This is a genomic window from Allobosea sp. NPDC055594 (assembly GCF_053618995.1).
Genome location: NZ_JBSHIO010000019.1, coordinates 1 through 56297, shown reverse-complemented (window position 1 = coordinate 56297; position 56297 = coordinate 1). Strand labels below are relative to the sequence as shown.

The window sequence follows — 56297 nt, the reverse complement described above, 5'->3', positions numbered from 1 at the left end:
CGCGTCTACGGCGCCAAGACCTGGATCACCCATGGCGCCCGCTCCGACCTGATGACCCTGCTCGTGCGCACCGACCCGCAGAGCACGGATTATCGCGGCCTGTCGATGCTGCTGGCGGAGAAGCCGCGCGGCAGCGAGGCCGACCCGTTCCCGGCACCGGGCATGAGCGGCACCGAGATTCCCGTGCTCGGCTATCGCGGCATGAAGGAATACGAGATCTCCTTCGACGGTTTCGAGGTGCCGGCCTCGAGCCTGCTCGGCGGTGTCGAGGGCCAGGGCTTCAAGCAGTTGATGGAGACCTTCGAGAGCGCCCGGATTCAGACGGCGGCCCGCGCGCTCGGCGTCGCCCAGAATGCGCTCGAGCTCGGCCTCGCCTATGCGCAGAGCCGGGTCCAGTTCGGCAAGGCGCTGCTCGCCTTCCCACGCGTCCATGCCAAGCTCGCCTTCATGGCGACCGAGACGATGATGGCAAGGCAGCTGTCCTATTTCGCCGCGCGGCAGAAGGATGCCGACCGGCGCTGCGACATCGAGGCCGGCATGGCCAAGCTGCTCGCCGCCCGCGTCGCCTTCGCCAATGCCGATTGCGCCCTGCAGATCCATGGCGGCAACGGCTATGCGCTCGAGTACCCGATCAGCCGCGTGCTCTGCGACGCCCGCATCCTGTCGATCTTCGAGGGCGCGGCCGAGATCCAGGCCCAGGTCATCGCGCGCGGCCTGCTCAGCCGCGCCAACTGAAGCGCCGCGGGCAAAAGAAAAGCAGGCTGCACCGCAGCCTGCTCCATCTTCGTTCCGACATCCGCACCCGGCCCGGGCAGCCTACGCTGCCCGGGCCGGGGCTTTTTCAGCGCCGGATCGCCCGCAGGGCGACCGTGTCGTAGGAGTATTCGGAGACCTGGTTCCAGGTCGCCGATTCCGTCTGGAAGCGGCGCATGCTGTCATAGAGCTTCTTGAAATCGGCGTTCTTGGCCGAGAGCTCGTCATAGAGCTCCATCGCCGCCTTGTGAGCGGCGTCGATGACCTCGGCCGGGAACGGACGCAGCTTGGCGCCGCTGGCGACGACGCGGCGCAGGGCCGGCGGGTTCAGCACGTCGTAGCGCGCCACGGTGTCGACGTTCGCAAGCGCAGCCGAAGCGGTCAGCGCTGCCTGGTAGTGCTTCGGCAGCTTCTCCCACTGCTCGACATTGATGAAGAAGTGCTCCAGCGAGGTGCCGTCCCAGAAGCCGGGGTAGTAGTAGTACGGCGCGACGCGATAGAGGCCGAGCTTCTCGTCGTCATAGGGGCCGTTGAACTCGGCCGCGTCGATCGTGCCGCGCTCGAGCGCCGGGTAGATGTCGCCGCCACCGACCTGCTGCGGCACCGCGCCGAGCTTGGCCAGAATGCTGCCGCCGAGGCCGGAAATGCGGAACTTCAGACCCTTGAGGTCGTCGACGCTCTTGATCTCCTTGCGGAACCAGCCACCCATCTGGCAGCCGGTGTTGCCGCCCGGCAGGCCGACGACATTGTGCTTGCGGAAGAACTCGTCGAGCAGCACCTTGCCTTCGCCATGATAGGCCCAGGCGTTCTGCTGGCGCGTATTCAGGCCGAAGGGAATATGGGTGCCGATCGCGAAGGTCGGGTCCTTGCCGACATAGTAATAGGCCGCGGTGTGGCAGATCTCGACGGTGCCGTTGCTCACCGCATCGAGCGCCTGGAGCGCCGGGACCACCTCGCCGGCCGCGAAGACCTGGATCTGGAACTTGCCGTCGGTCGCTTCGGCGAGGTTCTTCGCCATCACCTCGGCCGAGCCATAGAGCACGTCGATATTCTTCGGGAAGCTGGAAACCAGCCGCCAGCGGATCGTGGGCGCGCTCTGCGCGATGGCCGGCGCCGCGATCGCTGCACTGCCGATCGCACCGGCCGCAGCCGTTTTCAGAAAGTCGCGTTTCCTCATTGCTTCCTCCGGATACCTCTCGATGGTCGAGCAGGTTTAATTCATTGTATGAATTTATAATTCAAATCTAGCATGACGCCTCGGATGGTGCTAGTCGAAATTCATTACCGGCCGCGCGAGGTGCGGGCGAACGATGAAACGATCGATGGAGTGCTGCTGCGATGCTCGAGAAGAATCTGATTGGCGGAAACTGGGTCGGCGGCGCGCAGGCTCTCGAAATCCGCAACCCATCCGATCTCAGCGACGTGATCGCGACCTATGGCCTCGCCGGCAAGAGCGAGGTCGAGGCGGCCTTCGCCGCCGCCCGCAAGGCGCAGCCGGCCTGGGGCCGCGCGACGCTGGAGCAGCGCTCGCTGGTGCTCGAGGCGATCGCCCGCGGCATCTTCGACAACAAGGACAAGCTCGCCCAGATCCTCGCCCGCGAGGGCGGCAAGACCGTTCCTGACGCGCTCGGCGAGGTGACGCGCGCGGCCCATATCGCGCGCTTCTTTGCCGGTGAAGCCTTGCGCATGCCGGGCGAGAAGCTCGGTTCGGTGCGGCCGAACGTCGATGTCGAGATCACCCGTGACCCGGTCGGCGTCGTCGGCCTGATCACGCCGTGGAACTTCCCCGTCGCGACGCCGATGTGGAAGATCGCGCCGGCGCTCGCCTTCGGCAACGGCGTGGTCTGGAAGCCGTCCGAGAAGACGCCGGGCATCTCCGTCGCGATCGCCGAGATCGTCGCCGCGTCCGGGATTCCGGCCGGTGTCTTCAACCTGCTGATCGGCGCCGGGCCGGATGTCGGCGCCGCCGTCATCGCCAATGCCGACGCGATTTCCTTCACCGGCTCCTCGACGACCGGCCGGCGCATCGCCGTCGCCTGCGCCGAGCGGCTGATCCGCTGCCAGATGGAGATGGGCGGCAAGAACCCGCTGGTCGTGCTCGACGACGCCGATCTCGAGCTCGCCGCCGACCTCGCCGTCAACGGCGCCTTCTTCCAGCAGGGCCAGCGCTGCACGGCCTCGAGCCGCCTGATCGTGACGAGCGGTATCCATGACGCCTTCGTCAAGGCCTGCGCCGAGCGCGTCGCCAAGCTCCGCGTCGGCCATGCGCTCAAGGCCGAGACCCAGATCGGCCCGGTGATCGACGACAGCCAGTTCCAGAAGAATCTCGGCTATATCGACATCGCCAAAGGCGAGAATGCGCGCCTGGCCGCCGGCGGCGAAGCGCTCGAGCTCGACACCAAGGGCTACTACATCGCCCCGACCCTGTTCGCCGACACGACGAACGCCATGCGCATCAACCGCGAGGAAGTGTTCGGCCCGGTCGCGACGGTCATCCGCGTCGCCGACTATGACGAGGCGCTCGCTGTCGCCAACGACACCGATTACGGGCTGTCGGCCGGCATCTGCACGACCTCGATGAAATATGCCCGGCATTTCCAGCGCAATGTCGAGGCCGGCATGACCATGCTCAACCTGCCGACGGCCGGCGTCGACTACCACACGCCGTTCGGTGGCCGGAAGGCCTCGAGCTACGGGCCGCGCGAGCAGGGCCGCTACGCCGTCGAGTTCTACACCCAGATCAAGACCAGCTACCTGCTGGCCTGAGCGACAAGACCAATCCGGAGGAAACGCTCATGAGCAACCCGAAAATCGGCTTCATCGGCCTTGGCAGGATGGGACGCCCGATGGCGTCCAACCTGCAGCGCAAGGGCTTCGCGACGCTGTCCTATGACGTCAACCCGCAGGGCACCGCGGCCCTGGTCGAGCTCGGCGGCCGCGCCGCCGGCTCGATCGCCGATGTCGCGCGCGAATCGGACATCGTCTTCACCATGCTGCCGGCCCATCCCGAAGTGCGCGCCGTGGTGCTCGACGGGATCGTGCCCAATGCCAGGCCCGGCACGCTCGTCGTCGACATGAGCACGATCGACCCGCTCGCGACCGACGAGGTCGCGGCGGCGGTCGAGGCCGCCGGCCTCGGCTTCGTCGACGCGCCGGTCGGCCGGCTCGCGATCCATGCCGATCGCGGCGAATGCCTGTTCATGGTCGGCGCCTCCCAGGAGCATTTCGAGCGCGTCAAGCCGATGCTCGAGGCGATGGGCACGACGATCCATCATTGCGGCCCGGCCGGCGCCGGCATCCGCATGAAGGTGGTGAACAACTATCTGGCGATCGCGGCCTGCCAGCTCAACGCCGAGACCCTGACCCTTGCGGCGCGCTTCGGCCTCGATGTCGAGCGCACCATCGACATCCTCAACGGCACCACCGCCACCAACGGCCATCTCAAGACCAATTTCCCGGTCAAGGTGTTGGCCGGGGATATCGAGCCCGGCTTCCAGATCGACCTCGCCCACAAGGATCTCGGCCTCGCCTTGACCTCGGCTTCGTCGATGAAGGTGCCGCTCGCCATGGGCGCGGCGGCGCGCGAATGCCTGCAGCTCGCCCGCTCGCGCGGCTTCGGCGGCAAGGACTTCTCGGCGCTGCTCGACGCCTGGTGCGACCTTGCCGGCGTCGAGGCTCCGCGCCTGCCGTCCAAGACCTGATCAAGACCCGATCTTCCGTAGCCGAAGCCGATAGCGCTTCCCGAAAGCTGCCGCCATGACCGTGCCCGTCGCGACCGAAAGCGCGTATCTCCTCGACATCTATGCGCGCTACCGGCGCGACCCGCTTTCGGTCCCGGCGGACTGGCGCATCCATTTCGAGGAGATGGAGCCGGAACGGGCGGGCGGGCGCGGCAATGGCGAAGCGCTCGGCCTGCGGCTGGTCGAAGCCTATCGCCGCTTCGGGCACCGCGAAGCGGCGCTCGATCCGCTCGATCTCGCGGCGCGCATGCCTGCCGTGCCGCTCGAGCGCCTGCGCGCCGAGGTGGCGGCGCAGCCGGGCCTGATGACCCGTGTCACCCTCTCCGGCGAGACCTGCGAGACTCCCCTCGCAAGCCTCGCCACCGAATTGCAACGCCTCTATGCCGGCAAGGTCGGGCTCGAAGCGCAGCAGGTCGAGGATGACGAGGCCCGCGACTGGCTCTACGGCGCCTTCGAAGCGCTGTTCGCGGCGCCGGCTCCGGTCGATCTCGCCAACCGCGCGCTCGACGCGATCGTGCTCGCCGATACGTTCGAGACCTTCATCAAGGTCAAGTTCCCCTCGAAGAAGCGTTTTGGCGTCGAGGGCGCCGAGGGCGCCATCGTCTTCCTGCGCGAATTGCTGCGCGAGGCCTGCCTTTCCGGCTTCGATGAAACCGCGATCGGCGGCATGCATCGCGGCCGCCTCGCGACGCTCGCTACCGTCCTTGGCAAGCCGGTCGGCACCTTGCTGGCCGAAATCAAGGGCCGGGACCTGACCGATGGCGGCCCCGACTTCACCGGCGACGTGCCCTATCATCTCGGCTATGCCGGCGAGGTCAGCCATGGCGGACGGCAGATGAAGCTGTCGATCTCGCCACATCCCTCGCATCTGATGACCGTCGCGCCCGTCGTCACCGGGCTGGCGCGCGGCAAGCGCGGCACTACCGGCGACGATGTGCTGTGCCTGCTGCTCCACACCGACGCCGCCTTCTCCGGACAGGGGCTGGTCGGCGAAGTGCTGCAGCTCGGCGGCCTCGCCGGCTATGAGGTCGGCGGCACGGTCCATCTCGTCGTCAACAACCAGATCGGCTTCACCACCAACGCCTCGGAAGGCCGGACCTCGCGCTATTGCACCGATATCGGCAAGATGGTCGGCGCGCCGGTGCTGCATGTGAACGGCGACGACCCGGTCGCGGTCGCGAGGGTCGCCGCGCTCGCTCTGGCCTGGCGCCGGCGCTACCGCCGCGACGTGCTGATCGATCTCGTCTGCTATCGCCGCAACGGCCATAACGAGCTCGACGAGCCGCGCTTCACCCAGCCGAAGATCTGGGCCGCCATCGACGCCCGCCCCTCATTGCGCGACAGCTTCACCGCGGTGGTCGCCGGCCTCGACGCTGCGGCGCCGGAGCGGGTGGCGCAGCTGGCAGAAGCCTTCAAGGCCGAGATGCAGGAGGGCTATGCCGCCATCGAGAGCCTGCGCCCGAACGCCGCCTCGGCGCGGCCAGAGGGCTGGGCCGGAATCGCGCGAGCGGGCGCGGCCGAGATGCTGGACCGCATCGAGACGGGCCTGCCGATCGAGCAATTGCGTGCGATCGGCCGCGAGGCCAGTCTGATTCCGCCGGAGCTCAAGCCCCACGCCAAGGTCGCCCAGTTCTATCGGACGCGCCTCGAGACGATCGAGAGCGGGAGCGACATCAACTTCGCGACCGCCGAAGCCCTCGCCTTCGCCTCGCTGCTGGCCGAGGGCGTGCCGGTGCGGCTCTCCGGTCAGGACTGCGCCCGCGGCACCTTCACCCAGCGCCATCTCGGCGTACACGATGTCGAGACCGGCCGGCATCTCATGCCGGTGGCGGGCCTTGCCGCAGGCGCTGCCCGTTTCGAGGCGGTGAACAGCCCGCTCTCCGAATATGGCGTGCTCGGCTTCGAATATGGCTACAGCCTCGCCGCCCCGAACCGGCTGGTCCTCTGGGAGGCGCAGTTCGGCGACTTCCTGAACGGCGCCCAGATCATGGTCGACCAGTTCATCGTCTCGGCGGAAGCGAAATGGGAGCTGATGTCAGGCCTCGTCGTCCTGCTGCCACATGGGCTGGAAGGCCAGGGCCCGGACCATTCCTCGGCCCGGATCGAGCGTCTGCTCCAGCTCTGCGCCGGCGGCAACATGATCGTCGCCAATCCCTCGACGCCGGCCAATCTGTTCCATCTGCTGCGGCGGCAGGTGAAGGCGCCCTGGCGCAAGCCGCTCTTCGTGATCGCGCCGAAGGCGCTGCTGCGGCAGAAAGCCTGTGTCTCGGCGCTGGAGGAGATGGCCGCCGGCACCTCCTTCCGCCCGGTCGTCTTCGAGGCGGCCGCGAAGCCGGCGCGGCGGGTCGTGCTGTGTTCGGGCAAGATCGGCTACGAGCTCGCCGCCGCGCGCGCCGGGCTCGGCCTGGAGGATGAGGTCGCGATCATCAGGCTCGACCAGCTCTACCCGTTCCCGGCCGAGGAACTCGCCGAGGCCCTGTCCCGGCATGCCGGCGCCGAGCTGGTCTGGTGCCAGGAGGAGCCGGAGAACCAGGGCGCGCTCGCCCATGTCGCACAGCAACTCCGCTGCGATCCGCGCTTCGGCGGCCGCACACTGGCGCATGTCGCCCGCCCGCCCTTGCCGGTCGCGGCCGGCGGCTCGATCGAGCGGCATGAAGGCGAGCAGGCCGCCCTGATCGGGCAAGCGCTTGACCTCACGAGAGGCAATGCCTGAAGTGGGGCGCAGCGCGCAGGCGCCCCTTTCTCCCTCCCACCGCCAGCCGGGGGCCACCCCGATGCATCACAGGGCCCGACAACGCTTCCATGGCCTCCTTTGAGCCCGTTCGCGCCATTACGCGCGGCCTGACGGTCCTTCGTCTCGTCAGCGAACAGAGCCCGATCACGGCAACCGATCTGGCGCGGGCCGCCAAGCTGCCGCAGCCGACGGTGGTGCGGATCCTGGAGACGCTGATCGAGGCTGGCTATGTCTATCGCCGCGCGGATGGCGTGACCTTCGGCGTGACCGCGCGGACAAAGCTGCTGAGCAATGGCTATGACGGCACCTCGCGCCTGCTCCAGCTCGCCGAGCCGCTGATCGAGAGCCTGCGAGCCGAGATCGGCTGGCCATCCAATCTGGCAACGCTGGAGGACGATGCGATGGTGATCGTCTACACCAACCGCAACGCCAAGGGCCTTTCCATTCCCGGCCGGCTCGGCGCGCGCATTCCGCTGCTCGCCACCGGCGTCGGCATCATGCAGCTGGCCGGGCTGGCCCCGGATGCGCTGCAAGCCCAGCTCGAGCGTCTCCGGCAGTCCAAGGAGATCTGGGACGCCTCGCCCGAATTATGGGAGGGGCTCGAGGAACGGCTCGCCACGGCCCGGCAGAATGGCTTCGCCTTCGCGCATGAGCGCTATCTCGATGCGGTCTACCAGTCGCAGATCTGGGCCGTGGCCGTACCGATCATCGTGGACGGCGAGACGGTGGCGGCCCTGAGCAGCCTCGTCCTGCGCGGGGCCGGGCCGCGTCAGCGCCTGCTGGACCGCATCCTGCCGGCCCTGCGTCGCACCTCCGCGACGATCTCCTCGCAGCTCGCCGCCGAATCCTGAGCGCATCGCGGCGCCGTCGCTCTCATCGTCCCGACCATGCAGGGCGGCGGCCTCGCAGGCGATCGCGCCGCCCCGGCGGGTCGCGATCAGCGACGCTTGGTCAGAGCTTGACCGCGATGCCCACCGGCAAGGAACTGCATGAACCCGGGCGGGATCTCGATGACGGGTTCGGCGTCCTGGCGGATGTCGAAATCCGCGATCGCCTCGGTCAGCAGCGCGAATTCACGCGCGCCTTCGGAAACGTCCGGGGATGAGATCAGCTGCGCGGCCCGCAACACGGCGGCCTTGCGCTCTTCATAGGACGTGATCGTCATAGCGGCGATCTCAGGCATGACACCACCTCATCGCTACGCAACTCTGGCTGATACGCTAGCGACCAATCGACCGGCTGACGAATCGTTTCGGCGAAGGTGCTTTGGCAGGGCTACTGACGGGCGCTGCCGGAAGCGGCGCGCCTCCGACGCCCCGAGCATCGCATGGACCGCAGCAATCGCCTCGGGAAGCAAGCGGATACGTCGAGCATAGCCACCACACGCCTGCGCTGTTTTCGCTGAAGAGGCCGGGCCGGACATCTCGGGCCCGGAAAACCAGAATATCGCCCGGTTTCGGTATCTTGCTGGAAGATCTGGCGTCCCGGAAGGGATTCGAACCCCTGACCTACGGTTTAGGAAACCGTTGCTCTATCCTGCTGAGCTACCGGGACGCACCGGAATGCGTTTAGCATAAAGCGCATGCGGGTGAAGCCTTCCTTTATCGTGTTTGCGGGGCTTGCTGCGATTTCGGCGACGGCGCGGCCCGCTGCTGCCGAAGACTGTGCTGCGCCCGAGGAAACCCGCAAGGTCCGACTCGCCAGCCTCGAGCGCCATGGCGACCTCGTTCTGGAAGACGGCAGCCTGCTCCGCCTCGCCGGGCTCGCGCCGCGACAGGACGAAGCCGAGCGGGAACGCTTTGCCGCCGCCCTCCGTCCCTGGCTCGGCCAGGGCTTTGAACTGGTCGCACTCGGTGGCACCGATCGCTGGGGCCGGATTCCGGCGCGGCTCCTGCTCCCCGACGGTCCTGCAGGCGACATCGCCGGGCATGACCTTGCCGCCCTCCTGCTCGCGGCCGGGGCGGCGCTTCACCTTCCGGAGCCAGGCCTCGCCGGCTGCAACGCTGTCTGGCGCGCCGCCGAAGCCCGCCGGTCTGCGAAGACGGTCGCCGAACGTGCCGTTTCGGCAACGCCCGCGACGAACCGCGCCCTTGCGGGCCTGCCGGTCATCGACGGTCACGATCCCGCCGCGATGCGGGCGCAGGCGGGCCGGATCGTGCTGGTTGAGGGGCGCATCGCGGCAGTTGGCGAACGGGCTCGGCGAACCTATCTCAACTTCACGCGCCGCCGCGGAGCGGGCGGCAGCATCGTGCTGTCGCGCGCCCTTTGGCGGGAATTGCAAAGCGTCGGCTGGACCGCGTCCACGCTGACCGGTAAACGCGTGCGCGTACGCGGCGTGATCGAGGGGCGAGATGGCCTCCTCGTTACGATCGAGACGCGCGCCGCCCTGGAGATGGTCGATTAGGTTGTTTCAGGCAATGCAGCGATATCGACAGCCCGCCCGGGGGCGCCTCGTCGCCATGGCGCTGCCGGCCTTGCTGCTGGCCGCATGCTTCGGCGACCAGAGTTCCCTCCTGCCGCCGCTCGATCAGCCCGGCGGCGAGTCGGCGCCGCGCGTCGCCAGCCTGCAGCGCGGCACCGACCGCGAGCATCTGCGCCTGCTCCAGGCCTTTGGGGGCGAGTATCGCGCCTCCAATGTCCGCAGCGTGCTCGACGAGATCGTCACGCGCCTCGCCAAAGCCAGCGACGGCCAGATCGGCAATTACGAGATCACCATCCTGAACTCGCCGATCGTCAATGCCTTCGCCTTGCCGACCGGGCGCCTCTATGTCACCCGCGGCCTGCTCGCCCTCGCCAACGACACCTCCGAGATCGCCTCGGTGATGGCGCATGAGATCGCCCATGTCACCGCGCGCCACGCCACCGAAAGGGCCGAGTTGGAGCTCGAATCGGCCCTGGTCAGCCAGGTCGTGGCTCAAGTCCTGAACGACCCGACGACCGGGGCGGCAGTCCAGGCCAGCTCGAAGCTGACGCTCGCCAAGTTCTCGCGGCAGCAGGAACTGCTCGCCGACCAGATCAGCGTGCGCAACATCGCCCGCGCCGGCTACGACCCCTACGGCGCCGGCCGCTTCCTCGTCTCGCTCGGCCGCAACACGACTTTCCGCGCCGGCGGCGAGGGCGGTGGCGACAAGAAGCTCGACATTCTCTCCAGCCACCCCTCGACCCCGGAGCGCATCGCAGCCGTCACCTCCGCCGCGCGGCAGATCGGCGCGCCCGGCATCGGCGAGCGCGAGGCGGGACGCTGGTTGACTGCGATCGACGGCATCGCCTTCGGCGACGACCCGGCCGACGGCGTCGTCCGTGGCCGACGCTATCTCAACAGCGCCCTGCGCATCGCCTTCACCGCGCCCGATGGCTTCGAGCTCGAGGCGGCCCGCGAAATGGTGGTCGGCGTCAGCCGCGACGGCGCCCAGGCCCTGCGTTTTGATTCCGTCGCGCTGAAGCCGGGGCAGACGCTCGAATCCTATGTCGCCTCCGGCTGGATCGACGGTGTCACCACCGGCGAGGTCGAATCCGTGACGATCAGTGGCCTCCCGGCGGCGGTCACCACCGGCAAGGGCACGGACTGGCGCTTCCGGCTCGCCGCCATCCAGGCCGGCCAGCGCGTCTATCGCTTCATCCTGGCCGCCAAGGGCGGAACCGACCCCGAACGCGGCATGCGCGCCGTGCTCGACAGCTTCCGCAGCCTCTCCCCCTCCGAGGCCCAGTCTGTCAAGCCCATGCAGATCAGACTGGTCGCCGCGGCGGAAGGCGACACACCGGCAAGCCTTTCCGGCCGGATGGCGACGCATGACCGGCCGCTCGAACTCTTCCAGATCCTGAACGGGCTCGACCGCTCCGGCCGGCTGACGCCGGGCCAGCGTTACAAGATCGTGACCGAATAGCCCGGCGTCGCGCGGCCTTGCGCCGCTGACCGGCCATCCCGCCTCGTGCTAGCGTCCCGCGCCATGGGCTGCCCATCACCCGAATGGAATGCCCGGAAGGTGGAACATGGCGGCCGAGCGCCGCCCGACCAGAGGGCGACCATGGCACTCGACCGTCGCATCGTCGAACTCTACGACGAGTACACCCACAAGCCGCTCGACCGCCGCAGCTTCATGAACCGGCTCGTCGGGCTCGCCGGTTCGGCCGCGGCTGCGGAAGCCGCGCTCGCCCTGCTCGAGCCGAACTATGCGCAGGCCCGGCAAGTCGCTCCCGATGATGCCCGGCTCGAGGCCCGGTACATCGCCGAGACCGTAGGCGGCGTCGCGCTGAAGGGCTATCTCGTCGCGCCCAAGACGCCGGTCAGGCGCGGCGGCGTGCTCGTCATCCATGAGAACCGCGGCCTCAACCCGCATATCGAGGACGTCACCCGCCGCATGGCGCTGGCCGGCTTCACCGCGCTCGGGCTCGACTTCCTGACCCCGCTCGGCGGCACGCCGGCTGATCCGGACGCCGCCCGCGCCCTCTTCCCCCAGCTCAAGCCGCAGGACGTCGTCGCCCAGGGCCGTGCCGCTCTCGCCCTGCTCGCCGCCCGCCCGGACGCCACCGGCAAGACGGGAGCAGTCGGCTTCTGCTGGGGCGGCGGCGCAGTCAACGACCTCGCCGTGGCGGCACCCGAGCTCAGCGCCGGCGTCGTCTTCTACGGCCGCTCGCCGGACCTCGCCAAGGTGCCGCAGATCAAGGCCCGGCTGCTGATCCAGCACGCGGCGCGTGACACCCGCCTGGTCGAGGCATTGCCGGCCTATGAGGCCGCGCTGAAGGCCGCCCATATCCGCTACCAGGCGATCATCTATCCGGATGTCGACCACGCCTTCCATAACGACACCAGCGCCGAGCGCTACAATGCCGCCGCCGCCAGGCTCGCCTGGGAGCGAACCGTCGCCTTCCTCGCCGCCGAGACCGGGGCGGCCTGACGGCCCGGTGCCGCGCTCCGTCGGGGCTGTCCAAGAAAAAGGCCCGGCGGATCGCTCCGCCGGGCCTCGATATCCGGTCATGCAAACCGCCTCAGGCGGCCTCCTCCTGCAGGTCCTCGTCGCCGTCCTCGGCCTCAACGGCCTCGGCCTTGCTGGCGCGGCGCGGCGACTTGGCGAGCTGGGTTTCGATCTTCTTCAGCGCCTCGGTCTCGGTGATCTCGTCGACGGCGGCGATCTCGCGCGTCATCCGGTCGATCGCGGCCTCATAGAGCTGGCGCTCGGAATAGGACTGCTCGGGCTGCGCCTCGGAACGGTAGAGATCACGCACCACTTCGGCGATGGCGACGAGATCGCCGGAATTGATCTTCGCTTCGTATTCCTGGGCGCGGCGCGACCACATGGTACGCTTGACGCGGGCGCGGCCGGTCAGCGTCGCCAGCGCCTTGGCGACGACCTCGCCATCGGCGAGCTTACGCAGACCGACGCTGGCGGCCTTGGCGGTGGGCACGCGCAGAGTCATCTTGTCCTTGGCGAAGCTGACGACGAACAGCTCGAGCTTGAAGCCGGCAACCTCCTGCTCCTCGATCGCCGTGATCTGACCGACACCATGGGACGGATAGACGACGAACTCGCCAGTCTTGAAACCCAGGCGCACAGCAGCTTTCTTCGCAGTGGTCATGCCGTTTCAACTCCTCATCGGTCCGCTATAAGCGGAGACGCGACTTTCAGTCGCTGGTCGGAATAACCAGCGACACTCTGCCGGACGCGACGGATGCGACTTTGACAGTCATCTCCCGGCGCGACACGCTCCCTCAGCCGATTGTTTCTTGATGGCCACCAGACACGAAGTTCGCACAGCCCCGGACTTGGCACCGGTAGCTTTGCTCGCTGCGTTTAAGGGGGCGCCCCGATCATGAATTCTCGCAGGGGCAAGCGGAACGAACTCGACTGTGGCAAATGGATACCACAAAAAACGCGCCGAATCAAAGGTAAACGGTTTATGGCCGCGTCAGCGGGCCTGATCGACCCGCCATCCGCAGCCCTGCCATCGACCTACCCAAACGGCAGGTTCAGTCGCCTTCGCCGGGGTTGGGCGAGAAATGCGCGTCGAGCTTGCCGGGTACGCCGTCGAACTCCTTGGCGTCGGCAGGCGGCTCTTTCTTCTGCGTGATGTTCGGCCAGCTCGAAGCATATTTCGAGTTGAGCTGCAGCCAGCTGTCGAGGCCCGGCTCGGTATCGGGCTTGATCGCCTCGGCCGGGCATTCCGGCTCGCAGACGCCGCAGTCGATGCACTCGTCGGGGTGGATGACGAGCATGTTCTCGCCTTCGTAGAAACAGTCTACCGGACAGACCTCGACGCAATCCATGTACTTGCACTTGATGCAGTTCTCGGTGACCACATAGGTCATGGCGCTGTCCTTCCGATCGACCGGCGCATCCTTAGAACCGGGCGAGAGAGTGTTTCAAGGCCGGAATCCGGCCGGAAACGGGATAGAAATTCTGCCGGAACGGGCGTTCCGGAAACATTCTGGCGGGCCGCGCCAACGCCGGCCGCACAACTCTCGCGATCTATCCCTTCGGTTCTCCCGGCGCAAGCGACGCATCGCCGCGCTGGTCGCCGCCGAGCACCTCGTAAAGCGTCTGCGCCTGCTCGTAGGAGCCGCGGCGCTCGCCGAGCGCACGCAACGCCACGACCAGCGTCGCATGCGGGAGAGCCAGCGTCAGGACATCCCCGAGCTTGAGCCCGAGCGCCGGGTTCTCGATCCGCTTGCCTGCGACCCGGACATGGCCGTCCTCCACCAGACGCACGGCGGCGGGGCGGTTGCGGGCGAAGCGCGCGAACCAGAGCCATTTGTCGAGACGTTGCCGGTCCTCGCGCAATCGCGGCCCTCGCCCTGATGCCTCAGCCCTTGCGCCCGTCGCCACCTTCGAGCTGCGCCTTCAGGGCGAGCAGCTTGGCGAAAGGCGAATCCGGATCCGGCTGGCGCTCGGCGGCACGCGGCTTGGCCGGCGCCTGGAAACGCTGCTCCTTGCCGCCGCGCTCGTCGCGACGCGGACCACCGCCCGGCCGCCCCTCATTGCGCCTGAACTCCGGCCGCGGACCGCGCTCGGGTCGGTTGCCGCCTTCCGGCCGGCCGCCGCGTCCCTGCCGCTCCGGCGCACCGCCCGCCGCGTCCGCAGCGGGAGCCTGCCCGCCAGCCGCCGGGCGCTGGCCGTTCCAGCCGCCTTCGCGCCAGCGATTGCGATTCGGCCGCTGGCCACCTTCGGGACGCGGTCCGCCTCCGGCGTCTCCAGCCGGCGCCGCTGCGCCCTGATGGCCGGGGCGACGCTCCGGGCGACGCCCGCGGGCGCCTTGCTCCGGCCGCCTTCCGCCCTGGTGCCGATGCGGGCGCCAGACCTCGATCAGCTCCGGTTCGGCCGACTTGGCAGGCTCCTCGGCGGGAGCTGCGCTCGCCGGCGCTTCCGAAGCAGCCGCCTCGGCCGGAGCCGGTTCGGACATGTCGGACTGCTCGGCCTCGGCCTCAGCGGTGGCCGCGATCGCCTCACCAGGCGCGGTCGCGAGCTCGGCCTCGGTGAGCACAGGCGCATCCGGCGTTTCGCTCGGCGTGGCTTCCGGCGCCTCGCCCTCGGAAGCCGGAGCTTCGGACGGGGCCTCTGCATCCAAGGCGTCGGGGCTCTCGGCCGCAACCGTCTCGGCTGCGACCTCGCCCTCACCCGCAGGCGCAGCCTCGACCTCAGTGGCCGGGGCCGCCACGATAGGCTCCGGCGTCGCCGCGAGCGGCACGGTGATCGCCGGCCCTGCCCGCTTCACCGAGACATAGCCGAGCGAGCGCAAGATCGAGGCGAAGTCTTCGCCGGCGCAGCCGACGAGCGAGGTCATCGCGCCGGTGGCGACGAAGCCGTCCTGATCGGCGGCGCCCGCCGGCGGCTGACCGAGCGTGACGCCGGGGCGGTAGGCGATAGCCGGGCGAATCAGATCGGCCAGGCGCTCGAGAATGTCGACGCGCACAGCCCGTTCGCCGCAGACGCGATAGCCGGCGGCGCGATAGAGCCCCTTCGGCACGTCCTTGTTGGCCGGGAAGGAGGTCCGGCCGGACGAAGCGAGATGGGCGATGTCGTCCAGCCCGCCCTGCTCCGGCCCGTCATGCTTCAGCGCCCAGAGCTGGGCGGCGAGCGCCCGCGGTGCCGGCTTCAGCAGGGCCGGCACATAGAGATGGAAGGCGCCGAAGCGCATGCCGAGCTGGCGCAGGCCCGCCCGCCCCTCCTGGTCGAGGGTCTTCATCTCCTCGCCGACCTTGGCGCGCTCGAGCACGCCCAGCGCCTCGGCCGCCTGGAAGGCGATGCCGCGCGCGATGCCGGTCAGGCTCGTGGCCTCCTCGAGCACCTGCAGCGGCCCGAGCAGCTTGGTGATGTGATTCTTCAGCCAGAGCGTCAGCCGATTCTCGACCTGCTCGCGCGCCGGCCCGGTCAGATGCTCCTCGACCAGCAGGCGCAGGCGCGGCTCCAGCACCTTCTCGCCGGCGACGAGGCGCGCCACCGGCTCGCCGACCCAGCGGATGAAACCGTCATGCGACAGGACGAAGGCCTCGTCGCCGGCGAGCACGACGCGCGAGGCGCGCGCCTCCATCTCGCTGGCGAGCGCCTTCATCGCGGCGGCGTTCAGCGCCTTGGCTTCGGGGCCGCCGGCCTTGGGATCCGCCGTAAAGCGGAATCCCTGCAGCAACCCGACATGCTGGCCCTCGACGAGCACGTCGCCCGCCGCAGTGACCTCAGCTTCCAACATCGCATTCTCCCGCAGGCGACGCATCAACACGCTCGTGCGCCGATCGACGAAACGGCTGGCGAGCCTTTCGTGCAAAGCGTCCGACAGCTTGTCCTCTACAAGACGCGCCACCCCCTGCCAATGCTCTGGATCAGGCAACCAGTCGGGACGGTTCGCCACGAAGGTCCAGGTTCGGACCTGCGCGATGCGCGCCGACAGGGTGTCGATCTCGCCATCGGTGCGGTCGAGCGCATCGAGCTGGCGCCGATACCAGTCCGGATCGAGACGGCCGTGCCGCATCAGCCGAAGATACAGCATCGTCGCGAGGTCGGCATGCTGCATGGGCGCGATCTTGCGATAATCCGGCAGGCCGCAGACCTCCCAGAGCCGCGTCACCGCCGGCCTGCCCTGCGCCAGCCTCGCGACATCATGGTCGCGCGCCAGGATTTCCAGCGTGGTCATGTCCTCGGCGATCAGGGCGCGGGTCATTCCCTGCTCCTGCGGCTGCTGGTTGAGGCTGTCGAGCAGCCCCTGGACCGAGCGCAGGTCGAGATCGGAGTTGCGCCATTGCAGCTGGCGAATCGGCTCGAACCGATGATTCTCGATCGCTTCGACCAGTTCGGCATCGAAGGGTGGCGCCCGCCCGGTGGTGCCGAAAGTGCCGTCGCGCAGATGCCGGCCGGCCCGGCCGGCGATCTGGCCGAACTCGGCCGGATGCAGCTTGCGGAAATGATGGCCGTCGAACTTGCTGTCGCCGGCGAAGGCGATGTGGTCGACGTCGAGATTGAGCCCCATGCCGATCGCGTCGGTGGCGACGAGATAGTCGACATCGCCGGACTGGTAGATCTCGACCTGGGCATTGCGCGTACGTGGCGATAGCGCTCCCAGCACCACCGCCGCCCCGCCCTTCTGCCGGCGGATCAGCTCGGCGATGGCGTAAACCTCCTCGGCCGAGAAGGCGACGATCGCCGAGCGCCGCGGCAGGCGGGTGATCTTGCGGTCGCCGGCGAAGGTCAGGTTCGAGAGCCGCGGCCGCGTCACCACATTGGCGCCCGGGATCAGCTGCTCGATGAGAGGCCGCATCGTGCCCGCGCCGATCAGCATCGTCTCGGCCCGGCCGCGATGGTTCAGCAGCCGGTCGGAGAAGACATGGCCGCGGTCGAGATCGGCGGCGAGCTGGATCTCGTCGACGGCGACGAAATCGACGGCAAGGTCGCGCGGCATCGCCTCGACCGTGCAGACCCAGAAGCGCGGCCGCTCCGGCTTGATCTTCTCCTCACCGGTGACGAGCGCCACCGCCTCCGGGCCGACCCTCTCGACGACGCGCTGGTAGACCTCGCGCGCCAGCAGACGCAGCGGCAGGCCGATCATCCCCGTGGGATGGGCGATCATCCGCTCGATGGCGAGATGGGTCTTGCCCGTATTGGTCGGGCCGAGCACCGCAGTGACACCGCGTGCGCGGAGCGAGGGCGGAAGAGAGCGGGGTTGGATCAAGACGCTGGAGCTTTCCTGCAGCCTGCGCGGCGAAATACCGAGCCAGCCCTACCGGGTCGGGCGCCCCAAGGGCAACCCGCGCCGTGAACAGAACGAGTCCGGAACGAAGCGAGGCCGAATCGCTGACTCCCGCAGAATCAGGTTTCGTTCACGGCGAGATATCGCGGCAAGCGATTCAATAACCACAAGATTTTGAATCGCCCTCGATTTCCGTCCTTCGCCGACTTGCACGCGAGAGAGCCGCTTTCGCTCATGTAGGCCTCCTGCACGGGAAGGCGAGAGGCAAAGGCGAAAATAGTCGCGCACCCCGTCAGTTCAGTCGGCGAAGACTTCGGCGAACACCTCGGCCGCCTCGTCCGGCGCCTCGACATGGACGAAATGGCCGGCGTTCTCGCAATAGGTCACTTCGACATCGTCGAAATAATAGGACAGGAAGGCGCTCCATTCGGCCTTCAGGACCGGGTCGTGCCGGCCCCAATGCACCCGCGTCGGCTGGTGGATCGAGACGGAAGGCGTCGGATGACCGTCGATCGCCGCGACCCGCGCCGCATTCTGGCTGCGGTACCAGTCGAAGCCGCCGCGCAGATTGCCGGGCTTCAGGAAGTTCTCGACCCAGCGGTCGAAGACCGGCGCGAAGGCATCCTTGCGATGGCACCAATGCGTCAGGAAATGCCCGAGATAGAGCGCGCAAGCCTCGCGGCTGGAGCCGATCAGCTGCTCGGCCAGCGGCAATTGCTGGAAGGACTGGTACCAGATCTCGTTGACATGGCCCTCGCGCACCCAGGCCGAACCGACGCTCGGCGTCGGGCAGTTAAAGAACAGGAGCTTCTCGACCCGCTGCGGGTGGCGCCGCGCCAGGCCCTGGGCGACATAGGCGCCGACATCATGGCCGACGACCCCGACCGGTCCGGTCCCCAGCGCTTCCAGCAAGGCGGCGATGTCGTCGGCATGGCTGTTGGCCCCGACATCGCTGCGTGGCGCGGGCGATTTGGCGCTGTCGCCGAAGCCGCGCAAATCGGGCGCGACCAGCCGGAACTCGCCATGCAGGCGGTTCATCAAGGGCAGCCAGGTCATCCAGAACTCCGGCCAGCCATGCAGCAGCAGCACGGTCGGCCCGTCGCCGACCTCGGCGACATGAAGCACGGTGTCGCGCACCATCACGTCGCGCCGCCGCAATCCGGGTGGCAAGGCAAAATCGCCGGGCATATCGGCTCCAAGGTCGAATCGCAGCGGAAAGGCTAGCCCCGCGGCAACCTCAGCGGCAATGCCGCCACCAGGGCCGCGCATCGCGGCGAGGACGGGCCGGCGTCGATCGGCGGCCGGCCGCGCCGGGCTCAGTTGCGCGAGGTCGCCGCCGTCACGCCGGGATCGACCTTGAAACGCGAGGCCTCGATCACCGCGGTACCGATCATCGTCTTCACCGAGATCCGCACCGGCAGCATCATCGTCGTGCCGGCGATCGGCGCGAGCCAGGTCGAGATTTCCTTGTTCTCGGCCATGAACTTGGTGCTCGGCCGCAGCGCCCTGTGGCCGGAGATCGGCACATAGCGCGCCTGGCAGACCGAAACCGGGCCGCTATAGCCGTCGAGCGTGACCTCGCGCGTGCCGGCATAGCTCAGCTTGATGTCGTAGCGCGCGGCGCCGTCGAAGATCGGCAGAGTGCGGTTGCAGGCGGCAGCGCCGGAGTTGCGCCCGCCTTCCACCGGCATCAGGAAAGCGCTGATCGGGTCCATGACATTGCGCCGATGCGCGTCGCTGATCGGCACCCGGTCGGGCTTGGCATCGATCGGCGGCTCGATCTCGACCGCCTGCACGGCATTGCGCTCGAGCGCCATGCGCACGGTGCGGCTCTCGCTCGTGCTCGCGGACGAGATCGCGAAGGTCGCCGGCGAGAGCTTGCCGGCATTGAGATTGCCGGTGGCGGCGCCGGAGCCGCGCCCACCGGTGAAACCGCCGACGAGCCCGGTCAGCTTGGCCTGGACATCGAGCTTGTAGCGGCTGCCCTCGATGTCGCCGCTCAGACTGGCCTTGCCGAAGGTCATGCCGAGCAGGGAAACGTCATAGGCGGCATCGAGCGAGGCGGCGCCGGCAGGAAACGCGCCCGCGAGCAGGGCTGCCGCGAGGGCGAGCCCGGACAGGGACGGCGTGAGGGCGGGCTTCATCTCGATGCTCCGGGCGGCGCGACCGTTCGACAGCTCGCTTGCACTGCGAATCGGTCCGAATCGTGACCTGATTAACGGAGTCTGACGAGAGGAGGTTACCGAGATGTTTCCGGCGCCCTATCGTGCAGTTCGCCTTGACGGGCGCTCGGGGCTTGGCTATAGACCCGCCACTTCAATTTGACTTCCGGTGCTCGCCTGCCGGCACGTCGTGTGTCGGCGTTTTGCGTTGGCGTCCTGGAAAGCTTGGGAATGAGATCATGGCTCGCCGTTGCGAACTGACCGGGAAAGCCACCCTGACGGGCCAGCTCGTCAGCCACTCGAACCGTAAGACCAAGACGGTCTTCCGGCCGAACCTCGTCAACGTCACCCTGCAGTCCGACACGCTCGGCCGCTCGGTGCGTCTGCGCGTCTCGGCCAACGCCCTGCGCACCGTCGATCACCGCGGCGGCCTCGACGCCTTCCTCGTCAAGGCTCCGGCCGGCGAGCTGTCGACCGGCGCGCTCGCGCTGAAGCGCGACATCGAGAAGAAGCTCGCCGCCAACTGAGCGGACTCTCCTTCCCGATCGAATGAAGCGGCCGCAAGGCCGCTTTTTTCGTTTGGGCGACCTGCCCCCTCTCCCCTTGCGGGAGAGGGCTGGGGTGAGGGGTCGCGCGACACTGATCGCATGCCGGCGCGATATTTTTCGAAGTTCCAAAAGTCCTGCGCGACCCCTCATCCGACCCTTCGGGCCACCTTCTCCCGCAAGGGGAGAAGGGCAGGATCGAGCCCGGGCATGACGAGCGCCGCTATTGCGCCAGTTCGAACTCCAGCAGCACCGTCCGCTGCAGGAAGGTCGAGAAATTATCGTCCGAGATCAGGGTGATGATGGTCCGCCCACCTTCCAGGTGGACGGCCATCCCCTCCATGTTATCGATCTCCTGGCCGAGATCGGCCTCGATCAGGATTTGCCCGTCGAGCCGGGCACCCGGCCGCAGCGAGGCTCCGGCGATTCGGCGGATGCGCATGCCGACGCCCCGTAGCGGCCGGTACCAGCGCTCCAGCAGCAGCATGTCGCCGCCCGGCAGGAAGGCGAGATCGGTGATGTCGTAGCCGTCGCGGCGAATGACCTGGAAGGTCCCCGGTTGGCGCCCGCCGATGATGAAGCCGCTGGTCGGCTCGTCCTCCTTGCCCGAGCGTTCGGAGATCGCCACCAGGGCGCCGGCGAGCGGATGCCCCAAAGGCACGACGCCGAGCGCCTCCATGCCGCGATTGCTCGGCAGGCGCTTCGCCGCCGGCGGTACCTGCACGATCCGCGCCCGCGCCTCGACGCCATATTTCGCCCAGTCGAAGCGCAGGATGTCATGGGTGCGCTCGACGGCGAGATAGGCGATGCCGTCCTGGATCGCCAGCGCTTCGGTATCGTAATAGCGCGAGCGAGCGAGCGGCCGACCCGAGACACCGAGCACCGGAGCGATCTCCGCCTGCTCCAACCCGACGAGGCGGCCGTCACGCCGCACGAGCCGTCCCGTCAGCCAGGAAGCCTTGTCGCTCACCGCTACCAGTTGCGTGCCGTCAGGCGAGCGCCAGAGCCCGGAGAAGCCGCCGAAGCGCGGATGGCTGGCGCTGAGCACGAGCCCGCTGCGGAAGACGAGCTGGCCGAAGCGGGTCTTCGTCGGATTGCCCGGCTCGAAGACCGAGAGCGGGCGGGCCGAGACGTTGAGCGAGGAGCGGCCAGGCTCGATCGCCTGGGCGCGCACGGCCGGCGCCAGCGCAGCCGCGCCAAGACCGGCCAGCAGGCCGCGTCGGCTGAGGCTCATTGCAGACGGCGGGAGACGCGCCCACCCGTGGCGGCGCCGGCATCCTCTTCGAACAGCTCCGCCAGCTTCTCGGTCATCACCCCGCCGAGCTCCTCCGCATCGACGATCGTGACGGCGCGGCGGTAGTAGCGGGTGACGTCATGGCCGATGCCGATCGCGATCAGCTCGACCGGCGAGCGGGTCTCGATCTCGGCGATGACATGGCGCAGATGCCGCTCGAGATAGCTACCGGCATTGACCGAGAGCGTGGAATCGTCGACCGGCGCGCCGTCCGAGATCACCATCAGGATCTTGCGCTGCTCCGGCCGCGCCAGCAGGCGCTTATGCGCCCAGTCCAGCGCCTCGCCGTCGATATTCTCCTTGAGCAGCCCCTCGCGCATCATCAGCCCGAGATTCTTACGCGCCCGGCGCCAGGGGGCATCCGCCGCCTTGTAGATGATATGGCGGAGATCGTTGAGACGGCCGGGATTGGCCGGCTTGCCCGATTGCAGCCAGGCCTCGCGTGAGAGCCCGCCCTTCCAGGCGCGCGTGGTGAAGCCGAGCAACTCGACCTTGACGCCGCAGCGCTCCAGCGTGCGCGCCAGGATGTCGGCGCAGGTCGCCGCGACCGTGATCGGCCGGCCGCGCATCGAGCCGGAATTGTCGATCAGCAGCGTCACCACCGTATCGCGGAAATTCGTGTCCGATTCCTGCCGGAAGGAGAGCGGCTGGAACGGGTCGATGATGATGCGCGGCAGGCGCGAGGGATCGAGCGCGCCTTCCTCTAGATCGAACTGCCAGGAGCGGTTCTGCTGCGCCATCAGGCGCCGCTGCAACCGGTTGGCGAGGCGCGCCACGACGCCCTGAAGATGCGCCAATTGCTTGTCGAGATAGGCGCGCAGGCGCGTCAGCTCTTCGGCATCGCAGAGTTCCTCGGCGGTGACGATCTCGTCGAACTTGGTCGAATAGGCCTTGTAGTCGGTCTGCGGCCGCTCATTGGCGCGGCTGTCGCGCGGGCGCGGCGCCTCGCCGGCTTCCTCGGCCTCGGAGCTGTCATCCTCCTCGTCCCAGTCGCCGGCCGGTGCGTCGGCGGCCTCGGAGGCCCCCTCCTGCATCTCCTCTGCGGCGTCCTCGCTGACCTCGGTCTCGGAACGCTCGCCCTGGCTCTCCTGCTCGGCCTCGCCTTCCTGCTGCTCCTGGTCCTCCGAGGACTGGTCGTTCTCGTCCTCGTCCTCCTCGTCGTCCTGGCCCTGGCTGGTCTGCTCGGCCATGTCGAGCGAGGCCAGCATGTCGCGGACGGTACGGGCGAAGCCGCGCTGGTCCTCGACCGATCTGGCGAGCCGGTCGAGATCGGCGCCGGCCTTGCCCTCGACCTCCTCGCGCCAGAGCTCGACCAGCTTCTGCGCCGCCTTGGGCGGCTTCAACCCGGTCAGGCGCTCGCGCACCATCAGGGCGAGCGCGTCCTCGAGCGGCGCGTCGGCGCGGTCGGTGATCTCCTCATAGCGCCCGCCGCGGTGATAGCGGTCCTCGAGCATGGCACCGATATTGCCGGCCATGCCGGCCATCCGGCGCGAGCCGAGTGATTCGACGCGCGCCTGCTCGACGGCGTCGAACACGGCGCGGGCGGCGTCGCCCTCGGGCGCGGCGCGGCGATGGATCGAGGCATCATGGCAGGCGAGCCTGAGCGCCATCGAATCGGCATGGCCGCGCAGGATCGCGACGTCCTGGGCGGTGAGCTTGCGCGGCGGCTCGGGCAGGCGGGCGCGCTCGCCGACCAGGGAGGGTTTGTCGGCAGCGAAGACGATCTCCATCTCCGGCTTGCGCGCAATCGCCTTCATCGCGCCGGAGACGGCACGCTTCAGCGGTTCGGCTGGCGCTTCCTTGGGCGTGCCGGGCTTGCGGTTGGAGATGGACAAGGCCTTGCGGTCTCCCTGGCTGGGTTCAGCGCGAGCGCCCGTCATAGGCGGTGCTGTTGAGCTCGGTCGGCTCGACGCCGGCGAGGCAGCGGGCGTTGATCGCGACCATCTGCGTGCCGTCCGGCATCTCGCCGCGCGCGAAGGATTCGATGCCGCAGCTCCCGCAGAACAGATGCTGGATCTTCTGCGTGTTGAAGCGGTACTCGGTCAGCGCGTCCTCACCCTTGGTCAGGGTGAAGTTCTGCGCTGGGGTGAAGGCCAGCACCGAGCCTCGGCGCTGGCAATAGGAGCAGTTGCAGGTGATCGTCTGCCCGAGATCGGCTTCGACCTCATAGGCCACCCGTCCACAATGGCAGCTGCCTTCGTAGCGCGCCATCACCTGCCTCCTCCGCTTGGGCCTGCTCCGCCGCGGCCCCGCGGCGGCGGTCCGGACTGCCCCTCGCCTAGCTCAGCACGACGTTGACGGCGCTCTCCGGCAAGTCCTTACCGAAGGAACGCTGGAAGAACTCGGCCACCAGCGCCCGCTCCATCTCGTCGCACTTGTTGAGGAAGGTGACGCGGAAGGCGAAGCCGATATCGCCGAAGATCGCCGCGTTCTCGGCCCAGGTGATCACCGTGCGCGGGCTCATCACCGTCGAGAGATCGCCGTTCATGAAGGCGTTGCGGGTGAGGTCGGCGACGCGCACCATCTTGTTGACGATGTCCTTGCCCTCGGGCGAGGTCTGGTAGTGCTTCGACTTGGCGAGGACGATCGCAACCTCGTTGTCGTGCGGCAGATAGTTCAGCGTGGTGACGATCGACCAGCGGTCCATCTGGCCCTGGTTGATCTGCTGGGTGCCGTGATAGAGGCCCGAAGTGTCGCCGAGGCCGACCGTGTTGGCGGTGGCGAACAGCCGGAAGGCGGGGTGCGGGCGGATAACGCGCTTCTGATCGAGCAGGGTGAGCTTGCCCGACTGCTCGAGTACGCGCTGGATCACGAACATCACGTCCGGGCGGCCGGCATCGTACTCGTCGAAGACCAGCGCGATGTTGTTCTGCAGCGCCCAGGGCAGGATGCCGTCCTGGAACTCGGTGATCTGCTTGCCTTCCTTCAGCACGATCGCGTCCTTGCCGACGAGATCGAGGCGGGAGACATGGCTGTCGAGATTGACGCGCACGCAGGGCCAGTTCAGCCGGGCCGCGACCTGCTCGATATGGGTCGACTTGCCGGTGCCGTGATAGCCGGAGATCATCACGCGGCGGTTATGGGCAAAGCCGGCGAGGATGGCGATCGTGGTGTCGCGGTCGAATCGGTAATCCGGATCGAGATCCGGCACATGCGCCTCGGTCTGCGAATAGGCCGGCACTTCCAGGTCGCTGTCGATGCCGAAGACCTGACGAACCGACAGTTTCATGTCCGGCATGCCGGGGGCGGCGGTAGTCGCTGCTGTCATCATTCTTCTCCGGGCGCAGGACAGGCCCGGCGAACACCCGGTGTCCTGGAGCCGACCGAAAGGGAGGCGTGTGCAATCTCATTAGAGCGAAAGCACCGTAGCGGCAATTCGCATGAGGTATTCGCCGGAGGCATGCCGGCACTTCGCCGGGGCGCATTCCTGCGCAGGGCGGATCACATGGCCCATGACCGGTCGCGAAATCGCGATCCACTCGGCCCTCCCGCGCGGCTCGCCTTGCGCGGCACCGGTCTCATCCGGCTCGCGGCTGGCCATCACCCCGTTGCCCTAGCGTCGTTTCGTCGCGAGCCTCTGCACCGCCGCGACCGCCCCCGCCGCGCCGTCGAGATCGACCGGAACCCGCTCCGGGCGCCCGCCCGCAAGCGCCTCGTCGATCGCCGCGACGAGCACCCCGGGGCCGGCTTCGGGCCGCAGCAGGCGCGCCAGCCCGGCGCGTTCGAGCGCGGCCGCGCGTATCGCCTGCTCGGTCTCGTTGCCGGCATCGAAGGGCGCGACCAGCGCCCGCGGCCCTGCCTGCACCAGGTCGAGCACGGTGTTGTAGCCGGCCAGGCTGAGGCTGAGCGCGCAGTTGCGCAGCAGGGCCGGGAAATCCGGCCGGGCCCGTTCGACAATCGCGTTCGCCGGCGCCTGCCGCAGGAGAGCGGCGAAGTCCGGCTCCGCCACACCATGGCCGACGAGGAGGCGCCAATCCTGTGCCGGCAGCAGCTCCGCCGCCGCCAGAGCGAGCCGGAAGAGCGGCAGCGCCGCCGCCGAGCCGCCACCGGAGACCAGGATCCCGCCGGACGCGGCCGGCGCCTCGGCCACCGTCGCCGGAGCGGCGAGATAGCCGGTATAGTGCAGCCTCTCGGCGAGCGCCGGAGGCACCGGCCAGGAAGCCTCGAGCGGCAGGAATGCACGGTCGCCATGGACCAGCACCCCGTCGAACAGGTCTTCGAGGCGCCTATGCGCCTCTGCCAGGCGCTCCGGCCGCAGCGGTGCGACCAGCACGTCGCGGATCGAGGAGAGGACGACCACCTGCGGCCGCGCCGCACGCGCCGCTTCGATCAGCGCCAGGAACTCGCCGGCCAATTGACGCCGACCGAAGGGAAAATGCTCGGTGATGACGATGTCGGGCCGCAGCGCCAGCGCCAGCGCGGCCAGCCCCGCCTCCCGCGCCCCGAGACGCTGCGGCGTCGCCCGCTCCGCTTCCTCGTCGAGCAGATTGCGGAAATCAGTGCCGACGACCCGCACCGGCGGCAATTGCACGAAATGATAGCCATTCGCAGCCCTGCCATCCGGCATGCCGCCGCTGGCGAGCACGACCTCGTATCCGGCCTGGGCCAGCGCCCCGGCCAGATGCCGCGCCCGCACCAGATGGCCGATGCCGAGCAGATGCGTCACGGCGATCAGGACGCAGCCGCTCATGGCCCCTTCCCGCGCCCGACCTCCGCCAGCAATGCGGCATGGATCCGGGCCAGCCCCGCCTGAGCCGAGAAATCGGCTTGGAGGCGGGCATGGGCCGCGGCGCCCAGTGCCTCGCGCCGCGACGGGTCGCCGGCCAGGGCTCCGAGCGCGGCCGACAGGGCCGCGACATCGCCTGGCGCGACCAGCAGCCCTTCGCTGTCATGGCGGACGAATTCCGGGATGCCGGCGAAATCGGTCGCGACGATCGCCAGCCCCTGGCTCGCAGCTTCCATCACCACATTGGGCAGCCCGTCACGGTCGCCGTCGCCGGCCTGTTTGGAGGGCAGCACGAACAGATCGGCCTCGCGCAGCGCCGCCACCACGCCGTCCTGGGCGAGCGCGCCGCGCCATTCGATCCGCCCCGCGAGGCCGAGCGCCTCCGCCTGTGCCTTCAGCGCGCCGAGCCTTTCGCCGCCGCCGATATGGGTAAAGCGCCAGGCGAGTCCCACCGGCAGGGCGGCGAGCGCGTTCAGGAGATCGTCGAAGCCCTTCTTCTCGACGGCGCGGCCGATGCTGAGCAGGCGCACCGGGTCCCCGGTCTCCCCGCCATCGCGCGGCGGCCTCGCCGGAGGCGGCGGAAAGCGGGCGAGATCGAGCCCGTGATAGAGCAGCGCCACTTTGTCCGGTCCATCTGCCAGCCGGGCGAGCTCGGCATGGCCGTCCCGGGTGCAGGTCACGCCCCAGCTTGCATCGGCGATCTTCTCGCGCTTTTCCCAATCGGGCGTCGTCCAGATGTCCTTGGCATGAGCGGAGAACGACCAGGACAGCCCGCGGCTGAGCGCGGCATAGCGGATCACCGAAGCCGGCGTGTGCAGGAAATGCACATGCAGATGCCGCGTTCCGGGCGGCAGTTCGCGTGCCATCACCAGGGCCTGGCCGAAGCGGCGCAGCCGGTTGCGCGTCGGATCACGGGCAAGATCGCGCAGGAAGACGCCGAGCAGCCGCAGCAGGCTCGGCCGCGGCAGGGCCGAACCGAGGCCGCGCAGGACGCGCGGCCAGTCGTGATGCAGGTATTCCGGCAGATAATGCAGCGGCGCCGCGATCTCCTTGTGCATCAGATGTCTGGCAGCATCGGTCGGATGGCGCAGCGACCATATCGCGAAAGGCAGGCCGCAGCGCTGCAGGGCGAGCAGCTCCTGCGCGATGAAGGTTTCGGAAAGGCGCGGATAGCCTTTCATGGCGATGGCGAGCGGCGGCCCGGCCGGCTTGTCCGCACTCATTTGCGGCCGATCAGCATGAAGCGGGTATAGTTCTTCGCCGGCAGGGCTCCGGCGAAACTCAGCTCCGACAACCCCGCCTGCTCCCTGAAGGCCTCCAGCGAGGCGACGCAGCTGCGATGGTCGGGCTCGCGAAAATAATCATTCGACTGCAGCACCAGCGGCAATCCGGCCGGCAGGCTCGCCAGCCAACCCGGCACATCGTCGAGATGCTCGCAGCTGGTGTTGACGACGAGGCCGGGCCTTCCGCCCGCGGGATCGGTGAAGTCGAGAGCCATCATATCCGCCGTGACCGCCCGGAAGCGCCCGGAAGCGACGTGCCGATGGTTGAGCACCTCGGCGATCTCGGCACAGCGCGGGTCGAAATCGACGCTCACCACCTGCCGGATCGAAAGCCGCTCATCCGCCAGCAGCATGGCGCCAAGAACGCCATGCCAGGCGCCAAGCACCCAGACCGGGCCATCCGGCCGCGGCATCACCGCGGCCAGGCTGTCGACCAGCCAGCGCTTCGAGGCGATCTGCTTGTGATTGAAGGCGATCGAGAGATCGGAAGGCGCGCCCTTGCCGACCAGCCGGGCGAGATCAGCGACGATCGGCTGGTCGGTCAGAGCGGCGACGCCGCGCAGAATGTCGTAAAGAGCGTCGGCGGGCAGCGCGCTGGTCATGCGGGCGATCGGCAGGGCAGGGAGTGGAAGGTGACGGAACGCGCCGGACCATATTCACAGTCACCGCCAAAGACCAGCGCAGCGGCGAGCGGCACGAGGCTGCCGCATCTCGCCGGCCCCGCGGCCGAACTGCGCCAGGTGCTCGCCGCCCACGCCCTGCGCGGCTGCGAGCATGTGGTGGAGATCGGCGGCGCCGGCCTGCCGATCACCGGCTTTCTGACCCACCGCCCCGCCTCGGTCACCGTGGTCGACCCGAAAATCCCGGCCTTTGCCGCCGAAACCTTGAACGGCGCGCCCTGTCGCGTCCGCCATCTCGCCGCCAAGCTGCAGCAGGTCGAGCTCGATCAGGGAGCCGGCCGCCTCGGCCTGGTCCTGCTCGGCCTCTCGCTGAAGCCCTTTGGCGGCGCGCCGGCGCTGGGCGACGCACTGCTCGCCCTGGCGCGCCACGCCGAGGTGATGGTCATCGACTACGCCCTCGAGCTGGAGCGCGCGCTTGGACAGATAGGGCCCCTGCTGGCGGCACGCGACGCGCCGGCCATGATCGACGCCGAACTCAAGCTCAACGACCCCGCCCTTGCCGCGGCCGGCTTCGATCGCCGACGCTTCCTCGTCTTCGACAGGCACGGGAAAAGCGCTCGTTGAGCCGTCCCGCCGGCGGCGGTCAATCCGGATCGCCTTCCGCTTCGGCCTTGGCCGGGCGCTTGCCGCGGTGCGCAGCCGGCTCGCCCTTGGCGGGCGGCGCTTTCTCCGGCACGCCACCGAAACCAAAGACCTGCATCGGCTTGTCGCGGCCCTTGATCGCAATCTTGTAGGAGATCAGCCCCGGAAAGCTGCGGCCGGTGGCGGCGACCGTCTCGCCCGAGACGATGATGTCGGAAAGCAGCCGGCGCGTCGCCGCCTCGAGCTGGCTGGCGATCATCACGGTTTCACCGACCGTGATCTCGCGCCGCCCGATGCTCTCATTCTCGACCGCGCCCATGATCGCCGGCCCGCCATGGATCCCGATGCCGATGCGCAGCGGCAAGGGCAGGGCCGTCGCATATTCGCGGTTGAGCGCCTCGACGGCCCGCATCATGTCGCCGGCGGCGGCGATCGCGGCCATGCCGGCGCGGGCGGGCGTGGTCTCGAGGCCGAAGATGGCCATCAGCCCGTCGCCATAGATCGACTCGATCCGGCCGCCATGGGCGGCGATCGCCTGGGACATCTCGTCATAGAACCGGTTGAGCAGGGTCATCAGCTCCTGTGGGAGCTGCCTTTCGGCCAGGGCCGTGAAGGCGCGCAGATCGGCGACCATCACGGTCAGCCCCTTCTTGGCGATACCGGCAGCGGGATCGAGCGCCCCTGTCGGACCGGCACCGCGCTGCCTGGCGGCGAGCAGGATCTGGACCTGGAGGTCGTGCTTCGGCCGGATCTGGCAGGCGAGGCGGACCCGCTCGCCAGCCGAGATGCGACGCAGCAGCCGTGCCTCGTTCGGCCCGGGCGGCGGCAAATCGTCGGCGCCGTCGAGCACCAGCACGCGGCAGGTCGCGCAGCGGGCCCGCCCGCCACACAGCGCCGCATGCGGAATGCCGAAGCGACGGAACATTTCCAGCAGGGTGAAGCCCGGCACGACCTTGCGCACGCCATGGCCGACGAAGCGGACGGTGATCGCGCCCAGCGCCCGGGCCCGCAGCTCGCGGATCGCGACGAACAGCACGAAGCCTCCGACCAGGCCGAAGAAGGCCCGCTTCGCCCAGGTGACGTGCAGGTTGAAGGAATCGGCCTGCTGCGTGGTGTAGAGTTCCGGCGGCAGCGCCATCAGCCGCGCCTCGCGCCCGGCGACGACGAAGCCGATCAGCGCCAGCAGCGGCACCAGGATCGCCGCCAGCAGAAAAGGGTCGCGCCAGCGCGCATAGCTCTCGCGGGTGCGGAAGGTGAAGTGCAGCCCGATCACGCCATGCGTCCAGACCAGCAGCAGCAGCAGGCTCTGCGTCAGCGCGAGATTCGGCCAGAGCCGGCGCAGCACGGCGTGATAGCTCTCGTCCTGCAGGAACAGCGCGCCCTGGACACGGGTCGCGACGATATGGTCGATCAGCAGCAGCGGAATCACCACGCCGAGCGCGATCTGCAGCACCTCGCGCATCGGCATGCGGAAGGTCCGGCGCTGCGCCACCCGCAGCAGCGCGAAGACGGGATGGATGATCAGCGAGCCATAGAGCAGGAGGAGCCCGAGCTTGCTGCTCCAGAATCCATGCCGCCAGAGCTGCGCCGTCTCCATCGCCGCGAGGCCGAAGATCCCGACCGCGTGATTGAGGAAATGCGTGGTCGCGAACAGCATCAGGATGCAGCCCGAGACGAAGCGCACGTCGCGGCTCCAGGAATTCACCTGCTCGAAATTGGAGGCGCTGGCCCGGCCGCCCGGAGTGGACGGCCCCGAATTCGGAATCGAGCTCATAGTTGCCCTCGCGAGATCACTGCGTCTTCTCGCCGCGCAGGACGGCACCGGCGAGCCGGTACAGCCGCGTGGCGAGGTCGCGCGACAGCGCCACCGCAAATTCAGGAACGCTGTCGAGCAGCTCGAAGAACAATTCGCGCGGCAGCCGCAACATCGAAACATCGGTCTTGGCGGTGATCCGGCCGACCGTGGGCTCGTTGGAGAGCAGCGGCACGTCGCCGAGAAGGCTTCCCGTCGCCAGCCGGAAGGAATGCGCCTCACCGCTCGCCAGCGGGTGTGAAATCTCGATCTCGCCCTGGAGGATGCAGTAGACCTCCTGCGGCCTCTGCCCCTCCTCGCTGATCAGGGTTCCGGCCGGGAAATGCCGCCGCTCCCCCATCAGCGCGAGCAGCTTGAGGCGCGATGCCGGCAGGGTCCGGAAAAGCGGAACCTCCTTAAGGCAGTTGATATCGCGCTCGAGCGTCATGTTCTCGCCTCGATCCGCCCGGCGCCGTCCTGCGGCGGCGGTGCGATGAGCTCATCGGCCTCGCCTTCGGCCTCGTCTTCGCCCGGAATTTGGCCGGCCGGACCGCGGAAAACCAGCTTCTCCGAGATATCGGCAGCGAGGTGGGGGTCGGTCAAGAGCAGGAACAGCGTCTGTTCCCGGCAATGGGCGATGAGACGCGAAACCAGCCCGGCAGGATCGCTGCCCGCGGCGAGGAAGCCGTCGAGATCGAGCACCAATATGTCGGGGCGCTTGATCAGCGCCTGGGCGAGCGGCACCATCAACCGCAGCCGCAGCGGCAGATGGCGGCCGCGCGGCCCGACATCGGTGTCGAGCCCGAGACGGTAGGCGGCCGCGTCCAGGCCCGCCCGCGACAAGGCGTTGCGGACGATCGCCGCCACCTTCTCCCCGGCATCGGCGCCGAAGCCGAGGCGGCCGAAGAAGAGGTTGTCGCGCACGCTGGCACCGTGGATGACGTCGTTGGGATCGTAGAACTCGACCTCTTCGCTGCTCTCCGGCGGCTGATAGCTCTTGAAGGTCTGGCGCGCGCGCAGGATGCGGCGCTGCAGGGCGTCGTCGAGCAGGTTGAGCCGGTGTTTGGGCTCGATATAGCGCAGCGCCAGCCCCATGACCTCGCGTCGCGTCTCCGGGTCGAGTGGCCCACGCATATCGTGCCGGCGCAGCGCCTCGGCGAGCTCGTTCAGCTTCTCGATATCGAGGTCGCCGCCGAAACCATAGCGCGCGAACAGCGCCTGGCCCTGGACCATGTCGGCGAAGATTTCGACCAGGGTGTTGACGATGCGCGCCCCGATCTCGGTGAGCGGTTCCTCCAGCGCTTCCGCCTGGAGCACGGATCTGGCGTAGGAATCTTCGAGCAGCACCTCCGCCGGCCTGCGGCCGTTGCGGATCGCGCCGAAGATCAGGTTCTCCGCAATCGTCGCATTGGCGTTGTAGCGCTCGGGATCGAAGGTCTCGATCAGCCCGCCCAGATTCGACCGCGCCAATTCGGCGGTGACCACCCGGCGTGCCTCGATGATGCGCTCGGCCGCCCCTTCCGGCAGCGGCGCGATCACCTTGGCGTCGAGGCCGAGCTCGTAGATTTCGTCGGAGCAGCCGAGCATGTCGAGCACGGCGAGCACATGCGCCTCCAGGGCATCGGCCCCCTCCAGCCCGACGCCTTCATAATCGTTCCAGTCGGCGGTGAAGGGCAGCGGCGTATTGCCGGCGCGCAGCGCCTCGATGAAGCGGCGATGTTCGGTCTGATCGACCGAACGGCCCGGCCGGATCGTCGGTCGCCGCCGCTTCAGCGGCAGCAGCAGATTGTCGCGCAGCCGGCCATTGATGATCTCGGCATCCGGGCCGGCATAGCCGATCATATGGCTGGCGCTCTCGACACTGAACGAGCTCAGCGGCCGGCCATCGATGAGCACCCGTCCTTCATAGCCCATGCTCTGCCGGCCGAGAATGCGTCCGAGCGTGTCGCGTCCGCCGCCGGCGGGCCCGATCAGGGCGATGCAGCCGGGGCGCTTCACCGAAAAGGAAAGCGGCAGCAGCAGCGGCTGGCCGCGATGATCCGACATCTCCACCTTGTCGAGCCGGATCTCGCCCTGCTTCGGCAGGCTCGCAACCCCGTCCTTCTCCTCGAGCTCCAGCGTCTCGCGCGGATTGAACTGCGCGATCACCTGCTCGTATTTGATCATGACGTCGTTGCGCTGCTGGTCCCAGTCGATCAGCTCCTTCACCGGCGGCGGCAAGTCGCGATAGGCGCCGATCACGGCGACGAGCTGGCCGATGTCGAGCCGGCCTTGCAACGCGAAGAAGCCGCCGATCGCGTAGAAGAAGAACGGCGTGATCTGCGCCAAGAGATTGTTCAGGAACTTGACCGCGAATTTGCGCTTGTAGAGCGCGAAGCGGATATCGAACAGCGTGCCGAGCCTGTCGGCAATGTCCGACTGGATATAGGAGGTCGCGCCATGGCCCTGGATGGTCGGGCCGGCATCGACGATCTCGCCGATCCGGCCGGCGAGCTGGCGCGAGGCGATCTGGCGCTCACGACCGAGGCGCAATTGCTCGCGGCGCAGGATCGGGATGATCACCGCCTGCATCAGCACGATCAAAAGCGCGATCGAACCGAGCCAGACGCTCTGCATCATGATGAAGACCAGCGCCGTCAGCGCCTGGCTGAGGAGGAAGGCCGGCTGGATGAAGGCGTCGCCGACGAAGCCGCCGATCGGCTCGACCTCGTCCTTGATCATGCTCGCCACCTCGGCCGGCTTGACCGCGCGGATATCCTCCGGACGGAAGCGCATCAGCTGAGCGAAGAGATCGTAGCGCATGCGCCGCAACATGCGCTCGCCGAGAATGCCCTTGCGTACATTGATGACGTATTTGAAGCCGCCATTGATCAGCACGAGGCCGAGGAAATAGAAGCTCAGCGCCAGCAGCAGGCCGAGCTGCCCGACCTGGAAGCCCTCGAAGATCGGCAGGCTGCCGCCGCCGAGGAGATCGGGCAGGTGCAGGGTCCAGTCGAAGACCGTCACCGATGTCCTGCCGTTCCTGAAGGCTCCTCCCTGGATCGCGTCGTTGACGATGCGCTTGGGCACGTCGAACGAAGCCCAGTTGAACGGGATCGAAACGAGGATGATCAGCAGAACGACGATCTGCTCGACGCGGCTCTTCTGCCAGACGTAACGGAAGAGGCTTCTCTCCAAGGGGTGATCCCGTCCTCAGGCCGCAAGCGCCGGTAAGCCGGCCCGGCGCAGGGCTCATATGTGGTCAGTTCTCGTCGTCGTGCAATGCGCGGCAGGCAGGCCCAGGGACTCGACAAGAACCACTATTTCAAGTTCCGTCGCAGGGGGGAAGCCGAGCCCGCCGACCAGGACGGGAATCGCGCCCGTTCCGGCTGCCGACATGTTGCGCGGACGTCATCGAGGCAGGACAATCTGCGACGGATTGACGGATCGGGGATCGGCGCCGGAGATGGTACCAGAATGCCGGCGGGCCGGGCCTGCCGGCGGCAACCGAACAGGGGCTACGGCGTTCGCCGCTCATGGATATTCTTGAGATTAGGGACCTGCGTATCGGCTTCACCGTCCACGGCCTCGCTCGCGATGTCGTGAAGGGCGTCTCTTTCCGGATCCCCGCCGGCAAAACCGTGGCGCTCGTCGGAGAATCCGGCTCGGGCAAATCGGTGATCTCGCAGGCGATCATGGGCTTGCTGCCGCGGGCCGGCGGCGTCACCGGCGGTCAGATCCTGTTCCGCGATCCACAGGATCAGGCGACGGCGATCGACATCGCCGCGCTGCCCGCGGAAGGCAAGGAGATCAGAGCACTGCGCGGCGGGCGTATCGGCATGATCTTCCAGGAGCCGATGTCCTCGCTCTCGCCGGTCCACACCATCGGCAACCAGATCGAAGAGGCGCTGCTCCTGCACCGGCCGATGCCCAAACCGCAGGCCAGGGAGCTGATCGCCGCGATGCTGAAGCGCGTCGGCTTCAAGGACCCGGTGCGGGCCTATGGCTTCTACCCGTTCGAGCTCTCCGGCGGCTTGCGCCAGCGCGCCATGCTCGCCATGGCGCTGATCTGCGAGCCGGCTCTGCTGATTGCCGACGAGCCAACCACCGCGCTCGACGTCACCATCCAGGCCCAGGTCCTCGACCTGATGCGCGAGCTCCAGGCCGAGATGGGCATGGCGATCCTGCTCATCACCCATGATCTCGGCGTCGTCGCCAACATGGCCGACGAGGTCGTGGTGATCTACCATGGCGAGATCATGGAAAGCGGCACGGCCGAAGATATCTTCCGCCGTCCGCAGCACCCCTATCTCAAGGCTCTGCTCAACGCCTCGCCGCATTTCGACATGCAGGAGGGCGAAAGGCTGGTGGCGCTGCGCGAGGCGCGCCCGCGCCCGCCGGCCACGGCCAAGGCGCAGCCGGCCCCGCGCCCCGCCGGCAGCCAGGACGCGCCATTGCTCGCAGTGCGCCATCTGCGCAAGACCTACACCACCGGTTCCAGCCGCTTTTTCGGCAAGTCCACGAAAGCGACCGTGCTGGCGGTCGACGATGTCAGCTTCGACATCAGGCGCGGCGAGTGCCTCGGCCTGGTCGGCGAGAGCGGCTGCGGCAAGACCACGGTCAGCAAGCTGATCATGCGGGCGGTCACCGCCGATTCCGGCGAGGTCTGGTTCGACGACGGCCAGCGGCGCACCGATGTGCTCGGGCTGAAGGGCGAGGAGCTGCGCCGCTTCCGCACCCGCGCCCAGATGATCTTCCAGGATCCGGTCTCGTCGCTCTCGCCGCGCATGACGGTGATGAACATCCTGCGCGAGCCGCTCTCCATCCATGAGCGCGGCGACGGCGCCGAGCAGAAGGCTCGCGTCAGGGCGCTGATGGAGGATGTCGGGCTCGATCCGCGCTTCCTCAACCGCTATCCGCATTCCTTCTCCGGCGGCCAGCGCCAGCGCATCGGCATCGCCCGCGCGCTTGCGCTCGATCCCGACCTGATCATCTGCGACGAGCCGGTCTCCGCGCTCGACGTCTCGGTCCAGGCCCAGGTCCTCAACCTGCTCAAGGATCTCCAGGCCGAGCGCGGGCTGACCTTCCTGTTCATCTCGCACAATCTCGCCGTGGTGAACTACATGGCCGATCGGATCGCGGTAATGGCCAATGGCCGCATCGTCGAGCTCGCGCCGCGCCACACCCTGTTCAGCGCGCCGGTCCACCCCTACACCAAGGCGCTGCTGAAATCGGTCCCCTTCGCCGATCTCGACCGCAAGCTCGACTTCAAGCTGGCGGCGCCCGGCGGTGCCTCCGACATGCGGCACTGGCCGGCCTGCTTCAAGCCGGAGGGCGATGGCGAGCGGCTCGCCCATCTCGATCTCGGCGCCGGCCATCTCGTGCTCGCCCGCCAGGGCGCAGACGTCAGGGAGCTCGCCTGATGACGACGCGGCGCGAAACCTTGGCGATGCTCGCCGCGCTGGCCGCACAGACGGTTCCCTTCGCAGGTGCCGCCCGGGCCCAGGACTATATCGACAGCCCCGCCCTCGCCGCCCAGGTCGCGGCGGGGCAGCTGCCGCCGCTCGCCCAGCGCCTGCCCCAAAATCCACGCGTCATCGATGTCGGCGCGATGGGGCGCGAGCCCGGCCGGCATGGCGGCACGGTGCGCATGCTGATGGGCGACCAGCGCGACATCCGCATGATGACGATCTACGGCTATGCCCGTCTCGTCGGCTATGACGAAAAGCTCGACCTCGTGCCGGACCTGCTGGAATCCGTCGAGGTCGAGCAGGGGCGCATCTTCACCCTGCGGCTGCGGGCCGGGCACCGCTGGTCCGACGGCCATCCCTTCACCGCCGAGGATTTTCGCTACTGGTGGGAGGATGTCGCCAACAACAAGCGGCTCTCGCCGGGCGGGCCGCCCCAGGCCCTGGTCATCGCCGACGAGAAGGCAACACTCGAAATCCTCGACCAGCGTACGCTGCGCTATTCCTGGGCCAGGCCGAACCCGGTCTTCCTGCCGGCGCTGGCCGGTGCGCAGCCGCTCTATATCGCCATGCCCGCCCATTATCTGCGGCAATTCCATGAGCGCTATGCCGACAAGGAGGCGCTGGCGAAAAAGGTCCGGGAGATCCGCGTCAAGGACTGGGGCGCCCTGCACGAGCGCTTCTCGCGCCAGTACCGCCCGGAGAACCCCGACCTGCCGACGCTCGATGCCTGGCGCAACACCACGCCGATCCCGGCCGAGCAGTTCATCTTCGTCCGCAACCCCTATTTCCATCGCGTCGACGAGAATGGCCGGCAATTGCCCTATGTCGACGAGGTCAAGATCAATATCGGCACGGCATCGCTGATCCCGGCCAAGACCGCGGCCGGCGAGGCCGATTTGCAGGCTCGCTATCTGCGCTTCGACAACTACACCTTCCTCAAGGAAGCCTCGAAGCGGATGAATTTCGACGTCCGGCTCTGGAAGCGAGCGGAAGGCGCTTATTTCGCGCTGATGCCCAATCTCAACGCCGTCGATCCGGCCTGGCGCACGCTCAACCGCGACCAGCGCTGGCGCCGAGCGCTCTCGCTCTCGATCAACCGCAAGGACGTCAACCGGGTCATCTTCTTCGGCCTGGCCAAGGAAAGTGGCAACACCGCCCTGCCCGAAAGCCCGCTCCACGACCGCTCGCTCGCCCATATGTGGATGAAGCAGGACCGGGCGGAGGCCAACCGCCTGCTCGACGAGATCGGGCTCGACAAGCGCGATTCGGAGGGCATCAGGCTGTTTCCCGACGGCAGGCGCCTGGAATTCACCATCGAGACCGCCGGCGCCTCGACCGAGGAGACCGACATCCTCGATCTGCTGAAGGAGGATTTCCGCGCCATCGGCCTGAAGATGCACCCGCGCTCCTCGCAGCTCGACGTCTTCCGCCGCCGCATCCTCGCCGGCCAGACGGTGATGTCGGTCTGGACCGGCATGGACAATGCGCTGGTCGCCGCCGAGATGGAGCCCGACGCGCTGGCGCCAACCTCGTCCAGCCAGTTCAACTGGCCGCGCTGGGGCCAGTTCTTCGAATCCGGCGGGCGCGAGGGCGAGGCGCCCGATCTGGCGGAGGCCCGAGAGCTGAGCGAGCTCTACATCGCCTGGCGCCGCTCGACGACCCATGAGGAGCGCCGACTGATCTGGCAGAAGATGCTGCGGATCAATGCCGAGCAGCTCTTCTCGATCGGCGTGATCAACGCCACGCTTCAGCCGGTCGTGGTTTCCAGGGACCTGCGCAACGTCCCCGAGAAAGGGCTCTACAGCTTCGAGCCCGGCGCCTTCTTCGGCCGCTATCTGCCGGACACCTTCTGGTTCGCCGACGCGCCGGCGGCAAAGCGGGAGCCGTGACGCCGTGCTGCTGAGCTACATCTTCAAGCGTATCCTGGTGATGATCCCGACGCTGCTGATCACCAGCGCCCTGATCTTCACGGTCATCAACCTGCCGGAAGGCGACTATTTCGAGACCATGGTCGCCGAGATGCAGGCCCAGGGCGAGAAGGCGGACATGAGCCGCGTCGAGTTCCTGAAGAAGGAATACGGTTTCGACAAGCCGCCACTGGAGCGCTATTTCTGGTGGGTCACCGGCCTCCTGCGCGGCGACATGGGCTATTCCTTCGAATACCAGCTGCCGGTCCGCGACATCGTCGGCGACCGGCTCTTCCTGACCATGGTGGTCTCCTTCTTCACCATCATCTTCACCTGGATCGTCGCCTTCCCGATCGGCATCTATTCGGCGACGCATCAGTACAGCTGGGGCGATTACGGGCTCTCCTTCATCGGCCTGATTGGCCTCGCCGTGCCGCATTTCCTGCTGGCGCTGATCTTTCTCTATTTCGCCAATGTCTGGTTCGGCACCTCGATCGGCGGGCTCGTCGACCCGCAATATCTCAACCAGCCGATGAGCTGGGCGAAGTTCAAATCGGTGCTCGAGCATCTCTGGATACCGGTGATCATCATCGGCGCCGGCGGCACCGCCGGGATGATCCGCTCGGTGCGCGCCAACCTGCTCGACGAGCTCCAGAAGCAGTATTACGTCACCGCCCGCGCCAAGGGCCTGCCGCCCGGCAAGGCACTGCGCAAATACCCCTTACGCATGTCGCTGAACTTCTTCATCTCGGATATCGGCGACATCCTGCCCTCGATCGTCTCCGGCGCCGAGATCGTCGCCATCGTGCTCTCGCTGCAGACCACCGGCCCGCTGCTGATCCGCGCCCTGCAGAGCCAGGACATGTATCTCGCCGGCTCCTTCCTGATGTTCCTGTCTTTCCTGACGGTGATCGGCGTGCTCATCTCGGATATTGCGCTCGCGATCCTCGACCCGCGCATCCGCCTGCAGGGAACGGCGACCAAGTGACGACCTCGCCGCCCCCCGCCAACGAGCCCGCCGCGCTGCCGCATCGCTGGTCGACGGCGCCGTTCGAGCCCTATGCCGTCGAGAAGATGTCGCCGGAGCAGGAGCGCGTCTATCTCGCCTCGCAGCTCCAGCTGATGTGGTGGAAATTCCGCCGGCACAAGCTCGCGGTGATCTCCGGCGTCGTCATCCTGGTGATGTATTTCTCGGTGGCGATCTGCGAGTTCCTCGCACCCTATCACTATACGACCCGCGACACCGACTTCATCCGCGCCCCGCCGCAGCGCATGCACCTTTTCCACGAAGGCAGCTTCCTCGGCCCCTTCGTCTACCCCTATACCCAGCGCCTCAACATGGAGAATCTGAAGCGCGAATACGACGTCGACACCTCGCGCCCGCAGCAGATCCGCTTCTTCTGTCGCGGCGAGGACTATTATTTCTGGGGCCTTTTCCCCGGCAATCTGCGGCTGTTCTGTCCGCCGGAGGGCGGCACGCTCTTCCTGCTCGGCACCGACCGGCTCGGCCGCGACATGTTCTCGCGCATCCTCTATGGCGGGCGCATCTCGCTGACCATCGGCCTGCTCGGCGTCATGGTCTCCTTCGTGCTGGGCGTGATCATCGGCGGCATCGCCGGCTATTACGGCGGCAAGGTCGATCTCTTCGTCCAGCGGCTGATCGAGATCGTGCAGTCGCTGCCGCATATCCCGCTCTGGCTCGCCCTGAGTGCGATCATGCCGGCCTCCTGGAGCCCGCTCCTGGTCTATTTCGGCATCACCGTGATCCTCGGCCTGATGGACTGGACCGGGCTGGCGCGGGCCGTGCGCTCGAAGCTGCTCTCGCTGCGCGAGGAGGATTATGTCGTCGCCGCCCAGCTGATGGGGGCAAAACCCGCCCGCATCATCGGCCTGCATCTCGTGCCTGGCTTCATGAGCCATCTGATCGCCGCCGCAACGATCACCGTGCCAAAGACCATCCTCGGCGAAACCGCCCTCTCCTTCCTCGGCCTCGGCCTCAGGCCGCCGATCACCAGCTGGGGCGTGCTGCTCAACGAAGCGCAGAACATCAACGTGGTGGCGCTCTATCCCTGGCTGCTTTATCCGTGCGTCCCGGTCATCCTGATCATCCTCGCCTTCAATTTCCTCGGTGACGGCCTGCGCGACGCAGCCGATCCCTATCGCTGAGCGCGTGCCTCGGCCGGACTGCCCTTTATGCCTGCCTTGAAGATCGCCTTCCACACGCCGCTCAACCGCTATGGCGACGGCGCCGTCTCCGGCGACCGGCGCATGGCCCGGCAGCTCGTCACGCTGCTGGAGCGCCTCGGCCATCGCGTCGCGATCGTGCCGGCCGAGCGCAGCTTCATGCGTGAGCCGAGCGAGGCCGAGCTCGTCGCCAACCAGGCGGCGGCGCAGCAGGTGATTGAACAGCTTGCCCGCGCTTGGCAGGAGCCGGCCGTCCGGCCCGACCTGTTCTTCACCTATCATTGCCATTACCGCGCCCCGGACCTGATCGGCCCCGCCCTCGTCGAACGCTTCGACCTGCCCTATCTCCTGGCCGAGGCCAGCGACGCTCCCAAGCGCTTTGCAGCCGGATGGGCGCCGGCAGCGGGCTTGGCGCGCGCCGCCATCCGGCAGGCCGACCTGCATTTCTGCATGACGCCGCGCGACCGCGAAGGCCTCGCCAAGCTGCTCCCTAGGGACGTCCCGCTGATCGACCTGCCGCCCTTCCTGCTCGCCGATGGCGAGAGGCCGGCTCGAACCGGCGCCGCGCGGCCTGCGGGCGAACCGGTTCGCCTCATCGTCGTCGCCATGATGCGCAAGGGCACCAAGGAGAACAGCTATTTCGCCCTGGCCCGGACCCTCGCCCAGATCGCCGATCGGCCCTGGACGCTCACCCTGGTCGGCGACGGGCCCCAGCGCGCCGCCATCGAGGCCGCCTTCGCCGACCTTCCGTCGGAGCGGCTGCGCTGGCTCGGACGAATCGGCAATGCCGAGACCCGGGCCGAGCTCGCCGCCCATGATCTCTTCGTCTGGCCCGGCCTCAACGAGGCCTATGGCCTGGTCTATCTGGAGGCGCAGGCCGCCGGCCTGCCGGTCGCGGCGCTTCACAGCGGCGGCGTCCCGGCGGTTGTCGAGTCCGGCCGGACCGGCCTTCTCGTCGCGAATCATGACGAGGACGCCCTGGCGGGGACCATCGCAACCCTGATCGACCAGCCTGATTTGCGCGAGCGCCTCGGCGCCGCCGCCCGGATCTTCGCCTGCCAGGAGCGTAATGGCGAGGCGGCCTGTGCCATACTCGGCACGGCCCTGGAAAACGCGCTGCAGCGCCACCGCGCCCGCCGTGACGGAGCGCGCCGATGAACGCGCCGGCCGACTGGCATGACCTCATCGCCGAACTCGATCGCTGGGCTCTCGCCGGCCGATGCATAGCGCTGTGGCTGCGCGACGACGATGCCGTCGCCCCGAGCGACCAGTTCGAGCGCCTGATCGATTTGACCGAGCGCCATGCCGTGCCGGTACTGCTCGCAACCATCCCGTTCCTCGCCGAGCAGGCGCTGGCGCGGCGCCTCGAAGGCGCGCCGCTGCTTTTCCCCTGCCAGCACGGCATCCGCCACGAGAACCACGCACCGGCATCGCAAAAGAAGTCCGAGGTCGGCGACCACCGACCGGCAGAGGTCGTGCTCGCCGACATCGCACAGGGCTGGCAGCGCCTGCATGAGCTGTTCGGCCCCCGCGCGCTCCCTGTCTTCGTGCCCCCCTGGAACCGCATCGACCCCGCCATTGCCCGGGCCCTGCCCGAAATCGGGCTGACCGGCCTGTCCTGCTTCCGCAAGTTCAGCCTCGGCACGCCCGCCGGTCCGGTTCTGGTCAACAGCGACCTCGACCTGATCGACTGGCATGGCGGCCGGATCGGCCGCAATCCAGAGGAGCTGCTGGCGGAAATGCTCGCTTTGCTCATTCAGCGCCGCAACCAGGCGAAAACCCGGACGACGTTCGGCCTGCTGCTCCACCACCGCGACCATGACGCGACCTGCTGGAGCTTTCTCGACACCCTGCTCGGGAGAATCGCTCGCCATCCCGCCGTCGAATTTGTAAGCCCTGCGACGCTTTTTGCGCGGCCAGCGGACTTGGAGTAAGCGGCGGGCGGCGCTATGGTTTCAGCCAGTATCGGTGCGTTCTCCGTCCCCAGGAGGCCGTCTGACCTTCCAGCAGAGGACGCGACGCGGCATGTCCCTCAGCCTCATCGATGAAAGCGGGGCGCGCCGCGCGCCCGGCAGTCCGCACGCACCACGGGTCCTGATCTACAGCCACGATACCTTCGGGCTGGGCCATATCCGCCGCTGCCGGGCGATCGCCAACTCGCTGGTCGCGAGCTATCGTCATATATCAGTGATCATCGTCTCGGGCTCGTCGGTGATCTCGAGCTTCCAGTTCGGTGACGGCGTCGACTATGTCCGCATCCCCGGCGTCGAGAAGCACGGCGACGGCCGCTATTCGCCGCATCATCTCAATCTCGATCTCGGCGACACGCTTCGGCTGCGCGCCGAGATCATCAAGCAGGTCGCACTCTCCTTCGATCCGGATGTGGTGATCGTCGACAAGGAGCCACTCGGGCTACGCGGCGAACTGCTGCCTTCGTTGGAGATCTTGCGGCGGCGCGGCGCCCGCATCGTTCTCGGCCTGCGCGACGTGCTCGACGAACCGGCCGTCGTGCATGACGAATGGCGCCAGAGCGGGGCGCTCGATGCGCTCGCCAATGTCTATGACGACATTTTCGTCTACGGGCTCGAAGGCATCTACAACCCGCTCATCGGCCTGCCCAACCAGCAACTCTTCGCCGACAAGATTCGCTATACCGGCTATCTCAAGCGCGCCGTGCCCTCGCCGATGCCGCCCTACCGGCATCCGCGCATCACCAAGGGCCCATTCATCCTGGTGACGCCGGGCGGCGGCGGCGACGGCGCCGGCGTGATCGACTGGGTGATCTCGGCCTATGAGAGCGACCAGACGATCGAGCTGCCGGCCCTCATCGTCTTCGGCCCCTTCATGTCGCGCGAAAAGCGCAAGGAATTCACCGACCGCATCGCCCGTCTGCCGAAGCTGGAAAGCATCGGCTTCGAGCCCCGGCTCGAACTGCTGATGAACCGGGCTCACTGCGTCGTCGCCATGGGCGGCTACAACACCTTCTGTGAGATCCTCTCCTTCGACAAGCCGGCGCTGATCGTGCCGCGCGTCAAGCCGCGGCTGGAGCAGGCGATAAGGGCCGAGCGCGCCGACAGCCTGCGCCTGATCGACGTGCTGCACGACCCTGTCCAGAACGGCGAAGACCAGCGCGACCCGCTGCAGATGGCGCGCGCCCTGTGCGCGCTGCCGACGCGCCAGCCACCGTCTCAGGCTTTCCTGCCGAACCTGCTCGACGGGCTACCGGCCATCAGCCGGGCGCTGGCCGACAATCTTGCGAGCCCGGTCCGCGGGCGCACCCTCGCCCAGAACGCGATGGCGGCCGGCTGAGCCCGCCGGGAGGCAGAGCTGGCGGTTCTCGCGCATGGCGTGATGGACAAGTGAATTTCCGCCCATAATATATCAGGACTGATCGCTCGGAGGCCGCCCGCCATGACGCAGATCCTGTTCCGCAACTTCGCGATGCTGGAGCCCGCGCTCGGGGAATTGCAAGGCGGCCATGAGATCCTGGTCGAGGGCGAGCTGATCCGCGAGGTCTCCGACAAGCCGATCAAGGCCGCCAGGGCGCAGGTGATCGACTGCGGCGGGCGTACCCTGATGCCCGGGCTGATCGACAGCCATGTCCATGTCATGCTCTCCGAGGTCTATATCCGCATCCTGGAGAGCGTGCCGCTGACGCTCGCCACCGCCCGCGCCGCCCGCCTGATGCGTGGCATGATCGACCGCGGCTTCACCTCGGTGCGCGACACCGGTGGCGCCGACTGGGGCATCAAGGAGGCGGTCGAGAAGGGCGACATCCCGGGTCCCCGCCTGTTCATCGCCGGCGCCGCGATCGGCCCGACCGGCGGTCACAGCGATCCGCGCCGGCGCACCGATTTCGGCGCCCGCTGCCATTGCTGCAACGCCATGGCCTATGCGATGAACATTTCCGATGGCGTCTCCTCGGTGATCAAGTCGACGCGCGAGCAGATGCGGCTCGGCGCCGACCACATCAAGATCATGATGTCGGGCGGCGTCGCCAGCCCTTACGACCCGCTCGATTCCATGCAGTTCACCGTCGAGGAGGTCACGGCCGCGGTCACCGAGGCCAAGGCCTTCGGGCGCTATGTCTGCGCCCACGCCTATACGCCCGAAGCGATCACCCGCGCCGCGCAATGCGGCGTGCGTGCCATCGAGCACGGCAATCTGGTCGACGAGGCCTCGGCCAAACTGATGGCTGAGAACAACATGTTCCTCACCGCCAATCTCGTCGCCTATTACGCGATGAAGGAGCGCGCCGCCGAATTCGGCATGACCGGCGACATGCTGGCCAAGAACGATCTCGTCATCGAGGGCGGCCTGAAATCGCTCGAGATCTGCAAGCGCGCCGGCGTTCCCGTCGCCTATGGCTCGGATCTGCTCGGCCAGCTCCAGGTCGACCAGTCGCGCGAGTTCCTGCTGCGCCGCGAGGTGCTGTCGCCGATCGAGATCATCCGCTCGGCGACGACGGTCGGCGCGCAATTGCTGCGCATGGAAGGCAAGCTCGGCACGTTGCGGGCGGGCGCCTTCGCCGACATCATCCTGGTCGACGGCGACCCGCTGAAGGATTTCGGCCTGTTCCAGGATCAGGGCGCGAAGCTGCCGGTGATCATGAAGGGCGGCGCCTTTCACAAGAACACGCTGCAGTGAGGGAAATGGCCGGCCGATGATAGGGAAGCCCGCTTGACTGCCGCCCGCCTGAGCCTCGGCCGCATCGCGCTCAACGGCGCGGCCATGCTCTCGCTCGGTTTCATCCTCTTGCCGCTGATCTTCGTCACCTGGCTCGCCTTCTTCCGCCAGGAAATCCCCTCCTTCCCGCCGGAAGGCTATTCGCTGCGCTGGTTCTCGGCGGCCGCCGGCAACAAGGCCTTCGTCGACGGCTTCCTGCTCAGCCTGCAGGTCGGCGTGCTCTCGACCCTGATCGGCCTCATGCTCGGCGTGCCCGCCAGCCTCGCTCTGGTCCGGCATCGCATCGTGCTCGGGCCGGCCCTCAACACCTTCCTGCTGCTGCCGCTGGTGATGCCCGGCATCGTGCTCGGCACCGCGACCTATGTCTTCCAGATCGAGACCGAGATCGCCACCGGCCTTCCGGTGCTGGGCTCGGCTGGCGGCCTCGTCGCCGCCCACACCCTCATCGTCATCCCCTGGGTGGTTAAGCTCGTCACCGCGAGCCTGGTCGGCTTCGACCGCACCATCGAGGAGGCCGCGCAGAATCTCGGCGCCAATCCCTGGACGACCTTCTGGCGCATCACCTTGCCGAGCATCCGGCCCGGCCTCGTCGCCGCCGGCCTGTTCGGCTTCGTCACCTCCTTCGGCAATCTGGAGATGAGCCTCTTCCTGGTCGGACCGGGGCGGATCACCCTGCCGATCGCGATCTTGCAATATCTCGAATGGAAGATCGATCCGGCGGTCGCCGCCGCCTCCGTCATCCAGATCGTCCTGATCGGAGCGGCGATGATCGTCACCGATCGTTACGTCAAGCTGAGTCGGGTCGTCTGATGGCGCGTCTGTCGATCGAGCATCTGCGCAAGACCTATGGCGAGTTCCACGCCGTCGACGATTTCAGCATCGACATCGCTGATGGCGAGTTCCTGGTGCTGCTCGGCCCCTCCGGCTGCGGCAAGACCACGACCCTGCGCATGGTCGCCGGCTTCATCCAGCCGACCGCCGGGCGGATCACCATCGGCGAGCGTGATGTCACCAATCTCCAGCCCTGGAAACGCAATTGCGGGCTGGTCTTCCAGAGCTACGCCCTGTTCCCGCATATGAGCGTCGCCGACAACGTCGCCTTCGGCCTCGATATGCGCAGGATGGCGCCGGCGGAGCGCGCCCCGCGCGTCGCCGAGGCCCTGCGCCTCGTCCAGCTCAGCGGTTTCGACCAGCGCTATCCGCGCCAGCTCTCCGGCGGCCAGCAGCAGCGCGTCGCGCTCGCCCGGGCGCTGGCCATGCAGCCCGACGTGCTGCTGCTCGACGAGCCGCTCTCCAATCTCGACGCCAAGCTGCGCCAGGAGGTCCGCGTCGAGATCCGCGATCTCCAGCGCAAGCTCGGCCTCACCACGATCATGGTTACCCACGATCAGGAAGAGGCTCTCACCATGGCCGATCGGCTGGTGGTGATGGAGAAGGGCAAGGTCCGCCAGATCGGCACCCAGCGCGAGCTCTACGAGAAGCCGGCCGATCGCTTCGTCGCCGGCTTCATCGGACGCAGCGCCTTCCTCGACGGCGAGATCGCGGCGCCCGGCCGTTTCCGCAGCCGAGGCGGGCTCGAGATCGACTGCAGTGCCCCGGTGCTCGGCTCGGCGACACTGGCGCTGCGGCCCGAGCGGCTCGCCATCGGTGCGCAGGCGGAAAGCTGCACCAACCGGTTCCAGGCCCGGGTCGAGCATGTTTCCTATCTCGGTGCCCTGCTCGACATCGATGTCCGGCTGACCGAGCATGACCGCATGCTGCTGCAATTGCCGAACCGGCAGGGCACGGTCGAGCCGAAACCGGGAGACTGGATCACGATAGGCTGGGCCGAAGACGCCGGGCTCGTCTATCCGCGCGAGAGCTGAAACCTGGCTCCGGAAGGCGGCGACCGCTCTCCGGATCAGACCATGTCTCAGCGCTTCCGAGCAGGCGTCCAACAGGGGAGAACAGTCATGAAGTCGATCGACAGACGCGACGTCCTGAAGGGCCTGGCCGCCGGCACCGCCGCCTCCGCCCTCGGCAACCCTGCCTTGGCGCAATCCGGCGGCAAGGTCGTGGTCGGCACCTGGGGCGGCGACTATGCCCGCCTGCTGACCAAGAACATCGAGGAGCCCCTGCTCAAGCCCAAGGGCATCGAGATCCTGCAGGACCAGGCCGCGGATTCGCCGCGGCGTGCCAAGATGGTGGCCGAACGGCGCCTGCCGCGCGGCACGACCGACATTCAGGGCCTCTCTTCCGCCAACATGTTCGAGATGAACGAGGCCGGCGTCGTCGAGCAGCTCGACTATGCCAAGATCCCCAATGCCAAGAACCTGATGCCGACGATGAAATACCCTTACGGCATCGGGCAGATCTATTCCGGCAAGGTGGTGGTCTACAATCCCAAGCTGATCAGCCCCGCCCCGACCAGCTTCAAGGACGCCTTCGACCCCAGGCACGGCAACAAGATCGGCATCATCGACATCCAGTATCTCTATGTGATCATGGCGGCCTCCATGGCCGCGACCGGCGGCGCCAGCATGATCGACTTCGAAGGCGCCAAGAAGGTTCTGCTCGAGGCCAAGAAGGCCGGCGCCCGCATCTACCCGACCAACGAGGCCTTCGCCCAGGCGATGAAGACCGAGGAGATCGGCATCGGCGTGATGTGGAAGGCGCGCGCCGTGCAGTGGCAGAACGCCGGCATCCCCGTCGAATCCGCCGCGCCGAGCGAGGGCATCCCGCTCTACATCTCCGGCTTCTCGATCCCCAAGAACGCGCCCAACAAGGAGAACGCCTATCTCTACATGAACGCCATGCTGGAGAAGAGCGCCCAGGAGGCCTTCGCCGTCGACATGGGCTATAACGGCACCGTCACCGGCCTCTCCATCGCCCCCGACCTGCAGAAGCGCATCGGCTTCACGTCCGAGGAGGAGAAGCGCCTCAAGGATCTCGACTACGGCTACCTCGCCAAGAACGACGCGGCGATGAAGGAGTGGTGGGACAAGGTCTTCAAGGCGTGAGACCGCAATGAGCATGACCGCCCCCGAACCCGTCGCCGGCGCCCGCACCAGCCTCGCCGGCATGCTCGTCCTGCCGGCGACGATCCTGGTCGCGATCGGGCTGATCGGCCCGGTCGCGATCCTGTTCCGCTATTCGCTGAACCAGTTCATCCCCGGCCAGTTCATGGTCGACGGGCTGACGCTCGAGAACTATGTCAAGTTCTTCACCGACGCCTATTACCTCAACGTGCTGCTGCGCACCGTCCGCGTCGCGGTGATCTGCACCCTCGCCTGCCTGATCATGGGCTTTCCGCTGGCCTATGTGCTGGCCCGCACCCAGAGCCGCTTCAAGAACCTCATGGTCATGCTGGTGGTGCTGCCGCTCTTCGTCGGCAATGCCGTGCGCGCCGCCGGCTGGATGACCGCCTTCGGCAACAAGGGCGCCTTCAACGCCTCGCTGCTCGGCCTCGGCCTGATCGACCAGCCGATCGAGATCATGTTCACCGAGAATGCCGTGCTGATCGGCATCGTCGCGGTCAACCTGCCCTTCATAGTGCTGACCTTGCAGAGCGTGATCGAGGGCATCGACCGCAATGTCGAGGAAGCCGCCTTCAGCCTCGGCGCCGGCCCGGTGGCGATGTTCCGGCGCGTGCTCTGGCCGCTCGCTCTGCCCGGCATTCTCGCCGGCACGATCCTGACCTTCATCCTGGCGATGAACGCCTATGCGACGCCGGTTCTGCTCGGCGGGCCGAAATTCCAGATGATGGGGCCGCTGGTCTATGGCCAGTTCGCCCAGCAGAACAACTGGCCCTTTGGCGGTGCCATCTCCTTCATCCTGATGACGGCCACATTGCTGCTCACCCTAGCCGCCAATCTGATCGTGCAGCGCCGCTATCGCTGAACTGTGGCGCTTCGCCGCCGTGGCGACGCTGGCCAAGCCGAGCCGACAGGACTACACCCTGACGATGAGCTTCTCGTCCATCCTCACTCCGGTCGCGGTCGGCGCCGTTGCGGTCGTGCTGTTGCTCGGCCTGATCAACATGCTGCGCGGCGGCAGCGCCGGCACCTCGCAGAAACTGATGCGCCTGCGCGTCGTGCTGCAGTTCATCGCGATTCTGGTGATCCTGGGCGTGGCATGGTGGCGCAGCGGCTGACGCATCCGTTGGACAGCGCCGCGCCGTCACATTGCGGCCACCACTCTCTGTGCTTCACTAGCTTACCATCTGATTAAGAGAACCTCTGCCCGCCATGGTTCGCGTCGCGTCGATAGTCGTTGCCTTCTCCCTCCTGGCCGCGCCAGCCCTGGCGCAGAGCGAAAGCAACGTCTCCCGCGCCTTGGGCTATGCGCCGGCCGGCCAATCGCCCGCCGCCTCCTGGGAGGCGCGCTTCGGCGCCGGCGCCGCCGATCCCGGCGGGCGCGAAAGCGGGCTGCTGAATTTCGGCGGCGAGTTTCTGACCCCGCGCATCGCAACGCTGAGCGATCGCATCGCCAACGCCTTCGTCCCGCGCTTCCATCTCGGCTCGAGCCTCAATCTCAACGGCACGCAATACGCCTATGCCGGCGCCACCTGGACGATCGACATCTCGCAGGCCTTCTTCGTCGAAGCCAGCCTCGGCGCCGCGCTGAACAACGGCAAGACCGGCGCCGTCGTCCCCGAGAACCGGCTGAACCTCGGCTGCAATACCGGAGCACGCGGCGCCGCCTCGCTCGGCTACCGCCTCAACGACCGCTGGAGCCTGATTGCGACGATGGAGCATTTCAGCACATCGAACTGCTCCGACAATCTCGCCGCCGGCACCAGCAGCCCGCGCGGCCCGTCCAATTTCGGCGCCAAGCTCGGCTACACCTTCTGATCGCCGTCACCGGCTCGCGTCCGATCGCCGGCTGAGAAATTTCGGCGAGCCCGCCTGTCAATCCGTCCCGGAATGCCCGACAAACAGGACGCCGGAGCGACCGGCGGCGAGGGACGAGGCGAGCATGATACTGCACGGCTATTTCCGCAGCTCGGCGGCCTGGCGGGTGCGCATTGCCCTGAACCTCAAGGGCATCGCCGTCGAGCATCGTTCACATCATCTGCGCCATGGCGAGCAGCGCGCGCCCGCCTATCTCGCGCTCAATCCCCAGGGGCTGGTGCCGGCGCTCGAGCTCGACGACGGCACGGTCCTCACCCAGTCACTCGCCATCATCGAATGGCTCGACGAGACCTACCGGGAGCCCCAGCTGTTGCCGGCGGATCCGCTGGAGCGGGCGCGGGTGCGCGCCTTCGCCCAGATCATCGCCTGCGACACCCACCCGGTGCAGAATCTCAAGGTGCTCAACCGGCTGCGCGAGCTAGGCCATGCCGGCGACGAGGTGCTGGCCTGGGCCGCGGCTGTGAATATCGACGGGCTTTCGGTCTGCGAGCGCCTGGCATCCAGGACGGCGGGCCCCTTCTGCTTTGGCGCCACACCGGGCCTCGCCGATCTCTGCCTGGTGCCGCAGCTCGGCAATGCGCGCCGCTTCAAGGTCGACGTCGCGCAATTCCCGCGCCTGCTCGCAGCGGAAGCCGCGGCGCTCGCCTTGCCGGCCTTCCGCGACGCGGTTCCCGAAAGGCAGGCCGACGCCGAATGAGGCGCAACGACGGGCAGGGCGAATCAGCACGGTAGAAGCGACGGACTCACGGAGCCCGAGGATCGCGCGGCGCTGTCACCAGCGCCGATAGGGATACCAGCCCGGCCCATAGAAGCCCGGCCCGTAGAAGCTGGACTCGAGCCGGGCACGCTGCGACGCTGAACGATCGAGATCGACCGCCATCAGGCAGTTGGCGAACGGGTCGGTGCCTTGCCGGAAGCCATAGGACCGGCAGCGCCCTTCATCGGCGGCGCGTTGCTCGGCCGGCGTGACGCAGCCACCGAGCGCAGCGGCGAGAATCACGGCGACATACCATTTCGTTCGCATGGTCAGTTCTCCGCCTCGGCAAAATGCGCAGGAATGAGACCCGAACACGACGATATCAGATCGGCCACGACGCGCACCTCCCAGTTGCACGGACATTTTCGCCAATACAACGGTTTCTTCTTGCACCGACCCCGCGCCTGAAACATGCAGATTTCGCGCGGAATCACGCCGTCATCCCTGAACAAGGGACGAACCCGCGCAGCCCCGGAAGCCATTAGAGGGCATCGAATCCATGATGGATCCCGGGACACCGCTTGGCGCCCTGGCGGACGATGGCGGTTCCCCGACGATCGGCACGCCTAGAGAGCCTTGAGCGGCGTCACGATGCGCCGGCCGTCAGCTCCGATCGACATGCCCGCTTGCACGTCGAAGACTTTCGCGACCATGGCAGGCTCGATCACCCGCTCCGGCCGCCCGTGGCAGACGGCGCGGCCGCCCCGCATCGCCACGACGCTGTCGGCGAAACGAGCGGCGATGTTGAGGTCGTGCAGGACCACCAGCGTGGTGAGGTCGCGTTCGCGCGTCACGCGGAGCATCGTCTCCATGACCTCCAGCTGGTGACGGATGTCGAGCGCGCTTATCGGCTCGTCGAGCAGCAGCAGCGTCGGCTCGGATGCGAGCGCCTGCGCCAGGAAGACGAGCTGCCGCTGGCCGCCGCTGAGCTCGCCGAGATAGCGCGAGGCCAGCGCCACAAGGTCGAGTTCGACGAGCACGGCTTCTGCCGCCGCCAGGTCGCTGGCGCCGACCCGCAGCCCGAGCTTGCCGAAGCGCCCGAGCAGCACCGCCTCAAGCACGGTCAGCGCGGTGCGGGCGCCGATATCCTGCGGCATGTAGCCGATGCTGCGAGGGCGCTCGCGCCGGCCGTCATAGGCGATCGTTCCGCCATGCGGCAGCAAGCCCGCGACCGCCTTCACCAAGGACGACTTGCCCGAGCCGTTCGGCCCGATCACCGCGAGCACTTCGCCCGGCTCCGCGACCAAGCCGAGGCCGCAGATCACCGCGGCCGGGCCGTAGCGGACACTGAGATCATTCACCGTGAGCCTCACCAGAAGGCCCTCCTGTTGCGCATGATGAGCCAGATGAAGAAGGGCACGCCGACGAGCGAGGTGACGATCCCTATCGGAACGATCGCACCAGGCAAAGCCGTCTTGCTGGCGATCGAGGCGACCGAGAGCAGGAGCGCCCCGTAAAGTGCCGAGGCCGGCAGGAAGCTGCGCTGGTCCTCGCCGACGAGCATCCGGGCGATATGCGGCGCGACCAGGCCGACGAAGCCGATCGTGCCGACAAAGGCGACTGCGACACCGGTGAGCGCCGAGATCAGGAAGAAGGAGCGGAGCCTGAGACGGCGGACATCGACGCCCAGGCCGCGCGCCCGTTCATCGCCCAGCTTCAGCGCGGTCAGGCGCCAGGCATCCGCTGCCAGAACGGGCATGCAGGCGACGAGTACCGCGGCAATGATCCAGAACTTGCCCCAGCTCGCCTTCTGCAGGCTGCCGAACAACCAAAAGACGATCTGCTGCAGAGCCTCCGGCGAGGCAACGAATTGCAGGAGCGCCAGCAGAGCCTGGAACAGGAAGAGCAACGCGATTCCCGCCAGCAGCAGCATCTCGGGCGAGGAATCGCGGGTCGCGCCGATGCCATAGACGCCCGCGCAGGCGAGGCAGGCGAACAGGAACGCCATCAGCGGGATCGCATAGGCTTCCGGCACCGGCAGCGAGACGCCGAGCACGATCACCAGCGCCGCTCCGAAGCCGGCTCCGGCCGAGACTCCCAGCGTGTAGCTCGAAGCGAGCGGGTTGTTCAGGATCGTCTGCATCATCGCGCCCGAGAGGCCGAGCGCCGCTCCGACGACGAGCGCCACGAGCGCGGTGGGCAGCCTGATCGACCAGACGATCGCATCGACACTGGCGTCCTGCGCCGTTCCGAAGATCGAGCGGGCGACGTCGCGCACCGGCAGCAGCGCCGGCCCGGTCGCGACATCGAGCAGGAGACTGGCCAGTAGGCAGGCCGAACCGCAGAGCAGGACCAGGGTCCGGCGCCAGGCCATCGCCGCGTAGAGCTCGGCAAGGCCCTGTTGCCGGACCTCTGCGCCGCAGGACGCCGTGCGCGCCGCCAGCGGCTCGACACGAGGGGCTCTCGAAAGAGCGAGCGCCGGGCGCCGCGAAGGACAGGAAGAGCTGAAGGACATCGGGCGGGTCCTCGAATGGCGGAACATGGCCCTCCGGCGCCGCGCCGGAGGGCCGGGCGCGTCAGGGCCTGAGCGGCAGCATCCATGTCCCGCTGAAGGTGATGGGCAGGTATTTTTCGTGATAGGCGCGGAAGTTGGCCGCCGGGTCGACATCGGCGAAGGCTTCCGGATAGAGCCGCTTGCCGATGTACTGCATCGCGACGAAGTCGTAGAGCGTGCGGCACAGGCCATGCTCGATGGCGCTGATCTCCCCGTTGCGGATCGCCTTCAGCCCCGCCCAGCCGGCCCGCCCCGCATAGGGCTCCAGGGTCGCCCGGGTCTCCTCTGGCGTAACGTCGTAGCCGGTCCGGACCGCCTTGGCCCGCCCCACCCAGGACGACGACGCCATCAGGATGATGTCAGGGTTTTCGGCGATCACCGCTTCGCCATTGAGAGGCCCCCATGCGCCCGGAATCTTGCCGGAGGCGATGTTGGCCGCGCCGAGTGTGGTGATGATCTTGCCCCACATCGTGTTGTTGTAGGTATTGCCGATCGTTTCCGCGCCGGCCTGGCCGAGCTCGACATAGACCTTGCTGGTCGGAGCACCCGCCATCTTCGCCTTCGCGACCCGGGCGAGGATGTCGCGATGCTGGCTCTCATAGAGGTTAGCGAGTTCCTCGGCCCGCTGCTCCCGGCCCATGACCTTGCCGAGCGCGCGCGTCGAGGCGAGATGACGATCCAGTAGCTGGGCGTTGTAGTCGATGATGACGATCGGGATACCGGCGCTCTCGATCTGCCCGATTTGCGTGCCGAGCGCCTTGTAGGCCCAGTCCGACAGCAACAGCACGTCGGGCTTGAGACCGATCACCTTCTCGGCGCTGAAGCTGCCATCGTCGCTGTGGCCGATATCCGGCATGGTGGCGAGGTTCGGGATGACGTCCTTGTAGCGCTTGAAGATCAAAGGCCGCCACCCCTCCCAGAGAGCCCGGGAGATGCCGACGACCTTCTGCCAGCCTTCGACGCCCGCGACCGCAGTGAACTCCTCGAAATTGAAGTTCACCGCGACGCGCCGGATCGGCAGGTCGACGGTCACCTTGCGTCCCAGCGCGTCGGTGATCTCGGTTGGCGCGGCGAGGGCCGCCGCGGAGCTCCCGGCCATCGCCAGGGCGCAGAGCAGGAATTTGATGGGCTTGAGCATGTCGATGTCCTCGTGACTCAGGGGCGCGCCGTCAGCGGCAGGCGCCGTTCGGTCGGGAGGGCAGCGGGAAAGGTGTCGCGCAGGCGGGTGAACGAGCGCATGCGGCGCCGTTCGACCGAAGCTGAAAGCAAGTCGCGACATCGGTCCGGGGGCGTCAGGTCCTGCGCACCCGGCCAGCCATCCTCGCAGCCCCGTCGAGCGCCGCACTGGCGCTCGACTGGCATCAATGCAGGACGGGTGGAGCTCGTGGATTGGCGGGGGAGCGCCCCCCGACATAGCCCTGAGGCGTATCGAGCTGGCGTGCGAACGCGACGCGGTCGACGGCGCGATAGATCACGGGCTCATGCCCGGCCGAGGGCGCACCGACGAAGCCCGCGCCGAGAGCGCAGGCCATCAGGCAACGCTCCATTCTTTCGGCATGGGCGGCATCGGCCCCCTCACCCTGCTGGTGATCCCCGACCGGGGCGCACAAGGTCATGCCGATGCTGCGCGCGATGGCATTGTCCGCGGCATAGGCGCCGGACGCCAAGCCGGTCACGACCGCCTGGAGCACAAGCAGATAGGCGGCCAGAATGGCGACCCATCGACGTCTCGCTGCTCGGTAGCGGTCTTCGGGCACTCGGCTCGCTCCTTCGATTCGAAGCGATAGCATGTCTCTGCAAGCCGCAATATGCGGCAGAACAAACAGCGCGGCGGCCGAGCCCCCTCGCTCCACTCCGCCAACTTGCCGCCAATTTTCGGCGACGAAGGCTTCTGGAGCCTGTCGAAACAGAAAAAAGCCCGGAAGCTGCAATATTCTTGCAGCTTCCGGGCTCGAAAATGGTGGGCGCGACAGGGATCGAACCTGTGACCCCTACGATGTCAACGACGGTCAAATCGTAGATTTCCCGAAAAATACGGGACTTTCTGATCTTCCTGAACAAGAACGCATGCGGTCCAGGAAGAGAACAAAATGACATTTGCTGTTGAAGTGCTGTTGACGACCGCGTGCGCGTAACGAGTGCATTCGCCGGCGAGCAGCATCGCCGCCGGTCCTGATTTCATCACCCTGGAGAAGACCATGACGACGCATCAAGCGGCGGCTGGGAGCGCCTTGCCTGAATACACTCTGCCGCCCCTGCCGGAGACCACCAACGCGCATGATCTCTGGTCGCTGCACCAGGCCGTACAGACGATCATGGATGTCGTCGACGGGTTGATGAGCCAGCCGCGGTTCGCTGCGGCGCCCGGAGGCTACAGCTACAGCGCTGCCGGTGAAGCGCTCTCGGCGATGAGCGAAGGCCTGCTCGAGTATGCGGACCATCTCGTCAACATGGCCCGCGCCCTACCACCTGGTGATGAGTACCGCGCTCGGCTCCTCCTCGAGAATGAGCTCGCCTGTTTCGACGGCTTCGCTCGCGTCATAGCGCTGACGGGCTCGCTCGCGGCTGAAGCCGGGGCGAGGTCATGACGGCGCGCCCGCCGCCCCGCTGGAAGCGCATCCTGGCATGGTTCGACGAGCGCGGCGCGACCTATGCCGGGCTCGCCGGCCGCCCCGGCTGGTACGTCGTTGAATGGTACGAGCCAGGATATCCGACGCCCGACGGCGGCCCCTGGCGTCAGGTCTATCACCCCGGCATGCCGCGCCGGAAACAGATGCTGCGAGCCGTGGCGAAGCGGGCAGGAGGCGGCCATGCTTGACCCCGTCCTCCGCTGCCAGCTCGAGTTCGCGGCCGTGATGGTCGCGGCTGAGATCGGCGACGATGATCCGCAGGCGCAGGAGGCCTATGACGCTGCCTTCGCGGTGCTGTGCGGGACGAAGCCCCTCAACCTCGATGAAGCCGCCGGGCGTCTTCGCTTCCTCGCCTATGTCGGGCGAGAGTTCATCGGCGACGCCGGCACGCAAGCGGGAATTCACGCGGCGATGCTGCAGGTCGCGGCCTGTCTCACGCCGGCTACGGTCCGGAGGATCACGGCATGACGTGGTCCAAACTCTTTGCCTTCCTGGTCCAGCGTGAGCGCCTACTCCTCCAGGTTCAGTATCTGACGCTGAAGCTACGGGCGCGGCAGCGGCTCGCGGGAAGTGTGGTCCCATGAGGCCGCTAGATCTTCCTCCTCGCACCGTCTTCCGCCTACAGGAAATAACCGCAGCGATACAGGCTGACGACAAGCAGAGCGTGCGGCAGGCTTTTCGGGCGCTCGTCTCGTATCCCCACGACGGTCGGATCGAGGCGTCTTCCCCCGGCATGCTGGTCGTGTCAACGGCGGTCGGATTCCAGGCCAGGGTGGCGGAGCAAAAGTAGGCCACTGGCGTCGTGGAGCGGCGGATATGGCAAGGGCCCCGATCGG

At 67.6% G+C, this 56297-nt stretch carries 52 protein-coding genes and 1 tRNA gene (1 of these 53 running past the window's edge); 28 read left to right on the top strand and 25 right to left on the bottom strand.

Features of this window, described 5'->3' with window-relative positions:
- Positions 1-735: the end of an acyl-CoA dehydrogenase family protein gene (locus ACWGRX_RS24335; protein WP_452119659.1), read on the top strand. The gene continues 927 nt to the left of window position 1, outside the view; only the last 735 of its 1662 coding nucleotides appear in the window; its start codon lies beyond the left edge, outside the window; it ends in the stop codon at positions 733-735.
- A gap of 106 nt (positions 736-841) precedes the next feature.
- Here ACWGRX_RS24335 and ACWGRX_RS24330 read toward each other — a convergent pair whose 3' ends face one another.
- Entirely contained in the window at positions 842-1930 is a 1089-nt protein-coding gene (locus tag ACWGRX_RS24330) for a TRAP transporter substrate-binding protein (RefSeq protein ID WP_291642215.1), read from the bottom strand.
- A 161-nt stretch (positions 1931-2091) separates the two neighbouring features.
- Between ACWGRX_RS24330 and ACWGRX_RS24325 the strand changes: the two genes are divergently transcribed.
- The 4 genes from ACWGRX_RS24325 (at position 2092) to ACWGRX_RS24310 (ending at position 8078) form a co-directional block, all read left to right on the top strand.
- Positions 2092-3519, top strand: coding sequence for an aldehyde dehydrogenase family protein (locus tag ACWGRX_RS24325; protein ID WP_291642217.1), 1428 nt, complete (start codon positions 2092-2094; stop codon positions 3517-3519).
- A complete protein-coding gene (locus ACWGRX_RS24320) occupies positions 3516-4454 on the top strand; it encodes an NAD(P)-dependent oxidoreductase (RefSeq protein ID WP_452119667.1) in 939 nt (312 codons plus the stop codon). The genes ACWGRX_RS24325 and ACWGRX_RS24320 overlap by 4 nt, the downstream gene beginning before the upstream one ends.
- A gap of 55 nt (positions 4455-4509) precedes the next feature.
- Positions 4510-7206: a 2-oxoglutarate dehydrogenase E1 component gene (locus ACWGRX_RS24315; RefSeq protein ID WP_452119658.1), complete on the top strand. Its 2697-nt coding sequence runs from the start codon at positions 4510-4512 to the stop codon at positions 7204-7206.
- An 89-nt stretch (positions 7207-7295) separates the two neighbouring features.
- Positions 7296-8078, top strand: a complete 783-nt coding sequence (locus ACWGRX_RS24310) for a helix-turn-helix domain-containing protein (RefSeq protein WP_291642385.1) — start codon at positions 7296-7298, stop codon at positions 8076-8078.
- An 86-nt stretch (positions 8079-8164) separates the two neighbouring features.
- Here ACWGRX_RS24310 and ACWGRX_RS24305 read toward each other — a convergent pair whose 3' ends face one another.
- Complete coding sequence (locus ACWGRX_RS24305) at positions 8165-8410, bottom strand: hypothetical protein (RefSeq protein ID WP_452119657.1); 246 nt, start codon at positions 8408-8410, stop codon at positions 8165-8167.
- Between the two features lie 294 nt (positions 8411-8704).
- Positions 8705-8781, bottom strand: a tRNA-Arg gene (locus ACWGRX_RS24300).
- 28 nt (positions 8782-8809) lie between these two features.
- Here ACWGRX_RS24300 and ACWGRX_RS24295 point away from each other — a divergent pair.
- The 3 genes from ACWGRX_RS24295 to ACWGRX_RS24285 all read left to right on the top strand — a co-directional run bounded on the left by ACWGRX_RS24295 (position 8810) and on the right by ACWGRX_RS24285 (position 12122).
- Positions 8810-9631, top strand: coding sequence for a hypothetical protein (locus ACWGRX_RS24295; protein WP_452119656.1), 822 nt, complete (start codon positions 8810-8812; stop codon positions 9629-9631).
- 13 nt (positions 9632-9644) lie between these two features.
- The gene (locus tag ACWGRX_RS24290) at positions 9645-11111 is read left to right on the top strand and encodes a M48 family metalloprotease (RefSeq protein ID WP_452119655.1); all 1467 of its coding nucleotides are present in this window, start codon (positions 9645-9647) and stop codon (positions 11109-11111) included.
- Positions 11112-11252: 141 nt separating this feature from the next.
- The gene (locus ACWGRX_RS24285; RefSeq protein ID WP_452119654.1) at positions 11253-12122 is read left to right on the top strand and encodes a dienelactone hydrolase family protein; all 870 of its coding nucleotides are present in this window, start codon (positions 11253-11255) and stop codon (positions 12120-12122) included.
- 91 nt (positions 12123-12213) lie between these two features.
- Here the strand turns inward: ACWGRX_RS24285 and ACWGRX_RS24280 are convergent, their stop codons facing one another.
- The 6 genes from ACWGRX_RS24280 to ACWGRX_RS24255 all read right to left on the bottom strand — a co-directional run bounded on the left by ACWGRX_RS24280 (position 12214) and on the right by ACWGRX_RS24255 (position 19541).
- Positions 12214-12801: a CarD family transcriptional regulator gene (locus ACWGRX_RS24280; protein ID WP_291642375.1), complete on the bottom strand. Its 588-nt coding sequence runs from the start codon at positions 12799-12801 to the stop codon at positions 12214-12216.
- Between the two features lie 391 nt (positions 12802-13192).
- A complete protein-coding gene (gene fdxA / locus ACWGRX_RS24275) occupies positions 13193-13531 on the bottom strand; it encodes a ferredoxin FdxA (protein ID WP_291642373.1) in 339 nt (112 codons plus the stop codon).
- A 160-nt stretch (positions 13532-13691) separates the two neighbouring features.
- Positions 13692-14003: an RNA-binding S4 domain-containing protein gene (locus tag ACWGRX_RS24270; RefSeq protein WP_291642371.1), complete on the bottom strand. Its 312-nt coding sequence runs from the start codon at positions 14001-14003 to the stop codon at positions 13692-13694.
- A gap of 22 nt (positions 14004-14025) precedes the next feature.
- Positions 14026-17376, bottom strand: coding sequence for a helicase-related protein (locus ACWGRX_RS24265; protein WP_452119666.1), 3351 nt, complete (start codon positions 17374-17376; stop codon positions 14026-14028).
- Between the two features lie 318 nt (positions 17377-17694).
- Positions 17695-18585, bottom strand: coding sequence for an alpha/beta fold hydrolase (locus ACWGRX_RS24260; protein WP_452119653.1), 891 nt, complete (start codon positions 18583-18585; stop codon positions 17695-17697).
- Positions 18586-18713: 128 nt separating this feature from the next.
- Complete coding sequence (locus ACWGRX_RS24255; RefSeq protein ID WP_291642367.1) at positions 18714-19541, bottom strand: DUF3108 domain-containing protein; 828 nt, start codon at positions 19539-19541, stop codon at positions 18714-18716.
- A 257-nt stretch (positions 19542-19798) separates the two neighbouring features.
- Here ACWGRX_RS24255 and rpmB point away from each other — a divergent pair, with 257 nt between their 5' ends.
- Positions 19799-20086, top strand: a complete 288-nt coding sequence (rpmB, locus tag ACWGRX_RS24250; RefSeq protein ID WP_291648415.1) for a 50S ribosomal protein L28 — start codon at positions 19799-19801, stop codon at positions 20084-20086.
- 241 nt (positions 20087-20327) lie between these two features.
- Here the strand turns inward: rpmB and ACWGRX_RS24245 are convergent, their stop codons facing one another.
- The 8 genes from ACWGRX_RS24245 to ACWGRX_RS24210 all read right to left on the bottom strand — a co-directional run bounded on the left by ACWGRX_RS24245 (position 20328) and on the right by ACWGRX_RS24210 (position 28009).
- Positions 20328-21338: an esterase-like activity of phytase family protein gene (locus ACWGRX_RS24245; protein ID WP_452119652.1), complete on the bottom strand. Its 1011-nt coding sequence runs from the start codon at positions 21336-21338 to the stop codon at positions 20328-20330.
- A complete protein-coding gene (cobT, locus tag ACWGRX_RS24240) occupies positions 21335-23233 on the bottom strand; it encodes a cobaltochelatase subunit CobT (protein ID WP_452119651.1) in 1899 nt (632 codons plus the stop codon). Before cobT ends, ACWGRX_RS24245 begins: the two co-directional genes overlap by 4 nt.
- A 25-nt stretch (positions 23234-23258) precedes the next feature.
- Positions 23259-23609, bottom strand: a complete 351-nt coding sequence (locus ACWGRX_RS24235) for a GFA family protein (protein ID WP_452119650.1) — start codon at positions 23607-23609, stop codon at positions 23259-23261.
- Between the two features lie 67 nt (positions 23610-23676).
- Positions 23677-24666: a cobaltochelatase subunit CobS gene (cobS, locus tag ACWGRX_RS24230; protein WP_291638557.1), complete on the bottom strand. Its 990-nt coding sequence runs from the start codon at positions 24664-24666 to the stop codon at positions 23677-23679.
- A gap of 81 nt (positions 24667-24747) precedes the next feature.
- On the bottom strand, positions 24748-24939 hold the full coding sequence (locus ACWGRX_RS24225; RefSeq protein ID WP_452119649.1) for a hypothetical protein: 192 nt from the start codon (positions 24937-24939) through the stop codon (positions 24748-24750).
- A gap of 12 nt (positions 24940-24951) precedes the next feature.
- Positions 24952-26088, bottom strand: coding sequence for a glycosyltransferase family protein (locus tag ACWGRX_RS24220; protein ID WP_452119648.1), 1137 nt, complete (start codon positions 26086-26088; stop codon positions 24952-24954).
- Positions 26085-27347 (bottom strand): glycosyltransferase, encoded by a 1263-nt coding sequence (locus tag ACWGRX_RS24215; protein ID WP_452119647.1) that lies wholly within the window; start codon positions 27345-27347, stop codon positions 26085-26087. Before ACWGRX_RS24215 ends, ACWGRX_RS24220 begins: the two co-directional genes overlap by 4 nt.
- A complete protein-coding gene (locus tag ACWGRX_RS24210; protein ID WP_452119646.1) occupies positions 27344-28009 on the bottom strand; it encodes a class I SAM-dependent methyltransferase in 666 nt (221 codons plus the stop codon). Before ACWGRX_RS24210 ends, ACWGRX_RS24215 begins: the two co-directional genes overlap by 4 nt.
- A gap of 30 nt (positions 28010-28039) precedes the next feature.
- Here ACWGRX_RS24210 and ACWGRX_RS24205 point away from each other — a divergent pair, with 30 nt between their 5' ends.
- Complete coding sequence (locus ACWGRX_RS24205) at positions 28040-28651, top strand: hypothetical protein (protein WP_452119645.1); 612 nt, start codon at positions 28040-28042, stop codon at positions 28649-28651.
- A gap of 19 nt (positions 28652-28670) precedes the next feature.
- On the opposite strand, the gene ACWGRX_RS24200 is transcribed toward ACWGRX_RS24205, so the two are convergent.
- From ACWGRX_RS24200 to ACWGRX_RS24190, 3 genes are read right to left on the bottom strand one after another with little or no spacing between them, the layout of a single operon-like run.
- A complete protein-coding gene (locus tag ACWGRX_RS24200) occupies positions 28671-30443 on the bottom strand; it encodes an adenylate/guanylate cyclase domain-containing protein (RefSeq protein ID WP_452119644.1) in 1773 nt (590 codons plus the stop codon).
- A gap of 16 nt (positions 30444-30459) precedes the next feature.
- Positions 30460-30909 carry a Crp/Fnr family transcriptional regulator gene (locus ACWGRX_RS24195; protein WP_291648434.1) on the bottom strand — a complete coding sequence of 150 codons (450 nt, stop codon included), beginning with the start codon at positions 30907-30909 and terminating at the stop codon, positions 30460-30462.
- Entirely contained in the window at positions 30906-33638 is a 2733-nt protein-coding gene (locus tag ACWGRX_RS24190; protein ID WP_452119643.1) for an ABC transporter transmembrane domain-containing protein, read from the bottom strand. Before ACWGRX_RS24190 ends, ACWGRX_RS24195 begins: the two co-directional genes overlap by 4 nt.
- 338 nt (positions 33639-33976) lie before the next feature.
- On the opposite strand from ACWGRX_RS24190, the gene ACWGRX_RS24185 reads away from it, so the two are divergent.
- From ACWGRX_RS24185 to maiA, 15 genes are all read left to right on the top strand, one after another.
- The gene (locus ACWGRX_RS24185) at positions 33977-35863 is read left to right on the top strand and encodes an ABC transporter ATP-binding protein (protein ID WP_452119642.1); all 1887 of its coding nucleotides are present in this window, start codon (positions 33977-33979) and stop codon (positions 35861-35863) included.
- Entirely contained in the window at positions 35863-37800 is a 1938-nt protein-coding gene (locus ACWGRX_RS24180) for an ABC transporter substrate-binding protein (protein ID WP_291638566.1), read from the top strand. The genes ACWGRX_RS24185 and ACWGRX_RS24180 overlap by 1 nt, the downstream gene beginning before the upstream one ends.
- Positions 37801-37807: 7 nt before the next feature.
- Positions 37808-38806 (top strand): ABC transporter permease, encoded by a 999-nt coding sequence (locus ACWGRX_RS24175; RefSeq protein ID WP_291638589.1) that lies wholly within the window; start codon positions 37808-37810, stop codon positions 38804-38806.
- Positions 38803-39984, top strand: a complete 1182-nt coding sequence (locus ACWGRX_RS24170; protein WP_452119641.1) for an ABC transporter permease — start codon at positions 38803-38805, stop codon at positions 39982-39984. Before ACWGRX_RS24175 ends, ACWGRX_RS24170 begins: the two co-directional genes overlap by 4 nt.
- Positions 39985-40011: 27 nt before the next feature.
- Complete coding sequence (locus ACWGRX_RS24165; RefSeq protein WP_452119640.1) at positions 40012-41160, top strand: glycosyltransferase family 4 protein; 1149 nt, start codon at positions 40012-40014, stop codon at positions 41158-41160.
- Positions 41157-41936 (top strand): polysaccharide deacetylase family protein, encoded by a 780-nt coding sequence (locus ACWGRX_RS24160; protein ID WP_452119639.1) that lies wholly within the window; start codon positions 41157-41159, stop codon positions 41934-41936. The genes ACWGRX_RS24165 and ACWGRX_RS24160 overlap by 4 nt, the downstream gene beginning before the upstream one ends.
- A 91-nt stretch (positions 41937-42027) precedes the next feature.
- Positions 42028-43311 carry a glycosyltransferase family protein gene (locus ACWGRX_RS24155; RefSeq protein ID WP_452119638.1) on the top strand — a complete coding sequence of 428 codons (1284 nt, stop codon included), beginning with the start codon at positions 42028-42030 and terminating at the stop codon, positions 43309-43311.
- Between the two features lie 102 nt (positions 43312-43413).
- Positions 43414-44649, top strand: coding sequence for a metal-dependent hydrolase family protein (locus ACWGRX_RS24150; protein WP_452119637.1), 1236 nt, complete (start codon positions 43414-43416; stop codon positions 44647-44649).
- A gap of 33 nt (positions 44650-44682) precedes the next feature.
- On the top strand, positions 44683-45498 hold the full coding sequence (locus ACWGRX_RS24145; protein ID WP_291638571.1) for an ABC transporter permease: 816 nt from the start codon (positions 44683-44685) through the stop codon (positions 45496-45498).
- Complete coding sequence (locus ACWGRX_RS24140) at positions 45498-46553, top strand: ABC transporter ATP-binding protein (RefSeq protein WP_452119636.1); 1056 nt, start codon at positions 45498-45500, stop codon at positions 46551-46553. Before ACWGRX_RS24145 ends, ACWGRX_RS24140 begins: the two co-directional genes overlap by 1 nt.
- 87 nt (positions 46554-46640) lie before the next feature.
- Positions 46641-47687, top strand: a complete 1047-nt coding sequence (locus ACWGRX_RS24135; protein ID WP_452119635.1) for an ABC transporter substrate-binding protein — start codon at positions 46641-46643, stop codon at positions 47685-47687.
- Positions 47688-47694: 7 nt separating this feature from the next.
- Entirely contained in the window at positions 47695-48567 is an 873-nt protein-coding gene (locus ACWGRX_RS24130; RefSeq protein WP_452119634.1) for an ABC transporter permease, read from the top strand.
- 64 nt (positions 48568-48631) lie between these two features.
- Positions 48632-48820 (top strand): twin transmembrane helix small protein, encoded by a 189-nt coding sequence (locus tag ACWGRX_RS24125; RefSeq protein ID WP_291638592.1) that lies wholly within the window; start codon positions 48632-48634, stop codon positions 48818-48820.
- A 94-nt stretch (positions 48821-48914) separates the two neighbouring features.
- Positions 48915-49520: an acyloxyacyl hydrolase gene (locus ACWGRX_RS24120; RefSeq protein ID WP_452119633.1), complete on the top strand. Its 606-nt coding sequence runs from the start codon at positions 48915-48917 to the stop codon at positions 49518-49520.
- 124 nt (positions 49521-49644) lie between these two features.
- Positions 49645-50277, top strand: a complete 633-nt coding sequence (gene maiA, locus ACWGRX_RS24115) for a maleylacetoacetate isomerase (RefSeq protein ID WP_452119632.1) — start codon at positions 49645-49647, stop codon at positions 50275-50277.
- Between the two features lie 75 nt (positions 50278-50352).
- Here the strand turns inward: maiA and ACWGRX_RS24110 are convergent, their stop codons facing one another.
- From ACWGRX_RS24110 to ACWGRX_RS24090, 5 genes are all read right to left on the bottom strand, one after another.
- Complete coding sequence (locus tag ACWGRX_RS24110) at positions 50353-50610, bottom strand: hypothetical protein (protein WP_452119665.1); 258 nt, start codon at positions 50608-50610, stop codon at positions 50353-50355.
- 293 nt (positions 50611-50903) lie between these two features.
- Positions 50904-51650, bottom strand: coding sequence for an ABC transporter ATP-binding protein (locus tag ACWGRX_RS24105; protein ID WP_452119631.1), 747 nt, complete (start codon positions 51648-51650; stop codon positions 50904-50906).
- Positions 51647-52651 carry a FecCD family ABC transporter permease gene (locus tag ACWGRX_RS24100; RefSeq protein WP_452119664.1) on the bottom strand — a complete coding sequence of 335 codons (1005 nt, stop codon included), beginning with the start codon at positions 52649-52651 and terminating at the stop codon, positions 51647-51649. Before ACWGRX_RS24100 ends, ACWGRX_RS24105 begins: the two co-directional genes overlap by 4 nt.
- 202 nt (positions 52652-52853) lie before the next feature.
- Positions 52854-53969, bottom strand: a complete 1116-nt coding sequence (locus ACWGRX_RS24095) for an ABC transporter substrate-binding protein (RefSeq protein WP_452119630.1) — start codon at positions 53967-53969, stop codon at positions 52854-52856.
- Between the two features lie 223 nt (positions 53970-54192).
- Entirely contained in the window at positions 54193-54588 is a 396-nt protein-coding gene (locus ACWGRX_RS24090) for a DUF2946 family protein (RefSeq protein ID WP_291648484.1), read from the bottom strand.
- Positions 54589-55029: 441 nt separating this feature from the next.
- Here ACWGRX_RS24090 and ACWGRX_RS24085 point away from each other — a divergent pair, with 441 nt between their 5' ends.
- Genes ACWGRX_RS24085 through ACWGRX_RS24075 form a run of 3 tightly spaced genes read left to right on the top strand, consistent with a single transcriptional unit; the run spans position 55030 to position 55929 of the window.
- On the top strand, positions 55030-55419 hold the full coding sequence (locus ACWGRX_RS24085) for a hypothetical protein (protein ID WP_452119629.1): 390 nt from the start codon (positions 55030-55032) through the stop codon (positions 55417-55419).
- The gene (locus ACWGRX_RS24080) at positions 55416-55649 is read left to right on the top strand and encodes a hypothetical protein (protein WP_452119628.1); all 234 of its coding nucleotides are present in this window, start codon (positions 55416-55418) and stop codon (positions 55647-55649) included. The genes ACWGRX_RS24085 and ACWGRX_RS24080 overlap by 4 nt, the downstream gene beginning before the upstream one ends.
- Positions 55642-55929: a hypothetical protein gene (locus tag ACWGRX_RS24075; RefSeq protein ID WP_452119627.1), complete on the top strand. Its 288-nt coding sequence runs from the start codon at positions 55642-55644 to the stop codon at positions 55927-55929. Before ACWGRX_RS24080 ends, ACWGRX_RS24075 begins: the two co-directional genes overlap by 8 nt.
- The last annotated feature ends 368 nt before the right edge of the window (positions 55930-56297 follow it).

What these genes read in the sequence shown, in the direction of transcription:
- ACWGRX_RS24330 (WP_291642215.1), bottom strand. Translation starts at nt 1,930, where the DNA reads ATGAGGAAACGCGACTTTCTGAAAACGGCTGCGGCCGGTGCGATCGGC.
- ACWGRX_RS24325 (WP_291642217.1), top strand. Translation starts at nt 2,092, where the DNA reads ATGCTCGAGAAGAATCTGATTGGCGGAAACTGGGTCGGCGGCGCGCAG.
- ACWGRX_RS24315 (WP_452119658.1), top strand. Translation starts at nt 4,510, where the DNA reads ATGACCGTGCCCGTCGCGACCGAAAGCGCGTATCTCCTCGACATCTAT.
- ACWGRX_RS24310 (WP_291642385.1), top strand. Translation starts at nt 7,296, where the DNA reads ATGGCCTCCTTTGAGCCCGTTCGCGCCATTACGCGCGGCCTGACGGTC.
- ACWGRX_RS24305 (WP_452119657.1), bottom strand. Translation starts at nt 8,410, where the DNA reads ATGCCTGAGATCGCCGCTATGACGATCACGTCCTATGAAGAGCGCAAG.
- ACWGRX_RS24295 (WP_452119656.1), top strand. Translation starts at nt 8,810, where the DNA reads ATGCGGGTGAAGCCTTCCTTTATCGTGTTTGCGGGGCTTGCTGCGATT.
- ACWGRX_RS24290 (WP_452119655.1), top strand. Translation starts at nt 9,645, where the DNA reads ATGCAGCGATATCGACAGCCCGCCCGGGGGCGCCTCGTCGCCATGGCG.
- ACWGRX_RS24285 (WP_452119654.1), top strand. Translation starts at nt 11,253, where the DNA reads ATGGCACTCGACCGTCGCATCGTCGAACTCTACGACGAGTACACCCAC.
- ACWGRX_RS24280 (WP_291642375.1), bottom strand. Translation starts at nt 12,801, where the DNA reads ATGACCACTGCGAAGAAAGCTGCTGTGCGCCTGGGTTTCAAGACTGGC.
- fdxA (WP_291642373.1), bottom strand. Translation starts at nt 13,531, where the DNA reads ATGACCTATGTGGTCACCGAGAACTGCATCAAGTGCAAGTACATGGAT.
- ACWGRX_RS24260 (WP_452119653.1), bottom strand. Translation starts at nt 18,585, where the DNA reads ATGCCCGGCGATTTTGCCTTGCCACCCGGATTGCGGCGGCGCGACGTG.
- ACWGRX_RS24255 (WP_291642367.1), bottom strand. Translation starts at nt 19,541, where the DNA reads ATGAAGCCCGCCCTCACGCCGTCCCTGTCCGGGCTCGCCCTCGCGGCA.
- rpmB (WP_291648415.1), top strand. Translation starts at nt 19,799, where the DNA reads ATGGCTCGCCGTTGCGAACTGACCGGGAAAGCCACCCTGACGGGCCAG.
- ACWGRX_RS24245 (WP_452119652.1), bottom strand. Translation starts at nt 21,338, where the DNA reads ATGAGCCTCAGCCGACGCGGCCTGCTGGCCGGTCTTGGCGCGGCTGCG.
- ACWGRX_RS24235 (WP_452119650.1), bottom strand. Translation starts at nt 23,609, where the DNA reads ATGGCGCGCTACGAAGGCAGCTGCCATTGTGGACGGGTGGCCTATGAG.
- cobS (WP_291638557.1), bottom strand. Translation starts at nt 24,666, where the DNA reads ATGACAGCAGCGACTACCGCCGCCCCCGGCATGCCGGACATGAAACTG.
- ACWGRX_RS24225 (WP_452119649.1), bottom strand. Translation starts at nt 24,939, where the DNA reads ATGGCCAGCCGCGAGCCGGATGAGACCGGTGCCGCGCAAGGCGAGCCG.
- ACWGRX_RS24220 (WP_452119648.1), bottom strand. Translation starts at nt 26,088, where the DNA reads ATGAGCGGCTGCGTCCTGATCGCCGTGACGCATCTGCTCGGCATCGGC.
- ACWGRX_RS24215 (WP_452119647.1), bottom strand. Translation starts at nt 27,347, where the DNA reads ATGAGTGCGGACAAGCCGGCCGGGCCGCCGCTCGCCATCGCCATGAAA.
- ACWGRX_RS24210 (WP_452119646.1), bottom strand. Translation starts at nt 28,009, where the DNA reads ATGACCAGCGCGCTGCCCGCCGACGCTCTTTACGACATTCTGCGCGGC.
- ACWGRX_RS24200 (WP_452119644.1), bottom strand. Translation starts at nt 30,443, where the DNA reads ATGAGCTCGATTCCGAATTCGGGGCCGTCCACTCCGGGCGGCCGGGCC.
- ACWGRX_RS24195 (WP_291648434.1), bottom strand. Translation starts at nt 30,909, where the DNA reads ATGACGCTCGAGCGCGATATCAACTGCCTTAAGGAGGTTCCGCTTTTC.
- ACWGRX_RS24185 (WP_452119642.1), top strand. Translation starts at nt 33,977, where the DNA reads ATGGATATTCTTGAGATTAGGGACCTGCGTATCGGCTTCACCGTCCAC.
- ACWGRX_RS24180 (WP_291638566.1), top strand. Translation starts at nt 35,863, where the DNA reads ATGACGACGCGGCGCGAAACCTTGGCGATGCTCGCCGCGCTGGCCGCA.
- ACWGRX_RS24165 (WP_452119640.1), top strand. Translation starts at nt 40,012, where the DNA reads ATGCCTGCCTTGAAGATCGCCTTCCACACGCCGCTCAACCGCTATGGC.
- ACWGRX_RS24160 (WP_452119639.1), top strand. Translation starts at nt 41,157, where the DNA reads ATGAACGCGCCGGCCGACTGGCATGACCTCATCGCCGAACTCGATCGC.
- ACWGRX_RS24155 (WP_452119638.1), top strand. Translation starts at nt 42,028, where the DNA reads ATGTCCCTCAGCCTCATCGATGAAAGCGGGGCGCGCCGCGCGCCCGGC.
- ACWGRX_RS24150 (WP_452119637.1), top strand. Translation starts at nt 43,414, where the DNA reads ATGACGCAGATCCTGTTCCGCAACTTCGCGATGCTGGAGCCCGCGCTC.
- ACWGRX_RS24140 (WP_452119636.1), top strand. Translation starts at nt 45,498, where the DNA reads ATGGCGCGTCTGTCGATCGAGCATCTGCGCAAGACCTATGGCGAGTTC.
- ACWGRX_RS24135 (WP_452119635.1), top strand. Translation starts at nt 46,641, where the DNA reads ATGAAGTCGATCGACAGACGCGACGTCCTGAAGGGCCTGGCCGCCGGC.
- ACWGRX_RS24130 (WP_452119634.1), top strand. Translation starts at nt 47,695, where the DNA reads ATGAGCATGACCGCCCCCGAACCCGTCGCCGGCGCCCGCACCAGCCTC.
- ACWGRX_RS24125 (WP_291638592.1), top strand. Translation starts at nt 48,632, where the DNA reads ATGAGCTTCTCGTCCATCCTCACTCCGGTCGCGGTCGGCGCCGTTGCG.
- ACWGRX_RS24120 (WP_452119633.1), top strand. Translation starts at nt 48,915, where the DNA reads ATGGTTCGCGTCGCGTCGATAGTCGTTGCCTTCTCCCTCCTGGCCGCG.
- maiA (WP_452119632.1), top strand. Translation starts at nt 49,645, where the DNA reads ATGATACTGCACGGCTATTTCCGCAGCTCGGCGGCCTGGCGGGTGCGC.
- ACWGRX_RS24100 (WP_452119664.1), bottom strand. Translation starts at nt 52,651, where the DNA reads ATGGCCTGGCGCCGGACCCTGGTCCTGCTCTGCGGTTCGGCCTGCCTA.
- ACWGRX_RS24095 (WP_452119630.1), bottom strand. Translation starts at nt 53,969, where the DNA reads ATGCTCAAGCCCATCAAATTCCTGCTCTGCGCCCTGGCGATGGCCGGG.
- ACWGRX_RS24085 (WP_452119629.1), top strand. Translation starts at nt 55,030, where the DNA reads ATGACGACGCATCAAGCGGCGGCTGGGAGCGCCTTGCCTGAATACACT.
- ACWGRX_RS24080 (WP_452119628.1), top strand. Translation starts at nt 55,416, where the DNA reads ATGACGGCGCGCCCGCCGCCCCGCTGGAAGCGCATCCTGGCATGGTTC.
- ACWGRX_RS24075 (WP_452119627.1), top strand. Translation starts at nt 55,642, where the DNA reads ATGCTTGACCCCGTCCTCCGCTGCCAGCTCGAGTTCGCGGCCGTGATG.